Here is a 56,739-nt window from a genome sequence, read left to right on the forward strand (position 1 = left end):
CTGCGGGATGAAATCCCGTGGAGGTCTTGACGAAATCGGCACCCGCGTCCGCCGCGGCCCGGCAGGCGGCCAGCAGGGTCTGCTCATCGGCGAGCAGGAGCAGCGCGGCGGACTCGACGATCACTTTCAGCGTCGCGCGGGCACCGACTTCGGTACGCACGGCCTCGACGTCGGCGCGCACCGCCGCGAAGTCGCCGTGCAGCGCGGCTCCCACGTCGATCACCATGTCGATCTCGCCAGCGCCGTCTTCCACCGCGAGCCGTGCCTCACTGGCTTTGACCGCCGAAAGATGTTTGCCCGAAGGGAATCCGACGACCGCACACACCAGCTGCGACGGCGAACCGGACCGTCTGGCGACCGAAACCATCGACGGCGACACGCATACGGCGTAAGCGCCGAGCGCCGCAGCCTCCTCGGCGGCCGCGGCGACGTCGCCCTCGGTGGCTTCGGGTTTGAGCAGTGTGTGATCGACCAGTCCGGCGACCTCGTCGCGTAGGTAGGTGCGTGCCATCAGAACGGCTCTTCGGTACCGCCGGGGTTGCAGCCGGTTTCCACCATCTGCTCGTAGGGGACCTCGGGTCGCCACGGCTCGAGATTCCAACTGGTCTTGCCGGGTTGGTAGTACTCGGCGAATTCCCAGTGACAGACGAATTGGGGCCTCATGCCCGGGATGTCCGCATCGGGTGCGAGCGCCAGCACCTCGGCCCAGGCCACCTCGCCCTGGGCCGAAGTGGCCAGCCCGGACGATTGCCTGCCTGCCGCGGTCGGGTACACGCGCAGACTCGACAAATCGCCCCACTTGGCCCATTCGACGTGATCGACGAACGGCGGGGCAGGCACCGTCGGGTTGGCAGGTGGATTCGCCGATGCCACGGGGGCCGCCAGCGCAGGCACGGTGAGGCCGGCCGCCAAGACGACGACCGCCATGGTTCTGCGCACTACCGGGACTTCCCCTGGACCTCAAGCAGCTTGGGTCGGACGTCGACCAGGTAGACACCGGCCGCGACGGCTGCGATGGCGGGGCCCAGCACAGAACCCAAAACCAGCGCGAGCAGCCCTGCGACCCCGAGGATGACCAACCAGACCGGCTTGGTCAGTTTGTCGGCGGCCGGGTAGGCGTCCGGCCGTTGCATCGCCGCATGGACGAACGCGTACACCGTCGTCGCCAGCACGGCGATCTGCAAAAAGAAGAGGACGTAACCCACCAAGCCTTGGAGCTGCACGCATCAAGACTAAGCGGGTGACGTCCCCTCGGTCGACTTTGGGCCTTGCGACCCGCTGTCGAGTCCTTACTTCTGGGTGACCTTCTTGGCCGTCGCCTTCTTGGCCGGGGCCTTCTTGGCCGGCGTCTTCTTCGCCGGGGTCTTGGCCGGCGTCTTGGCAGGGGCCTTCTTAGCGGTGTTCTTCACCGGCGCGGCACCCTGGTCGGCCTTCTTCGGCAGCTCGACGCCGACCAGCTTGGCGGCGCGCTCACCGACGGCGCGCGTCTGCGCGGCCACGTTGCCCAGCGCCTCCTGAGTCAGCTCGACGGCCTGGTCGGTGTACCCCTCGACCCGGCCGGCGGCCTCGCTGAAGCCGGGCTGGCTGCGCAGGCGCTCGAGTGCGGCCTCACCGCGCTCGACGAGCTTGTTGTAGGTGGTCTGCGCGGCCTCGGCGTAGGTCTCGGCGAACTTGCGCAGCTCATCGGAGCTCAGACGGTCGCGCAGCTCACCGAACTGCGTCGGCAGGTCGTCCTGCAGTCGGTCGATCCGCGCACGGGTCTCCTCGACGCGGCTACGCGAGTCGGTGCGGGCGTCGTCGGCGCGCTCACGAAGGGCGGCGACGATCTCGTTGACCCGCTCGAGGGCGAGGTCGGCGGCACCGACGGCGGCGAGCAACGGCGCCTTCAGGTCGTCGGGGGTGGGCTGGTTCTTGGCGGGAGTGTTCTTGGCCATGGTGTTCCTTTCTGAGGATGTGGTTCGGTTGCGTTCGTGTTCAGAAGCCGGAGTCTCTATTCAGTCGACGACTCCTGTTCTGTGTCGCTACCTGCCTCGTCAACCTCGGCCTCGTTCTGCTGACAGAACGACGTGTAGATGTCGAGCAGCACATGCTTTTGCCGCTCGGTGATCGCCGTGTCGTTGACGATGGCGTCGCGCACCTCGCTCTTCTCGCTGGGCTCGAGAATCCCGGCCCGCACGTAGAGCACCTCAGCCGACAACCGCAGCGCCTTGGCGATCTGGTTGAGCACGTCGGCAGAGGGTTTGCGCAATCCCCGCTCGATCTGGCTGAGGTAGGGATTGCTGACGCCGGCCTTCTCGGCCAACTGTCGTACGGATACCTGAGCGGCTTCGCGTTGCGTCCGGATGAACGTGCCGATGTCCTGGGCGGCGGTCTGCGCAGCGTTGGACACGACGACGGCAAGATTGTCATCCTGCGACATGCGAAGCCCTCCGTGCCTCGGGTATCCAAAAAGCGACACCCCTACCGTACGACGCAGTGCTAACTTTTGCAAGCACTCGTTAGCGCAGGTCAGAATATAAGTTGGGCTACGGAATAGATGACCAGGCCCGCCAGCGCGCCCACCACGGTGCCGTTGATCCGGATGAATTGCAGGTCGCGTCCGACGTGGAGTTCGATACGGCGGCTGGCCTCGTCGGCGTCCCACCGCTCGACGGTTTCGGTGATGATCGCGGTGATTTCCACGCCGTACTGGGCGACGAGGTGCTGGGCCGCCCGGATGATCCAGTTGTCGACCTTGTCGCGCAGGTCGGCGTCGTCGCGCAGCGACTCCCCGATCAGCATCACCGAGTCCGCGACCCGCGTGCGCAGCGTCGATGAGGGGTCGTCCACCGACTCGAACAGAATGCGCTTGGCCGCTCTCCACGCCGTCTCGGCCGCGCGCGTGACCTCGTCGCGGGCCATGACCTGTTCCTTGACGTTCTCGGCGCGCTCAATGGTGGCCCGATCGTGCTGGAGGTCGTCGGCGAACTCGAACAGGAACCGGGTCGCCGACCGCCGCAGCTCGTGGTCCGGGTTGCGGCGCACCTTGTCGGTGAAGTCCATCAACTCGCGGTGGATGCGGTCGCCGACGAGGTGGTCCACCCAGCGTGGGGACCAGGTGGGCGAGTCGCGTTCGATCACCCGGTCGATGACGGGCCCGGCGTTGAGCGACCACTGGAAGGCGCGGTCGGCGAGCAGTTGCAGCAGTGCTTCCTGCCGGTGTTCGGCCAGCAGCGTGGCCAGCACCCGACCGATCGGCGGACCCCACTGCGGTTCGGCGATGCGTTTGACGATCATCCGGTCGAGCACCTGCTGCACATCCTCGTCGCGCAGCATCTCCACCAGAACCCGCAGCACGGTGGCGGTTTCGGCGGCAACGCGTTCGGCGTGTGAGCGTTCGGAGAGCCACTTGCCCAGCCGGCCTGCCACTTCGGCGTTGCGCAGCTTCGCCGACACGACTTCAGGAGACAGGAAGTTCTCGCGAACGAAGGCGCCGAGCCCCTCGCCGAGCTGGTCCTTTTTGCGCTTGATGATCGCGGTGTGCGGGATCGGGATGCCGAGTGGGTGCTTGAACAGGGCGGTGACCGCGAACCAGTCCGCCAGGGCGCCGACCATGCCGGCCTCGGCTGCGGCGCGCACATAGCCGACCCAGACCGGGGCAGCACCGGCGGACTGGGCCCAGGTGCAGATGAGGAAGATGACCGAGGCGCCGACGAGAAAACTCAGCGCGACGACCTTCATGCGCCGCAGCGAACGGCGGCGCTCCGCATCGGCTACGGAGTCGGCCCCGGCCAAGGACTCGGCGAAGCTTCTCCGCGGGGCGGGCGGAACCGTCGGGGCGTGCCGTCCGGCGCTCGGTCTATGTGCCACTTCTCCATCATCCGCTACGACGCGCGGCAGCTCGGACCGACAACACGCGGTGTCAAGATCGGCCGTACTATCGAGGGGAACTACGGAACGGATCACGGGGATAGTGGCACAACAGTCCGAGGCGATCGCGGTCAAGACAGACGGCCGCAAGCGGCGTTGGCACAAGCACAAGGTAGAGCGCCGCAACGAGCTGGTGGATGGCACCCTTGAGGCGATCCGCCGACTCGGTAGTGGCGTCAGCATGGACGAGATCGCGGCCGAGATCGGCGTCTCGAAGACGGTGCTGTACCGCTACTTCGTCGATAAGAACGACCTCACGACCGCGGTGATGATGCGGTTCGCGCAGACGACGCTGATCCCGAACATGGCCGCGGCGCTGTCGTCGAACCTGGACGGCTTTGAACTCACTCGCGAGGTGATCCGGGTCTATGTCGAAACGGTGGCGGCCGAACCCGAGCCCTATCAGTTCGTGATGGCGAACAACTCGGCGAGCAAGAGCCGCGCGGTCGCCACGTCCGAGCAGATCATCGCCCGCATGTTGGCGGTGATGCTGCGACGCCGGATGCAGGAGGCCGGTATGGACACCGGCGGCGTCGAACCGTGGGCGTACCACACAGTCGGCGGTGTTCAGCTTGCCACGCACTCGTGGATGTCCAACCGGCGCATGAGCTCCGACGAGCTGATCGACTACCTGACCATGCTCTCGTGGAATGCGCTGTGCGGCATCGTCGAAGTGGGCGGGTCACTCGAGGCGTTCCGCGGCCGACCACACCCGTCGCCGGCGCTTCCACCCCCGACGCAAGACGACCAGTGAGCCCGGACCCGGTCACCTCGCCCATCGCCGACGCGGTGCGGTTTCGGACCGGCGACAAGGTGGCCGATCTGAACCCCTCGGCGACACCGGGTTTCGACGGCGCCAAAGCCGATGCGGCTCCGGTGCAAGCGGCCCGCAGCAATCGCCTCGCCGAGCTGCAGGAGATGCTCTACGCCAGTTCCAAAGGCCGTGACGACGCCCGCTCGGTCTTACTTGTGCTGCAGGGCATGGATGCCGCGGGCAAGGGCGGTATCGTCAAACATGTTGTCGGAGCTGTCAACCCGATGGGCGTACGCTACACCGCATTTGGCAAACCGACACCGGAGGAGCTGGCGCACGACTTCCTGTGGCGGATCCGGCGCGCGTTGCCGCCGCCGGGACATATCGGCGTCTTCGACCGGTCGCATTACGAGGACGTGCTCATCGTTCGGGTGCACAACCTGGTGCCGCCGGAGGTGTGGGGTGCGCGCTACGACGAGATCAACGCGTTCGAGCGTGAACTCGTCGACGGTGGAACGACTCTGGTGAAGGTGGCGATGTTCATCTCGTTGGACGAGCAGAAGAAGCAGCTCCTCGAACGGCTCGACGACCCGACGAAATACTGGAAGTACAACCCCGGCGACATCGACGAGCGCCTCAAATGGCCCCAGTATCAGGAGGCCTACCAGGCGGTGCTGGACCGCACGTCGACGGACTATGCGCCGTGGCACGTGGTGCCCTGCGATCGCCGGTGGTACAGCCGGCTCGCCGTCACCGAACTGCTGATCGAAGCGCTCGAGGCCCTCGACTTGTCATACCCGCCTGCGGATTTCGACGTCGACGCGGAACGCAAGCGGTTATTGGAGTCGTAGGCGCCGAGACTGCGGTTTCTGACGAATTTCGGCCGATTCCTCTCATAAACCGCAGTCTCGTGGAACCGGTATAGCGCTTTTCGCATCTAACTGGATATGGACCGTCTCATCGTGGGCAGCGACGCACTCGCAGCCGGCACCGTGACACGTCACGACCTACGCACCAACTACGTCAAGGTGCACCGCAACATATACGCGCCGACAGGAATGGAACTCGACGCGCGTGTTCGAGCACATGCCGCATGGCTTTGGTCTCGCGGACAAGCGACTCTATTCGGCCATTCGGCCGCGGCGATGTTCGGAACTCGCTGGCTACCGCCCGACGGACCGGCGGAACTGGCACGAATACGGCATCGATCTCCGCGCGGAATCGTCATCTACAGTGGGACGCTCGCCGATGACGAGGTCTGCCTGCGAGGAAGTTTCGACTGTACGACACCCGCTCGCACGGCTTATGACCTAGGTCGGCGCGTGCCGGGGGATCTGGGGATCATGCGAATCGACGCCCTGCTCAACGCGACCGGGTGCACCGTCGCCGAAGTGCAGGGCATCGCGAACCGCTATCCCGGCGCACGGGGCATCCGTGCACTGCGCGCGACAATGGATCTCGTCGATGGCGGCGCGGAATCGCCGAAAGAGACCGAGCTTCGCCTGCTGCTCGTCCGTAATGGGTTGCCTCACCCGGCCACGCAGATTCGCGTTGGCAATCGCCGAATCGATATGGGCTGGTGCCAGTGGAAAGTGGGCGTCGAGTACGACGGAGTGCAGCATTGGACCAGTCCGGACATTCACGCCGGAGACATCGAACGGCTGGAGTTCTTGGCCGCGCAAGGCTGGCTGATCGTGCGGGTCAGCGCGCGTCACCTACGGTTTCAACGAGCCGAGATAGTGCGCCGGGTATGCGAGGCGCTCAGGAGCCGCGGCTGCCCCGTTTGATGGGCGTGCGCTCGGCGCTAATAACTGTAGAAGCCCTGGCCTGACTTCTTGCCGAGCTGCCCCGCCTCGACCATCCGCAGCAGCAGCGGTGGCGGCGCGTAGTGCGGGTCCTTGAGTTCATCGAACATCGAGTCTGCGATCAGCTTCATGGTGTCCAGACCGATCAGGTCCGAAAGGCGCAGCGGGCCCATCGGATGTGAGAGCCCGGCCACGATTGCCTTGTCGACGTCCTCCACCGTGGCGACGCCGGCCTCCACCATCCGGATCGCCGAGAGCAGGTAAGGCACCAGCAGCGCATTGACGACGAACCCGGAGCGGTCGCTGCACCGCACCACCTGCTTGCCGAGCACCTCGCTCGCGAACTGCTCGGTCCGCTGCAGCGCCTCCTCGGAGGTCACCAGCGTGTTGACCAGCTCCACCAGCGGCAGCACCGGCACCGGGTTGAAGAAGTGCAGCCCCAGCACGCGACTCGGATTCTTCGTTGCCGCAGCGATTTTCATGATTGGGATGCTCGACGTGTTCGACGCGAGGACCGCGTCGGGATCGGTGACGACGGCGTCGAGCTCGGCGAAGACCTTGGCCTTGACGGCCTCGTCCTCGATGATCGCCTCGATCACGAGTTGACGGTCGGCCAGGTCGGACAGATCGGTGGTGTACGACAGCCGCGCCAACGTCGCATCGCGGTCGGCCTCCGACAGCTTGCCCTTGCTCGCGGCCCGCTCCAACGAGCCGGTGATCCGCTTGCGCCCGGCCTCGACGAGTTCCTCGGACGGCTCGTAGACGACGACGCTGGCGCCGGCTTTCGCGGCCACCTCCGCGATGCCGCTGCCCATCTGTCCGGCGCCGACCACACCGACTCGTTCAATGCTCACTTGCGTCCTCTCCATAACATCAGGCCCCGCCCAATATAAGGACGGGGCCTGATGACAAGCCGTTGGGCCTCGTGAGCCTACTGGGCCTGGTCTAGGGGGCCTGACTTAGTGGAACTGACCCTCTTCGGTCGAACCCTTCAGCGCGGTCGTCGAGCTGTTCGGGTCCACCGTCGTGGCGATCCGGTCGAAGTAGCCGGCGCCGACCTCGCGCTGATGCTTGGTTGCGGTGTAACCCCGCTCCTCGGCGGCGAATTCGCGCTCCTGCAGCTCGACGTATGCCGACATCTGGTTGCGGGCGTAGCCGTAAGCCAGGTCGAACATCGAGTAGTTCAGCGCGTGGAAGCCGGCCAGCGTGATGAACTGGAACTTGAAGCCCATCGCGCCCAGCTCCTTCTGGAACTTCGCGATCGTCGCGTCGTCGAGGTGCTTCTTCCAGTTGAACGACGGCGAGCAGTTGTAGGCCAGCATCTGGTCCGGGAACTCGGCCTGCACGCCCTCGGCGAACTTCTTGGCCAGCTCGAGGTCGGGGGTGCCGGTCTCCATCCAGATCAGATCGGCGTACGGCGCGTAGGCCTTGGCGCGCGCGATGCACGGCTCGATGCCGTTCTTGACGGTGTAAAAGCCTTCCTTGGTCCGCTCACCGGTGATGAACGGCTGATCGCGCTCGTCGACGTCGGAGGTGATCAAGGTGGCCGCCTCGGCGTCGGTGCGCGCGATGACCACGGTCGGGACGTCGGCGACGTCGGCCGCCAGGCGTGCCGAGGTCAGGGTGCGGATGTGCTGCTGGGTCGGGATCAGCACCTTGCCACCGAGGTGACCGCACTTCTTCTCCGATGCCAGCTGATCCTCCCAGTGCGAACCCGCGACACCGGCGGCGATCATCGCCTTCTGCAGCTCGTAGACGTTCAACGCACCGCCGAAACCGGCCTCGCCGTCGGCGACGATCGGCACCAGCCAGTTCTCGACCGAGGTGTCGCCCTCGACCTTGGCGATCTCGTCGGCGCGAAGCAGCGCGTTGTTGATCCGGCGCACGACCTGCGGCACCGAGTTGGCCGGGTACAGGCTCTGGTCGGGGTAGGTGTGACCGGACAGGTTCGCGTCACCGGCGACCTGCCACCCGGACAGGTAGATGGCCTTCAGCCCGGCACGCACCTGCTGGACGGCCATGTTGCCGGTCAGCGCGCCGAGCGCGTTGACGAACTCCATGTCATGCAGCTGGTTCCACAGGATCTCCGCCCCACGCTTGGCCAGCGTGGACTCCTCGACGACGGTGCCCTGCAGCGCAACGACGTCCTCGGCCGAATAGTCGCGGGTGACGTTCTTCCAGCGGGGATTGGTGTCCCAGTCGCGCTGAATTTCTTCGGCACTCTTCGGCTTGCCAACGGTTGACATGGCGCTCCTTCGATCTGTTCACTATCGCCGCGGCGCCGCCGGAGTAGCCCGGCTTGTTAACGCCCAAACGGTTTAGCAGTTTCGCTACTACGAGGATGCCTCAGTCCATTAGCGCAGGTCCAGCCGTTTCGAATGCCAACTTTCGCCAACCACTTCCTCAGATTTGCGAATTTTGCGAAGAACCAGGTGCGCTTGACCGGTTCAGAAGTTACCGATGAGTAGGCGATTTCCGCAGGTCAGTACGCCCGTACTGTTAAACCGATCATGATCAGAGGTTGAAGATCGCTGCGACGGCCTTGGCCTCGTCGCCGACCGCATATGTGAGCGTTGTAACAGTGCGGTCCGTCAGCTCCGGACCGAATTTGTCCGTCGAACCCGGCGGATAGGTGTGGCTGAGAATCTCCATCTTGTCGCCAAGGGCGACCGCGGCGTCGTGTTCGATCGTCACCCGCAGCGGGTACCGCGCCAGCTCCGGGTGGTGGTGCAGGTGGTCCTCGATCACCGACCAGTACACCGCGTTGTTCATGTGGTCGAAGATGTCGATGTCGCTGACCCGCGTCGGGAACTCGCGGATGTCGTCGGCGTCCTCGCGGCTGCCCGCCGACAGGTACTCCTTCCACCGCAGCCGGTTGACGTCGGTCGTACGCCGCAATCCCTCGAGGAAGTCGTCGGATATGCGCGCGGGTCCCTGCGTCTCGCGATTGATGTTGATCCAGAACGCCTCGGATTCGATCAGGCCGCCCTTCCGGCCGTCGATGCGCACCCGCATCTCGCACCATCGGTTCGACGTGCCCGAACACCAACGACGCAGCCGCAGAATGTCCTGGAACTCGATCGGGCGGATCATGTCGATCATCGTGCGGCGCACGATCCACAGCGGATGGGTCTCCTGGAACCCCAGTTCGCGCAACTGGTCGGAGCCGATGTCTTGAATGTGGCGCGTCGCGGCGTCGAATTTGAGTCGGCCTTCGCGGTCCACGTCGGCCACCCGGAGCGGCCACTCGATGTCGAAGACGTCGGGGTGCGGATCAGGGACCGGCATCATGGCCTTGGCCAGGCCCTGGGCCGGGCCCGTTCCCGATCCCTGCTTCTCGTTCACGACCGCCGATATTGCCACAGCGGCGGATCTGCCAACAATGCGAAGAGCACCTTCGCACCGTTGCTACGCTGGCTGACGTGGCGAAAACGTTTGTCGGCTCGCGGGTTCGGCAACTTCGCAGCGAGCGTGGCTTCAGCCAGGCGGCGCTTGCCCAGATGCTCGACATCTCGCCGAGCTACCTCAACCAGATCGAGCACGACGTGCGGCCGCTGACCTTGGCCGTCCTGCTGCGCATCACCGAGGTGTTCGGCGTCGACGCCACCTTCTTCGCCTCCGAGGACGACACCCGTCTGGTCGCGGAGCTACGCGAGGTCACCCTCGACCGCGACCTCGATATCGACGTCGACCTGGCCGAGATCGCGGACATGGTCGCTGCGCACCCCAACCTCGCCCGCGCGATGGTCAACCTCCACCGCCGCTACCAGCTGACCACCACCCGACTGGCGGCGGCCACCGAGGACAGATTCGCCGCAGGCGGCGGCTTCAGTTCCGGCTCGGGTGCGATCACCATGCCCCACGAGGAGGTGCGCGACTACTTCTACCAACGACAGAATTATCTGCACGAACTCGACACCGCGGCCGAAGACCTCACCATCCGCATGCCGATGCACCGCTCGGAGCTCGCCCGCCAATTGTCGGACCGACTGACGATGGTGCACGGCGTGCGCATCGTCCACCGCATGGACCTCGGCGAATCGGTGCTGCACCGCTACAGCCCCGAGACGAAGACACTCGAGCTCAACAACCACCTCTCATCCGGGCAGACCGTGTTCAAGATGGCCGTCGAACTGGCGTATCTGGAATTCGGCGACCTCATCGACAAGCTCGTCGACGAGGGGAAGTTCACCAGCGACGAGTCGACGCGGCTGGCGCGACTGGGTCTGGCCAACTACTTCGCCGCCGCAATGGTGTTGCCGTACGCGCAGTTTCACGATGTCGCGGAGAACTTCCGCTACGACGTCGAGCGGCTTTCGGCGTTCTACTCGGTCAGCTACGAGACGATCGCTCACCGGCTGTCGACCCTGCAGCGGCCGTCGATGCGCGGTGTGCCGCTGTCCTTCGTCCGCGTCGACCGCGCGGGCAATATGTCAAAACGCCAGTCCGCCACCGGTTTCCACTTCTCCTCCAGCGGCGGTACCTGCCCGTTGTGGAACGTCTACGAGACATTCGCCAACCCCGGCAAGATCGGAGTGCAGGTCGCGCAGATGCCCGACGGAGGCAACTACCTGTGGGTGGCCCGCACCGTCGAACGGCGTGCGCAGCGCTACGGCCAGCCGGGTAAGACGTTCGCCATCGGCCTGGGCTGCGAGCTGCGCCACGCCCATCGGCTGGTGTATTCGGAGGGGCTCGACCTGTCCGGGGAGGTGTCGACGCCGATCGGCGCCGGTTGCCGGGTCTGCGAACGCGACAACTGCCCGCAGCGGGCCTTCCCCGCCCTCGGCCGTGCGCTCGACATCGACGAGCACCGCAGCACGGTCTCGCCCTATCTGGTACGTCGACCTTGATTCGGCGACCACACGTAGACTCGCTGCGATGAGCGCACCCGAGTCAGCACGTATCGCGCCCGGTGGATTCAAGGAACTCGGCCCGCTGAACTGGGCCATCGCCAAGCTCGGCGCCCGCGCTATCAGGGCGCCCCGCTTCAGCCTCTTCAATGTGCTTGGCCAACACCGGCTTCTGTTCCTGGCGTGGCTGCCGTACAGCGGTGTGCTGCTCGGCATGCTGAGCAAGCTGTCGGTGCAGGACGCCGAAACCGTCATCCTGCGCGTCGGACATCTCCGCGACTGCGAATACGAACTGCAGCAGCACCGCCGCTTGGCCCGCGCCCGGGGGCTCGGCCCGGACGTGCAGAAGAAGATCTTCGAGGGTCCCGACGCCGAAGGACTGACCGACCGCCAGCGCGCGTTGATCACCGCGACCGACGAGTTCGTCGTGACCCGCGGCGTCTCACCCGAGACCTGGGCCGTGTTGGCCAGGCACCTGACCAAACCGCAGTTGATCGAGTTCTGCATGCTGGCCGCCCAGTACGACGGTCTGGCGGCCACGATCACCACTTTGAAAGTGCCGCTGGACTTCCCGGACTAAGCGCTCGTTTTGTGAATCCGACGACGCTCATCGGCCCGTCAGCGTCGGCAGCTTCACAAACGGCGCGCTAGAGGTACGTGATACCGAGGACGATCAGCGACAGCAGCACCGGCGAGACCGGCAGCGCGCACAGGAACGCCGCCCACACCTCGCTTCTGCGCTGATACGCCCGCCAGCCCAGCCAGCCGACCGCACCGCCCACGACAAACGACACTGCGGCCACCACCAGCACCCAGGTGCTGACGTCGGAGGTCGAGGTGGCGAAGGAGATCCCGGCCAGCCAGAGGATATGGCCGATCACCAAGCCGCCGATGCCGGCGACCCACAGTGCCCTCGCCGTGCTGGTTGTCTGAACCACGCTGCTGTGTGGCCCCGGCTCAGAAGTTGATCATGTGGCCGAGCAGGCCATGGAAGCATTCCTGCAGGGCCTCGGACATGGTCGGGTGCGTGTGGACGTTGCGCGCCAGTTCGGTGGCGGTGAGGTCCCACTTCTGGGCCAGCGTCAGCTCGGGCAGAAGCTCGGAGACGTCGTGGCCGATCAGGTGGCCGCCGATCAACTCGCCATATTTACCGTCGGCGATCAGCTTGACGAAGCCGCTGGGGTCGCCCGCACCGTGCGCCTTGGCGTTGGCGGTGAACGGGAACTTGGCGACCTTGACGTCGTAACCCTCTTCGCGGGCCTGCTCCTCGGTGAGCCCGAAGCTGGCCACCTGCGGCTGGCAGAACGTCGCGCGCGGCAGCATCCGGTAGTCCCCGAGCGGCAGAGTCTCTGCGCCTGCGATGGTTTCGGCGGCGATGACGCCCTGCGCCTCGGCCACATGCGCCAACTGCAGCTTGCCCGTCACGTCGCCGATCGCGTAGATGTGCGGCACGCCGGTGCGCATGTAGTCGTCGATGTCGATCGCCTTGCGCTCGGTGATCCCGACGCCCGTGTTGTCGAGTCCGTAACCCTCGAGGTTGGGCGCGAAACCGATTGCTTGCAGCACCTTTTCGGCTTTGATGTCCTCGGACTTGCCGTCCTTGCTGACGGACACGGTGACGTCGTCGCCGCTGTCTTTGATCGATTCGACCTTGGTGCCGGTCAGCACCTTGACGCCGAGCTTCTTGAACTGCTTCTCGATCTCCTTGGAGACGTCAGCGTCCTCGTTGGGCAGCGCGCGGGGCAGGAACTCGACGATCGTGACGTCGACGCCGTAGTTCTTCATCACGTAGCCGAACTCCATGCCGATGGCGCCGGCGCCGGCGATCACGATCGAGGACGGCAGCTCGCGCGTCATGATGAGTTCTTCGTAGGTGACCACGTTTTCGGACAGCGACGTGTCGGGCACCAGGCGGGTGCTGCTGCCGGTGGCGATGATGATGTTGTCGAACTCGACGGTCTCGGTGCCGCCCTCGTTGAGGTCGACCTCGAGCGTGTGCTCGTCTTTGAACTTGCCGTAGCCGTGGATCTCGGTGATCTTGTTCTTCTTCATCAAGTAATGTACGCCGGCGACGCGGCCGTCGGCGATCTTGCGGCTGCGGTCGAAGGCGACGCCGTAGTCGAACGTCGCCTCGCCGTTGATGCCGAACTGCTTGGCTTCCTTGGTGAAGATGTGCGCGAGCTCCGCATTACGCAGCAACGCTTTGGACGGGATGCACCCGACGTTGAGGCACACGCCGCCCCAGTACTTGGGTTCGACGATGGCGGTGTTCAGTCCGAGCTGTGCGGCACGGATGGCCGCGACGTACCCGCCGGGGCCTGCTCCGAGAACGACGACGTCATAGTGGGTCACGCCCCCACACTAATGGGCATCGGCGAACGGTCCGCCATGTCCCGCGGGATCGCGTTGGATCGGCTGGGGCCACGGCGCCGGGCGCGGACGCTGGCGCACCTGCAGCGGCCACCAGAACCACCGTCCGAGCAGAGTGGCCACCGACGGCGTCATCAATCCCCTGATCACGAACGTGTCGAACATCAGGCCCAGCGCGATCGTCGTGCCGACCTGGCCGATGACGATCAGGTCGCTGACCGCCATCGTCGCCATCGTGAACGCGAACACCAACCCGGCGGCGGTGACGACGGGGCCGCTGCCTGCCATGGCGCGAATGGTGCCGGTGCGCAGTCCGGCGTGGACTTCCTCCTTCATCCGCGACACCAGCAGCAGGTTGTAGTCCGCGCCGACGGCCACCAGCACGATGATCGCCATCGGCAGGACCATCCAGTGCAGGGGGATGCCGATGATGTGCTGCCAAAGCACCACCGACATCCCGAACGCCGTGCCCAGGCTCAGCGCCACGGTTCCGACGATGACCAGAGCGGCGACCAGGGCCCTGGTGATCACCATCATGATGACGAGGATCAACAGGAGCGCGGCTGTGACCGCGATCAGCAGGTCGTAATCGGCACCCTGCTGCATGTCGTCGAACATCGCAGCGGCACCGCCGACGTAGACCCAGGAGCCTTCCAGCGGTGTGCCCTTGATCGCGGCGGCCGCGGCCTTCTTCAGCGGTTCGATCCGCGAAATGCCTTCCTCGGTCAGCGGATCGCCCTGGTGGATGATGGTGAACCGGACCGCGTGCCCGTCCGGCGACATCATCAGGTCCATGCCGCGGATGAAGTCGGCGTTCGTGAACGCTTCGGGCGGAACGTAGAAGGAGTCGTCGTTGAGGGCTTCGTCGAACGCCTCCCCCATCGCCGCGCTGTCTTCCTGCTGCTCCATGGTCTGGTCCTGCTGCGCCTTCTGAACCTGATATTGGTTCAACATCATCTGGCGCTGGTTTTTCATCGACTGGATCATCCCCGGCATCACCGCGGTCATCTCCAGCGTGAGGTCGGCCATCCGGTTGATGTCGGGAACCATCGCCTGGAAGTCGTCGGACATGGTCGAGATGCCGTCGAGGCTGTTGAAGATGGAACGCAGCGACCAGCAGACCGGGATGTTGAAACAGTGTGGCTCCCAGTAGAAGTAGTTGCGCACGGGGCGGAAGAAGTCATCGAAGTTGGCGATGTTGTCGCGCACTTCCTGCACAGTCAGCGACGTGTCGGTCATCTTGTCGGCCATACTTCGCGACACCACGGACAGTTCGCGGGTGATCGAGTTCATCTTCTCCATCGACTCGATGGTGTGGGCCATCTCGTCGGCCTGGGCCATGATGTTGTCGATGACGCCCTGCTGGTAGTCGTTGGACATGAGCTGGCCGACGCCTTGCTGGCCGATCATGTAGGGGATCGTCGTGTGTTCGATCGGCTTGCCGTCGGGCCGGGTGATCGCCTGCACCTGGGCGATTCCCTCGACATCCGCAAGGGCTTTCGCGATCTTGTCGATCATCAGGAACCCTGCCGGGTTGCGCAGGTCGCGGTCGGTCTCGACCATCAGCACGTCCGGGTTCATCCGGGCCTCGGAGAAGTGGCGGGTCGCCGCCGCGTACCCGACGTTGGCTGAGATGTCGTCGGGCAGATACAGCCGGTCGTTGTAGCTCGTGTGGTAACTGGGCAGCGCGAGCAAGCCGACCAGGCACGCCGCGACGGCCACCACCACGAACGCACCGGGCCAGCGGACGGTCGAGGTGCCGATCCGACGCCACGCCCGGGTCGATGACTTGGCTTTGGGTTCGAGCACGCGGCCGAAGCGGCTGACCACCGAGATCAACGCGGGGCCGAATGTCAAGGCCACCACGATGCCGAACACCATCGCCGCGGCCATCGGATAGCCCATGCTCTGGAAGTAGGGCAGCCGGGTGAAGTTCAGGCAGAAGGTGGCGCCCGCGATGGTCAACCCGGACGCCGCGACGACGTGGGCGGTCCCCTGAAACATCGTGTAGTACGCCGATTCTCGGTCCTCGCCGGATCGGCGGGCCTCCTGGTACCGGCCGACCAGAAAGATCCCGTAGTCGACGGCGGTGGCGATGGTCAGGGTGACCACCAGGTTGGTGGCGAAGGTGGTCAGACCAAACACGTTGTGGTAACCCAGAAATGAGATCAACCCGCGGTTGCCGAGCAATCCCATCGCGAGCATGCCGAGCAGCACCAGCGTCGTGGCGATGGACCGGTAGATCACCAACAGCATGACGATGATGACGCCGAACGTGAGCATCTCGATCGTCCGCATGCTCTTGTCGCCGACGGCGTTCTGGTCTGTCGTCGTCGCTGCTGCGCCGGTGACGTAGACCTCGACACCAGGAGGCGTCGGGTGTTTGGCGACGATGTCCCGCACGGCGTGCACCGACTCGTTGGCCAACCTCTCGCCCTGGTCGCCGGCGATGTACACCTGGGTGTAAGCGGCCTTGCCGTCGACGCTCTGCGCGCCCGCGGCGGTGAACGAGTCAGACCACAGGTCCTGCACATACTGCACGTGTGCGGTGTCGGCGCGCAGGTCGCGCACCATCTGTTCGTAGAACTCCAGCGCCTCGACACCCAGCTTCTTCTCGCCCTCGAGCACGACCATGACCGAGCTGCTGGTGTCGTATTCCTCGAACGTGGTGCCGACGCGTTTCATCGCGATCATCGACGGCGCGTCCTGCGGGCTCATCGACACCGCGCGCTGCTTGCCCACCACTTCGAGCTGCGGCACCGCGGTGTTGAGGAAGCCGATGATGACGACCCAGCCCACGATGATCGGCAGGGCGAACAGGCGGATCAACCGCGGAAGCCACGGACGTTTCGGCGCGGCGATCGGGTTGGGGTTCGTCGGCGCGTCCTCGACCGGTGCGCTCATGCGGATTTCACCAGACAGAACGTCTGGGCGTTCACACCCTGAGCCGTCTTCTCATCCTTGAGTTCGTCGTCCACGGTGATGCGGCAGCCGATGGACTGGCCGTCGGTCTGGGCGATGATGTTCGGCGCTACCGACGGCGCTGTGGTCTCCAACGTCAGCGACCACGGCAGGCTCACGGTTCCGGCGCGCACCGGCTTTCCGTCGAGATCCAGATAGTTGACCACGGCGGTGCCCGTACCGAAGACCTCATAGGTGACGACCTTCGGGATGAACTTCTCCGCGGTGTCGGCACCGATCGGGGTCTTCAGGGCGGGTTCGGCACCGAAGATGCCCCGGAAATGCGACACCGCGAGAACGCCCGCCGTCGCGGCAATGAGGATCATTACGGGAAGCCAGACGCGTGTCACCAGCTTCATGACCGGCGCTTCCCCGGGTCGGCATCAGCGCGCCCGAGCAGTGCGGGAAATGGATCGACGGGAGTCAATGTGCGGGCCTTCCGGCGTTGTGACCACCCCGAGCTCAGGGGGCGCAGTGCTAGTCAGCCAAGCTAACGAACGAAGCGGACAAGGTCAATCCGCTTTCCTGTGGACCGCATTACACTCGGCCGGATGGATGTGGGTGAGACGGAGTCGCCGCGGCTGAGTTGTCGCCCCCTGCGCAAAGACGCCGAACGCAACCGCACACGCGTTCTGCAAGCGGCCCGTGAATTGTTCGCATCAAAAGGTTTGGAGCCCAACCTCAATGACGTCGCCCGGTACGCAGGGGTGGGAGTGGGAACGGTGTACCGGCGGTTCGCGACCAAAGACGAACTGCTCGAGGCGATCTTCGTCGACGGCCTGGATCAGATGACCGCGTTGGCTGAAACCGCGCTGGAGCACGACGATCCGTGGGAGGGCTTCGTGTGGTTCGTCGAGCATCTGTGCGCGATGACCGCTACCGACCGGGGCTTGCGGGAAATCGCGTTCAGCAAAGCCTACGGCGGTGACCGCGTGGTGGCGGCACAGGAACGTCTTCACCCGGTCGCCGTGCAAGTCGTCAAGCGAGCGCAGAACGACGGCCGTCTGCGCTCGGACATCTCACACACCGACCTGCCTCTGCTCAGCCTGCTCGCCGGAATGGTCAGCGAGTTCGCCGGACACGTCGACACCGATCTGTGGCGTCGCTACGTCGGGATCCTGTTGGACGGTATGCGTTCTGGCGACGGCAACGAACCGTTGCCGGTGCACGCGTTGGACGATCAGGGCCTCGACGCGGCCATGCGGACATGGGAGCCGACCGGCCGCTGAAACAACTCAGTAGGGGATCACGCCTGCGAAACACCGGGTGGCCCACTCGCAGAAGTAAAGACCGTGCAGTACCGCCGCCCCCGCGACCGCTCCGAACGGCGCCGACATCAGCGCGAGCGCGAGCGCGGACACCACGGGCCTGTCGGGCACCATCGCGAGAAGCAGACCGGCCACCGTCGCCGTGACCACGAAGACCAGCGCGACGAAGACCGGGGCCGTCTTGTCCATCGAGTGGTACCACCAGTGGTACAGACCCCATCCCGCCAACGCGGCGAGCGCCCAGACGCCCGCGACGACGAGCACGAAAATCCAGCGCTTGAGGTAGGGGTGGTTGCCGGGAACCACGACGGGCTGTGCCGGGATCGGTACCGGCTGCGACGGGTGCTCGGCGACGGCCGTTGTTCCCATCACCGCCTGGAACTCACCGGTGGTAAATGTCGGGGTGTACGGCTCCGTCGGGTCGCCGGGCAGCGTTTCGGTTGTCTCAGGCACCGTGCACCGCCTGGATCGCGACCAGCACCCCGAACCACCCGGGCGCGACGCCGAGCAGGAAGGCGCCTGCGGTCGTCACCCACCGCCGACCCGACACCAGGATCGCCAGCATGCCGAGCGCGGCGGGTACGCCGACGACGAGGGCCACGACGACGTCGGGCCGGATGGGCGCGTCGATCACCAGCGTGGCGGCGACCCCCAGGATCAGCCCCACTGCCGTACCGACCAGCAACGCGCTGGTCAGCACCCATGCACGGGGAAGCGGTATCACGGTTGAAAGGCTACGCGGACAACGGCTTAGCCCCGCTCACCCGCCCGGCGCGTCAGGTATCGGACAGGCATCGATTGGGTCACCGACGATATGCGTTTCCGGCGGTGGCGGTCGGACGCCCCGTTCGAAATCCGCCCCGGTCACAGGCGGTGTGGCGGCCAGTGCCTGCATCTCTGCCCCGGTGAACGCCCGGCCTCGGCTCAAGAACCGCACCCCTTCGGGGGCTTCGACGCTGAACCCTCCGCCGCGGCCCGGGACGACGTCGATCACGAGTTGGGTGTGCTTCCACGCCTCGAACTGCGAGCCCGCGATCCAGACCGGTACCCCGTCGCCGACGTCGAGCACCGCGAGCAGCACGTCGCGATCGCCCACGATGAACTCCCCGTCGGGGTAGCACATCGGCGACGACCCGTCACAGCAGCCGCCGGACTGGTGGAACATCAGCGCGCCATGCTTGTCCTGCAGTCGGGTCAGCAGATCGGCGGCCGCGGCGGTGATCAACGCCCGCGGCGGCGCCGGCTCTTCTTCTTGTTGCGCCGAACGTGGGTTACCCGCACGCGAAAGTCCGGTTTGGTGTGCGGGTAACCCACGTTCGCGCCGGTCGGGCATCGTCAGAATCCTCGCCTCCTCGCGCAAGCGCTCGTCAGAAGAACCCCTGCGCTTTGTTGCTGTAGGACACCAGCAGATTCTTGGTCTGCTGGTAGTGGTCGAGCATCATCCGGTGGTTCTCCCGCCCGATGCCGGATTGCTTGTAGCCGCCGAACGCCGCGTGCGCGGGATAGGCGTGGTAGCAGTTCGTCCACACCCGGCCCGCCTTGATATCGCGACCGGCACGGTAGGCGGTGTTGCCGTCGCGACTCCACACTCCGGCGCCCAACCCGTACAGCGTGTCGTTGGCGATGGCGATCGCGTCGTCGTAATCGGTGAACGAGGTGACCGCGACGACGGGCCCGAAGATCTCCTCCTGGAAGATCCGCATCTTGTTGTTGCCCTCGAAAATCGTCGGCTGCACGTAGTAGCCGCCGGACAGGTCGCCGCCGAGTTCGGCGCGCTCACCGCCGGTGACGACGCGGGCGCCTTCGTCTTTACCAATCGCGATGTAGGACAACACCTTTTCGAGCTGGTCGTTGGAGGCCTGCGATCCGATCATCGTCTCGGTGTCCAGCGGATCGCCCTGTCGCACGGCCTTGGTGCGGATCGCGGCCAACTCCAGGAACTCGTCGTAGATGTCGGCCTGGATCAGGCTGCGCGACGGGCACGTGCACACCTCGCCCTGGTTGAGCGCGAACATCGTGAAGCCTTCGAGCGCCTTGTCCTGGTAGTCCTGACCTTCTGGGCCCTCGGCCATCACATCGGAGAAGAAGATGTTCGGGCTCTTGCCCCCGAGCTCGAGCGTGACGGGGATCAGGTTCTGCGACGCGTACTGCATGATCAGCCGGCCGGTGGTGGTCTCGCCCGTGAACGCGATCTTGGCGATGCGGTTCGACGACGCCAGCGGTTTGCCCGCCTCGAACCCGAACCCGTTGACCACGTTGACCACGCCCGGTGGCAGCAGGTCCCCGATCAGGCTCATCAGGTAGAGGATCGACGCCGGCGTCTGCTCGGCGGGTTTGAGTACGACCGCGTTACCGGCGGCCAGGGCGGGAGCCAGCTTCCACGTCGCCATCAGGATCGGGAAGTTCCACGGGATGATCTGCCCGACGACGCCGAGCGGTTCGTGGAAGTGGTAGGCGACGGTGTCGTCGTCGATCTGGGACAGCGAGCCTTCCTGGGCGCGGATCGCCCCGGCGAAGTAGCGGAAGTGATCGACGGCCAGGGGCAGGTCGGCGTTCAGCGTCTCGCGGATGGGCTTGCCGTTGTCCCACGACTCGGCCAGCGCGAGGGACTCGAGGTTCGCTTCGATGCGGTCGGCGATCTTGTTGAGGATGACGGCGCGCTCCCCCGCGGCGGTCTTGCCCCATGCGGTGGCCGCGCCGTGTGCGGCGTCCAGCGCTGCCTCGATATCGGTTTCGTCGGATCGCGGCACCTCGCAGAACGACTGGCCCGTCACCGGCGTCGGGTTCTCGAAGTACTCCCCGGAGGCCGGCGGCACCCATTCTCCGCCGATGAAGTTGCCGTAGCGCGACTCGAACGACATCAGGGCGTCGGCGGCACCCGGGCGGGCGTAAACGGTCATCGTGTCCTCCTCGTTGAGACATCTGACGAGACCTGTGACGGCCGGTCGCCATCGGCGAAGGCGACGGGTCGATGGCGGTCGGTCTTTCGCATCATGGCCGATTGTGCTCGCGATCACATCGGTGCGCCAGCGTGCCCCTACCGTGCCTCGCGACCTCCACAATGGTCGCGTGCATCCGTCACCGACGGCCGGACACCGCGCGCCCGGTTCGCGGCCCTCGACAAGTTACGGGTTCGTGTTGCTGGCGGTGACGTTGGCGATCAGCGACTTCACGATCGCCGACGCCGTCATCCCGTCACTGGTACGGGATCTCGGTTTGTCCGTGGCCGATCTGGGCCTGGCGTTCACGGCATACTTCGCCTCAGCGGCGGCATTCATGGTCCTGTTCGGCAGGCTCGGTGACGTCCTCGGACGCCGCTTCGTGCTGCTCGTCTCCACCGCCCTGTTCATCGCGGGAAGCGTGCTCAGCGGCATCGCCTGGGATCTGCCCTCCTTTTTCGCCGGCCGCGTGCTGTCCGGGTTGGCGTTGGCGGCGACTCTGCCGAACGGTCTCGGCGTGCTCAACACGCTGTTCGCGCAACGTGGGCCGCAGCGTGAGCGCGCCTTCGGCTTGTGGGCGGCGGCGATCGGGCTGGCGGCGGTGATAGGACCTCTTGTCGGGGGCGCGGCGGCGGCCACCGCGATCAGTTGGCGCTGGGCCTTTTTCGGGTCGGCGCTACTTGGCGCGCTGGCCGCGGTGGGCATCGCCACGACGTTGGCCGAGAACCCCCGCAAGCGTCTTGCCGACATCGACGTCTGGGGTGCGCTCCTGTTGGCGGCAAGTGCGGGCAGCCTTGCCCTGGCCGTGGACCTCGGAGGCGGCGGCTACGACGACCAAGTGCGCACGGCCGTCGGCCTTTTCGGTGTCACCATCGCGGCCGTCGCCGCTTTCGCCGCGGTGCAGCGCAGGCGAATCCGTCGGCGACGAGAAACCATCGCCCCGCCACACCTGTTCCGGTACCGGTCTTTTCGGTTGGCCACATTCAGCTCCGCGTTCATGTCCATCGGCGACACCGGATTCCAACTGGCCCTACCACTGGTCCTGGGGTTCGTCCTCGGCGTGGGCCAATTGGGGGTCGGCGTCGTGCTGGCCTGCTACGGCGCGGGCGCGGTGCTCAGCGGCCCGGCGGCGGCTGCCCTTGCTCGCCGACTCGACGACCGCACGGTGGCCCGATACGCCCTTGCGGCACTGCCGCTGCTGCTGCTCGGCCTGATCGCCCTGCTCTCCTGGAAGACACCGCTGGCCGCTGTGGGAGCGGTGCTGGTCGCCTACGGCGTGGCCTGGGGTGTCGCCTACGCGCGACTGGTGAACATATCCTATTACGAAGTGCCGGAACAGGACTCAGCGGTTGCCGGTGGCGTTCAGAGCGCGCTGCGGCTTCTGGCCGGTGCCCTCGGTGCCGGGATTCTCACGGCAGTCTTCAGCGGTGTAGCCGGCCGGTCGGCGCTGGACGCGGCGGTGCCGTCGCATTCGCGACTGACGCCCTCGGCCGATATATCCGCGCTCGCGACGGCACTCTCGACAGGGGCGCAGGCGACCATCGCGGTCGCCGCCGCCATCACGGCCGTCGCGCTGATCATCGTATTGCGGCTGCCCGAACAGCCGACCGTCAGATCGTGAGCGGCCGCTCCAAGCGGTCGCGGACCGAGTCGAGGAACGGATGCTCTTCGGAACCCAGGTAGTCGGCGGGCGGGCGCCAATCGATCCGGCCCATCTTTCCCGCGAACAAGCCGTAGCCGATCAGTTCGCGGAGTCGTGGGTCCAGCCGTCGCACCAACTCGCGGGGAATGCTGAGCTGCTGGTTGATCTGTTGGCGCAGGAACCCCGCGCAGTAGTTGACGGTGAGGGCGGGACGCGGCTTGTTCGTCCGGTTGGCGCCGGCCGTATGCCACAGGCTGCCGTTCCACACCAGCGCGTCACCTGCGGCCATCTCCACCGGGGTGCTCGGTGGGTAGGGTTCCGACGGCATCGCTGCCAGCCGGTGGGTGCCCGGCACAACGCGGGTTGCGCCGTTCTCGTCGGTGAAGTCGCAGAGCGCGATCAACGCGTTGCAGAGCAGTGGTTGGTGTGGCCGCGGAATCGGATACATCTCGTCGTCGCAATGCAAGCGTTGCTCGACCGCCCCCGGCAGCTGGTTGCTCGTCATGAACCAGGACAGCAGACAGTCCCGACCGAGCACCCCCTCGATGATCGGCAACAACCGCGGGTTGGTCGGGAGCGCCTCGTATCGGGCACCGTGTAGCAGCAGGTTGTCGATCCGCACCCAGTCGTGATCGGCGCCGTTGAGCGCCTTCTGTCCCGGGCGGGGAAAACCTTTGACGACGGTGTTCGAGTTGGCGATCACCGTCGGCAGTTCACGCTCGAGCCGACGCGTATCGCTCAGGTAGCCGTCGATCGCCTCGTGGTCGAGGACTCCCTTGACGACGGTGTAGCCGAGTTCTTCGATCTCACCGACGTGTCGAGCCGTCGATGAGTCGTCAGTCATCAGGACGGCAGCAGGTCGATTTCCTGCTGAACCTCTTCTTCTCGAACCTCGTCGGTGTCGACGATCTGGGGGTCGGCCATGACGATCTCCTTCACTAGGACAAAAAGATGACCAGGTCATGATCACTCACCATGGGCGCTCGCGCGGGGCATTCCGGCAGAAATTGACTCTCCGCAAAGGCGTCGCTCCCGGTACGGCACACCGGCTGAGCCGGTCGGGCACCGGACCGCGACAATGGGTCGCGTGGATGAGGACCCGTATCTGTGGCTCGAGGACATCACCGGTGATGTTGCGTTGGACTGGGTGCGCATGCACAACGAGCCGACGATCACGCGCTTCGGCGGTGAGAGGTTCGAGCAGATGCGGCGAGAGGCGCTGGAGGTACTCGACACCGACGCCCGCATTCCCTACGTCCGTAGGCGGGGCGATCACCTGTACAACTTCTGGCGCGACGCTGACCACCCTCGGGGGCTGTGGCGGCGCACGACGCTGGACAGTTACCGCAGCGAGCAGCCGGAGTGGGACGTCCTGATCGATGTCGACGCGCTCGCCGACCAAGACGACGAGAACTGGGTGTGGGCCGGCGCCGACGTGCTCGAACCGGACTTCTCCCTCGCGCTCGTCGAACTGTCCCGCGGCGGCGCCGACGCCACCGTCGTTCGCGAATTCGACATGGCCACACGGCAGTTCGTCACGGACGGTTTCGCACTTCCCGAGGCCAAGTCGAGCGTCACATGGCAGGACCGCGACACCGTGCTGGTCGGCACCGACTTCGGACCGGGTTCGTTGACCGACTCCGGCTATCCCCGGATCGTGAAGCGCTGGCGGCGCGGGCAACCGCTCGCCGAGGCGCAGACCCTGTTCGAGGGTGAGATCGCCGACGTCAGCGTGGGGTGCGGCTACGACGCGACACCGGGATTCGAACGGTTGCTGATCACGCGGGCCTTCGACTTCTTCAATCGCGAGCGTTACGAGTTGCGCGGCGAAACGCTGATACCCATCGACGTGCCGACCGACGCCGGGATATCCGTGCACCGCGAGTGGCTGTTGATCCGGCCGCGCACAGATTGGACGGTCGGGTCGACGACCTATCGCGCCGGTTCCCTGCTTGCCGCGAACTACCTCGAATACCTCGATGGCGCACGGGATCTGCACGTGGTGTGCGAACCCGACGAGCACTCGAGCCTCGACGACTACGCGTGGACGCGTGACCGCCTGATCCTCGTCACGCTCGTCGATGTGGTCAGCCACGTCGAGGTTGTGACACCGGGAGCGTGGCAGCGAGCCGGCATTGAGGGGATCCCGCCGAACACCAACACGGTGCTGGTCGACGCCGACGAATACGGTGACGAGATCTTCGTCGACTCCAGCGGTTTCGACACGCCGTCGCGGCTGTTATGGGGCGTGGCCGGTGACGCCGTCGCAGAGGTCAAACGCGCGCCGTCGTTCTTCGACGCCGCCGACCTACAGGTCGAGCAGTTCTTCGTGGCCTCCGACGACGGCACCATGATCCCGTATTTCGTTGTGGGGCACCATCACAATCAGGCGCTGGGCCCCACGCTGTTGGGCGGATACGGCGGCTTCGAGGTGGCCAACACGCCAAGCTACGCCGGTGTGTTGGGCCGGTTGTGGTTGAGCCGTGGTGGCACGTATGTGCTGGCGAACATCCGCGGCGGGGGCGAGTACGGGCCGACGTGGCATACGCAGGCGATGCGCGAGAACCGGCATCTCGTCTACGAGGATTTCGCCGCTGTGGCACGCGATCTGGTGGCGCGCGGCATCACCACCGTCGAGCAGCTCGGTGCGCAGGGCGGAAGCAACGGCGGCCTGTTGATGGGCGTGATGCTGACGCGGTACCCGGAACTGTTCGGCGCGTTGGTGTGCAGTGTGCCGCTACTGGACATGCGACGGTTCCACCTGCTGCTCGCAGGCGCCTCCTGGATGGCCGAGTACGGGGACCCCGACGATACCGACGATTGGGAGTTCATCTCGAAATACTCCCCGTATCAGAATATTTCGGCAGACCGTCGGTACCCGCCCGTGCTGATCACCACGTCGACGCGCGACGACCGCGTGCATCCGGGCCATGCCCGAAAGATGACCGCGGCCCTGGAGGATGCGGGTCATCCGGTCCACTACTACGAGAACATCGAGGGCGGTCACGCGGGCGCGACCGACAACGCCCAGACCGCATTCCGTTCGGCGCTCATCTACGAGTTCCTGTGGTCGATGCTCAGCTGAACAGCTGATCGCCGAGGTACCGGTCGGGACCCGTGACGCCCGGCAGGATGAAGAAGAAGCCGCCGCCGACCGGAAGGATGTACTCCTCGAGCGGTTCCCCGGCGAGGCGGCGCTGCACCGTCAGAAAACCCTTCTCAAGGCTGCGCTGATAGGCGATGAAGGCCAGACCCTGGTCCAGTCGGCCCGCGCCGTCGAAGCCCCGGGAGTAGTTGAAGCCCCTCCGCAGGATCAGGTTCTCGTCCGTCTCCGGCGTTCGCGGGTTGGCCAACCGGATGTGAGCGGTGAGCGGAATTCGCTTGCCGTCGGGGTCTTCTGGGTAATCGGGGTCGGTGAACTCACCGCTGAGCCCGAGTGGTGCGCCGCTGACCTTGCTGCGCCCGATCAGCGCTTCCTGCTCGACGAGTTGGGTGCGGTCCCAGAACTCGACGAACATGCGGATGATGCGGATCGCCTGATAGGAGCCGCCGACCGCCCACTGCGGTTCGCCGTCCTGCGGGCCGACCCAGACGTGGCGGTCCATGACGGCGCCGTCGTCGACATCGAGATTGGCCGTCCCATCCTTGAAGCCCAACAGGTTTCGCGGAGTCGCCGCCTCTGAGGCCCGCCCGCCGCCGATGCCCCTGGCGTATCCGTCGACCATCCACCGCATCACCAGATCGCTGCGCGTGCGGCGCATCAGCTGGCGCAGCGCGAAGATGACCGTGTCGTTGTGCCCGGCCTCGATCACGATCGACAGATCACCGTGCGACAGTTTGGGATCCAGCCGGTCGTTGGCCAGAAACGGCATCGTGACCAGTTCCCTGGGCTTGCGATCGGCCAGCCCGAACCGGTCGTCGAACAGCGACGCGCCCACACCGACCACCACCGACAGGTTGTCGGCGGGAGGCTGTTCGCCGAGGATTCCCGAGTCGACGGGCGGATACTCCGGGTCGCGCACCTCGGGCGGCCTGCCCGCCATCAGCCCGCGGATCTCTTCGGTGAGCTCCTGGAGGGCACGCTTGAGGCCGTCCCGATCCTTCGACAGCACGTTGAACGAGGCGATCAATCCCTGTTCGGGGATGGGCAGCGCGGTGATGCCGGTCTGGTGGGCGCCTTCGAACGGGACGAGCGCCCCCGCGGCAGCGGGCGGAGCGGCATCCTTTGAGCATCCGGCGAGGGCGGCACCGGCGCCCACCGCGGCACCCGTGCCCAGCGCGCCGGTGATGAAGCCCCGGCGCGACAGACCCGAGCGGCCTTCGCTCACTTCAGTTTCAGCACTCCCGACACCTGCGACAGGTTCTCCGACAGCCCGGCGAGTTCGGCCTTGAGCTTGTCGATGACGTCCGGTGTCACGGTGACCTCGGGGCAGCGCGGCGACGGATAGGGGTCGTTCTCGGTGCAGAACAACACCCAGCCGTCACCGCGGCGCAACGGCCGCATCGTGTCGAACACCGAGTTGAGTCCCGCTTCGATCTTGCCCAGCAAAGCCGGATCGGCTTGTACCAGAGCGGCACTCAGCGTGTTCACGGCATCGCGGGAGCCCTGGAGGTTGGCGTCGAAGTCCCAGAGGTCGGTCTTGGAGTAACGGTCCTCCTCGCCAGTGATCTTGCCTTCGGACACCTCTTCGATGAGTTCGGCAGCGCCGTTGGACACATCGATCGGCTTCACCTCGACCGCCGGGAACTGCGCCTTCAGGTCGGCGACGTCCTTGTCGAGCTGATCGGCAAACGGTGCCCCGCCCTCGGTGGTGTTCTTTTCGAACAGCAGGTATTCCAGGCGGTGCCAACCGGTGAACTTCGGGTCGTCAACGCCCGCGAAATCGTCAACGCGAGCGTCGATCTTGCCGTCGATCTCCTCGACCAGGGCGGCGATGGGCTCGATGCGTTCCCACGGGGCACGAGAAGGCGCGTACGCGTCCTGGGCGGCCTGGAGGTCTCCGGCGCGCACCGCATCGGTGAAGACCTTGACCACGCGCTGAAGTTCGTCGATGTTGCTCTGCGCGTAGGCCTTGTAGTCGGCGGCCGCTTTGTCGAGTACCGCGGGATCGACTGCGGGAGCGGCGCTCGTCGTCTCGGTCGCGGTTCCAGTGGCCGACGTCGTCTCGCTACCGGAAGAGCTCTCATTCGAGCATCCGGACAGGATCAGGCCGACGACGGCGATGGGAGTTGCCCAGGCAAGAAACCGGTTCATTAGCACCTCGAAGTTAGGAGAGGCTGAACATAGCACTTCTGGCTGGTCAGAGGCGAGGCAAGCCTAAATCGGCATTGCGAGCCGAGTGCACCATCAAGCGCGAACCGCCTCGGCGCGAGAATCGGCGCCAGCGCCCTCTCTGTCAAACTTGGGCCATGACGCCGCCAGAATCCGGGCCGCAATTCGAGACCTTGCTCTATGCCGCCGAGCCACCCATCGCCACCATCACCCTGAACCGCCCCGACCACCTCAACACCATCGTCCCGCCGATGCCCGACGAGATCGAGAAGGCCATCGGTGCGGCCGAGCGTGATCCCGCCGTCAAGGTGATCGTGCTGCGTGGCGCCGGCCGCGCGTTCTCCGGCGGCTACGACTTCGGCGGTGGCTTCGCGCACTGGGGCGATGCGATGAACACCGACGGTCGTTGGGATCCGGGCAAGGACTTCGCCATGGTCAGCGCGCGCGAAACCGGCCCCACGCAGAAGTTCATGGCGATCTGGCGGGCGTCCAAGCCGGTGATCGCCCAGGTGCACGGCTGGTGTGTGGGCGGCGCGAGCGACTACGCGCTGTGTGCCGACATCGTGATCGCCAGCGACGACGCGGTGATCGGCACTCCTTACGCCCGCATGTGGGGCGCCTACCTCACCGGCATGTGGCTGTACCGGCTGAGCCTGGCGAAGGTGAAGTGGCACTCGTTGACCGGTGAGCCGCTGACCGGAAAGGAAGCCGCCGCAGTCGAACTCATCAACGAGTCGGTACCGTTCGAGAACCTCGAGGCCCGCGTCAAAGAGATCGCACGCAAGCTGGCCGCGATTCCGCTGTCGCAGCTTCAGGCGCAGAAGCTGATCGTCAACCAGGCTTACGAGAACATGGGACTGGCCTCCACCCAAACTCTCGGCGGCATCCTCGACGGGCTGATGCGCAATACCCCCGATGCGCTGTCCTTCATCGAAACCGCTGCCGCACAGGGGGTTCGGGCCGCTGTCGAGCAGCGCGACGGCCCATGGGGCGACTACAGCCAGGCGCCGTCGGATAAGCGCCCCGATCCGTCACACGTCATCGAGCCCTGAACGCAGCTCGAAGAGCGCGTCGAGATCGGCGATCGCACGCAGCGTGTCGTTGAGGTGCGTGCACGTGCTGGTGCCGACGAACTCTCGCCGGACGCGGTCGCGAACCTCGACGAGTCTCATCCCCTGCACGCGTTGCGCGCTTCCGACGGCGCCCGGGCATTCCTGCCACGGCAGCACACGCACGTCCGCGCTGATCGCGGTGATCGTCCGCGTCGCGACGTCGACCGCGCCGGCGAGCGTGTACTCGTGCACGATCGTCTCGACCCCGTCGCCGTCGACGTAGGAGTCGCGGAAGTGCGCGTCGAAGCGTGACACACCCTGCTCCGCCGGGTGCAGGTCGAGGCGCCGCAATCGCCGCATGCCGTGTGCACCAAGAGGTTCGACGGCGTGCATACCGTCGAGTTCGATCGGCGGAGCCTGCGGGCCGTGCACCGAGGGGATGGTGCCGAGGCGTCGCGCGTATGCCACGAGCGACGCCTCAGGTGCGAAACCTGCGCAGATACCGGCCATGCGATCGGCGGTGCCGGGCGGCAACTTCTCCTCGGTACCCGCGATGATCGTCGCGTGCTGCAGCGCGTAACCGGAGACCAGCGCCGCACCGACCCAATCGTCGAGCAGCAGGTGCAGCAGGGTCGAGCCATGGACCTCGGCGGGCAGCAGTTCACCGACCGTGGAGCGGAAGCCGGGACCTACCCGCTTACCGACGAGGCGACCGAGCCGGTCGTCGCCCGGGACCGCCTCGATCGTCTCGATGGCCCGGTCGACCAAGCGGGCGCGCACGGCGATCTCGTCGAGCACCTCCACCGCACCGCGCCGGACGACGACGTCACGCGCCCTCAGGTCCACATCGGAATCCGCAGCGCCATCCGGATGGGTGTCGATGGTGCTGGTCCGCCGCAGTGCGCCCGCCACCAGGGTTGGCCACGTCTCGACGGGCCGCTGCGGGCCCACGATGTCGGTGACGAACGGCATGGCTTGACGGTAGCAATACCGAGGTCGGCTAAACGTCGCGTCGTCGTAACCCGCCGAGCATCGCCACGAGCACGCCGAACAGCACCAGCACTCCGCCTGCGGCCAGGGTGAGGTTCAGCCAGTGGTGCAGGCTGTCTTCGGCGTGGGCCACCATCACGTCGGCGACCACTCGGATGTCCCCCGACAGCCGGTTCAACGTGTCGTTGACGGAGTGGCGCGCCACCTCGAGGCCCGCCCACCCGGCCGCACCGACGATGAGCGCCGAAACGCCAAGGGCGGCAAGTGCTCTGCCGCGACTGCGGGCCGCCGCGAGCGTCAACAGGGCGAACACTCCGGTGAGGATGCTCGCGCCGATGCTGACCCACGGCCCCCACGTCGACACCCGTTTGAATTGACCGGGCCGCCAGCTGTCGGTGATCGACACGGAGACCGGTAGCGACTCGGGGGTGGCGACGCCGACGTTGCCCAGCGTCCTGCGGAACGATTCGTCGGCGAGCATCGGGCCGAGGTCGAGGATCCACTCGTCGGTGCCCTCGACCTGCTGGGCCCCGTCGGTGAACATCCAGCGGTGGCCGACGATGTTGGCCAGGGCGAACTGTTCGGGGAACGTCGGGTTCGCGGTGTAGGCCGCGGCCACCCCGCTGATGATGGTGCTGTCGGCGTCGTAGCCGTTGTCGCCCATGTACGACGCGACTTCGGTGGCCAGCACCCCCGCCATCGCCTTCTGCAGTTGCGGGTCCTCGGCGGCCGACTGGGCCAGCGCGGCATATCCGCCCTCGTCGACCACGTTGCGCTGCGCCCACATGGTGGGGACGGCGACGGCCAGCAGCGCCGTCGTGACGACCCATAAGAAGACCGTCACCACCATGCGCACGCGCATCCTCCTACCCGAAACCGCGGTTTCTGACACGAACCGCGCGTAACCGCCTCAGAAGCCAGTCTCGACGCGGTGGCGAGGAGCTCGCTATTTGGCGGCCCGCTTCGGGGTGATCAGCGCCAGCTTCGTCATCAACGTGTTCATCCGCTTCAGCGCCTTGGGCGAGTTGTTGTAGTAGTTGCCGCCGGCGCCGACGTTGGTGCGCGGCGCGACCACCACTTCCTGGCGGCAGTACTTGCGCAAGCCGTCCGCTCCGCCGAACCGTGCACCCAGACCCGAGGTCTTCCAGCCGCCCATGGGCGCCGTCGTGCACATCAAGTTCGAGATCACGTCGTTGATGTTGACCGCACCGCAATCCAGTTCGACCGCAACGTCGTTGGCCCGCTCGATGTCCTTGGAGAACACCGCGGCACTCAACCCGTACGGGCTGTCGTTGGCCAGCCGGATCGCCTCGTCCACACTGGCGACCTTCATGATCGGCAGCGTCGGCCCGAACGTCTCCTCCGTCATGCAGAGCATCGAGTGGTCGACGTCGACGAGGACCGTGGGCGGGTAGAAGTTGCCCTCGCTTTCGGGGCGCTTGCCGCCGGTCAGCGCCCGCGCACCCTTGGCGAGCGCGTCGTCGACGTGGCGGGTGGTGACGGCCACCTGTGTCTCGTCGATCAGCGAGCCGAAGTCGAAGCCGTCACCCGCGCCCATCTTCAGCTTCTCGACGTCGCGCACCACCGCGTCGACGAACTTGTCGTAGACGGATTCGAGCACGTAGACCCGCTCCACCGACACGCACGTCTGCCCGGCGTTGAAGAACGCACCCCACACCGCGGCGTGGGCGGCGAGGTCGATGTCGGCGTCCTCGAGCACGATCATCGGGTCCTTGCCGCCGAGCTCGAGGCTGACCGGGGTGAGCCGGCGCGCGGCGCGCTCCATGACCTTCGCCCCCGTCGCACTGGAACCGGTGAACTGGATGAAGTCGGCGTTGTCGATGAGGGCCTCGGACACCTCGCGGGCGCCCTGTGCCAGCGCCAGCACCTCCGGTGCACCCGAGTCCAGCCAGCCGCGCAGCAGCAGCTCGGCCGTCAGCGGTGTGCGCTCCGACGGTTTGAGCAACACCGCGCAGCCCGCCGCCAGCGCACCGATGGCGTCCATCAGCGCGTTGGCCACCGGGTAGTTCCACGGCGCGATGATGCCGACGACCGGACGGGGCCGGTAATGCACCTCGATCTTTTTGATCGACAGGAACGGCAGCGGCGCAGGACGCTTCTCGGGCGCCAGCGCCTTCTCCATGGTCTTGATGTAGTACGACGCGATCATGATCAGCAGCGGCACTTCCTGCGCCGCGTCGACGGCCGACTTGCCCGTCTCCTTGATCAGCAGCGACTCGATCTCGTCGCGGTGGTCGCCGAGCCAGACGGCGTAGCGGGCCAGCACCTTGGCCCTGCCCTTGGCGCCGCGGGCCTCCCATTGGCGCTGGGCCTGGCGCAGGCCGGCCGCGATGCGCGGCACGTCGGCGGGGTCGGTCCATCGCACGGTGCCCGCGACGGCTCCGGTCGCGGGATTGCGGATGGTGCTGGTATCGGGCAGCTCAACGTCGGACGTCGCAGTCATGTCCCCATGCTAGCGGTCGCATGTGATCTAGATCGCAGCAGGGTTGACACGTGTCAAGTTCGCGCGCGCCTACTTCATGAGCCGGTCTAGCACCTGCAGGCTGTCCGAGATCGGGTCGCCGGGCAGTGGGGTGCCGTGCGAGGCGCCGATCAGCACCCCGACGATCGCCCCTGCCAGCACGCGGCGCTCGCGGGGGTCGGTCGGCGCCCCGGGACGTTGCGTCAGCGCGTCTTCGATCAGGCCGATCAACCGGACATATTCGGCGTAGAGCAGGCCGGCCACCTCGGGCACGGTGTACATCAGCCGCTGCCCGATCATGGCCTCTTCGCGCTGCTCGGGGGTCAGCGAATTGAACGTGGTCTCGACGGCGTGCCGGTAGGCGTCGATGACCGACAGGTCGGCGGGCGCCGCGACGAACGCGTCGATGATCGGCGGGATGTGATCGTCGGAGATCAGCACCGCCTCTTTGGTCGGGAAGTAGCGGGAGAGGTGCGCGGCGAGATGTCGGCGGCAGCGGAGATCTGCTCGACGGTGGTGGCCTGGTAACCCCGCTCCTGGATCAGGCGAAACGCTTCCCGCCGAATCGTCGCACGAGTTCGCAGCTTCTTTCGCTCGCGCAAGCCCAGAGGCTTATCGGACAACGCCATCAGCCAATTGTGGCACCGCGTCGAGTTAGCCAGCCGAGGCCGCAGGGGAATCGAGGCCCCGCTGCGGTCGCGCCGGGCGATGAGCGCGGCGGCCCACACGACCGCCGAACCGAACAGCACACCGCCCACCACGTCGGTGAAGTAGTGGAAGGTCGTGGCGACTCCGAGCGTCGCCAACGCCACGGCGAGAACCGCGGTCACCACGACCCACCACGCCGCACCGGCCACGAGGACGACCAGCCCCCACACGATGGTGGTCGCGGTGAGATGTCCGCTCGGATAGGCGAGCCCGCCTCCCTTCTGGCGGTCGAAGATCGGTTTGAGCGCCCGCACGGCCGCGATTCCGGCCACCGGCGCGACGACCGTCATCAGCGCCAGCCACCACCGCCGTTGCAGGCACGCGGCGGCCAACACCACGACAGTCAGGGCGAGCAGCACGCGGGCATCGGCGATCACGGCCAGGCGCCGCACCGGGGTGTCGCCGAAACCCTGGAACCAGTCGTCGACCGGCGTCGAGGATTTGCCGACCGCCCAGCCGAGCAGCAGCATCACCGCCAGCGCGAGCGCCGGCCACAGTCGGGTCACGTGATTCCGCGGATGTAGGCCGCCTGGCCGAGGTGTTGGGCGCCGTCGTCGATGATGCTGACCAGCCGCACGCTCGCCGTCACCGGTGGATCCCAGTTCTCGTCGACGACGCGGCTCAATTCATCTGCGGTGACCGACGCGATGTACTCCAGCGTCACCTTGTGCACGGCGTGCGCGTAGCCGGCGAGCAGATCCGCAGGGGCGCGGACGCGGCCCACCTCCTCGGGGCTGTGCCCGTAACCCATGTCTTCGCGGGGGAGGTCGAGTCCGAACCGGTCGACCCACCCATCGCGCAACCAGACCTGCTCGGCGCCCGCGAGGTCGGCGAGCTGGACGTCCTGCTGACGGGCGCTGTGCCACACCAGCCACGCGATGCTGTTGGCGGTCGGGGTGGGACGAAAGAACGCGGTCTCGTCGGTCAGCCCGTCAGTGAGGTTCTCCACGTGCTCGCTGAGCCGGGTGAACGCGTCGCGCAGGATTTCGCGGGCCACTGCCACGCCTGAGTCAGCCATGACCTCGACGGTATACGTCAGTCCGGTGGTCGCGCCCCGTGAAAGACGGCCTCGATGTTGTTGCCGTCCGGATCGCGGACGAAGGCGCCGTAGTAACCGGGGTGGTACTCCGGCCACAGCCGTGGGGCGTGCAGCGACTCCGCGCCGGCCTGGATCGCAGCGTCGTAGAACGCCTGCACGGCATCGGTGTCGGCGGCCGCGAACGCGAAGTGCACCTCGCGGTTGGGGCCCGCCGCGTCGCCGGCGTTCATGTCCGCGATCCAGAAGTCGGGCTTGCCGTCCCTGCCGTAACCGATGGCGACCTGATAGTCGAGTTGGCGGGTGTAGCCGAGCACGCCCAGGACCGTGTCGTAGAACGCCTTCGACCTTTGGAAGTCCGCGCAGTTGATTCCGAAGTGGTCGATCACGGGCTCATCGTAGATTCGACGTATGACATATGAACTCGTGATCAGAGGCGGCACCATCGTCGATGGCCTGGGCGGGCAACCCTACGTCGGTGACGTCGCGGTTTCGGCAGGAGTCATCTCGGCCGTCGGACGGGTCGATGAGCCCGGCGCGCGGGAGATCGACGCGACGGGCCTCCTGGTGACCCCCGGGTTCGTGGACCTGCACACCCACTACGACGGCCAGGCGATCTGGTCGGACCGCCTGACGCCGTCATCGGCGCACGGTGTGACCACCGTGGTGATGGGCAACTGCGGGGTGGGGTTCGCACCGTGCCGGCCGGAGGACCACGACGTCCTCGTCGACGTGATGGCCGGGGTCGAGGACATCCCCGGTGTGGTGATGGTCGACGGGTTGCCGTGGCACTGGGAGACGTTCCCGGAGTTCCTCGACGCGCTCGAGGAGCGACGCCGGGACATTGATGTGGCCGCGCTGCTGCCCCACTCCCCGCTGCGGGTGTACGTGATGGGGCAGCGCGGTGTCGACCGCGAACCGGCCACCGCCGAGGACCTGGCGATGATGCGCAAACTCGCCGCCGAAGCCGTACAGGCCGGCGCGCTGGGCTTCGCGTCGTCGCGGTTCACGCTGCACAAGACTGAGAGCGGGCGGCCGATCCCCAGTTACGACGCCGATCGCGCCGAGATCGAGGCGATCGCCCGCGGAATCGACGACGCCGGTGGCGGGTTGATCCAGTTCGTGCCCGACCTGGTGGCCGGCGACTACGAGCCCGTGCTGCGAACGGTGTTCGAGGTCGCCGCCGAGGTCGGCCTGCCGGTGACGTTCACCCTGGCGATCGGCAACGCCGGCGACCCGTTCTTCCTCGACGCGCTGACGATGGTCGAGAAGGCCAACATCGACGGCGGCGAGATCACCGCGCAGATCTTCCCGCGGCCGATCGGGTTGGTGCTCGGCCTCGAGTTGTCGGGCAACCCGTTCGTGATGTACCCCAGCTACCAGGAACTGGCTCCCCTGCCGCTGGCCGAACGCGTCGCTGAGATGCGCAAACCTGAAGTGCGGCAACGGATCCTGTCGGACCAGCCGGTCGGCGAGGGCCATCCGCTGATGTTCGCGGCGCAGGCGTTCGAGTGGATGTTCCCGCTCGGCGATCCCCCGAACTACGAACCCCCGCGGTCCGAGAGCATCGCGAGTCGCGCCCATGCCCGCGGCGTCAGCCCGCTCGAGGAGGCCTACGACCGGCTGCTCGACGACGACGGCCACGCCATCCTTCTGGTGACCCTGGCCAACTTCCGCGACGGCACCCTGGACACGGTCGCGGAGCTGATCCGTCGCGACGATGTGGTGCTCGGACTCGGCGACGGTGGGGCCCACTACGGAATGATCTGCGACGCAAGCTTTCCCACGTACATGCTGACGCACTGGTCACGTGATCGCGGGGCCGGTCGACTGTCGGTGGCAGAGGCGGTGCGCGAACTGACCTCGGTGCCCGCCCGGGTTGCCGGCCTGGCCGACCGCGGCCGGATCGCCGTCGGTTACAAGGCCGACCTTAACGTCATCGACCACGACGGAATGCGTCTGCACCGGCCGGTCATCGCCTATGACCTTCCCGCCGGCGGCCGGCGCCTGGACCAGGGCGCCAAGGGGTACGTCGCGACCGTCGTGTCCGGCGAGATCATCGCCGAGAACGGCACTCCCACCGCCGCGCGTCCGGGCGAGTTGATCCGCGGCCGCCGACCCGCGCCCACTGCGTGAGCAGAGTCGCGCCGCTGGCTCCCCCGTGGAGCGAGGACGACGCCGCAGCCATCGACGGCTGGGGACATCCCGCCCGCACCTACGAGCCGCTGCTGCTGGTGCGCTGCCTGCAAAGGCACCCGAATCTGGCTGCGCGGCTTCGCAAACTGGGCGAGTCGCTCTACGTCGACGCGCGTCTGCCGCCGCGGTTGCGCACGATCGCGATCCTGCGGGTCTGCGCATTGCTGCGGTGCGAGTACGAATGGGGCGGCCAGGCCGCGTTCTGGGGTCCCATCGCCGGGGTCAGCGAACGCGAATGTGACGCACTGGTTCTCGACGACGACCCCGGCTTCAGCGACTTCGAGCGGATACTGATCGCCGCCGTGGACGAGGTCGAGAGAACCGGCACCTGGTCGGATCAGACGTGGCACGCCCTTGGCGACGAGCTCGATGACGAGCAGCGGATGGAGTTGCTGGTCGCGGTCGGTTGGTATCGCACCATCTGCACGCTGTGCAACGGCATGGCCTTGCCGGTCGAGGGTTGGATGCGGCGCTGGCCGCTGTCAGACCGCTGAGCGGTCGCGGCGCAGCCCGGGATGCTGACTGCGCAGCGTCCTGAGCAGAACAGCGCGCGGAAGCGCTTGCAGCAGGCGGGTACTCAGCACGTTCTGGCGTCCTGCGATCACGGTGCCGCGGTCGTGTTCGAGCGCGTCGACACCGATCCTGGCCACCTCGCGCGACGGCACCCACATGAACTTGGGGAATGCCGCGGCGAACGCGCGCTCGTCCATGCCCGCCGCCCGGAGGAACTCGGTGCGCACCGGCCCCGGAGCGAGCATCGCGACGGTGACGCCGGTGCCCGCCAGCTCGGCCCGCACGCCCTCGGTGTAGGTCTTCACGAACGCCTTGGTTCCCGCGTAGCCGGACTGGCCGGGGAACGGGTGATAGCCGGCGGTTGACCCCACGTTGAGGATCGCACCGCGACCACGCGGCACCATCTGCTGGACCGCGCGGGTGGTGAGGTCGATGACGGCCTCGACATTCACGCGCACCTGCGCGATCTCGTCGGCCACAGGCGATTTCGTCACCGACCCGATCGTGCCGATCCCGGCGTTGTTGACGAGGATATCGACGGTGAGGCCGCGCTCGGCGACCTGGTCGAACAGGGCCGCGCGGGCCTCAGGGTCGGCGACGTCGCACGCGATGGTCTCGGTGCGGACGCCGTCGCCGAGCTCGGCGGCCAAATCGCGCAGCCGCTTTTCGCGACGAGCGACGAGCGTGACGCCGTGACCGCGCGCGGCGAGCTCGCGGGCGATGTCGGCGCCGATGCCCGCCGACGCTCCGGTGACGACGGCGGTGGTGGTAGACGATGGCTGCGGTAAGGGCATACAAAAAATCTAACGCGCCGCTGCGCAGACGTATCCTCGCCCTATGAGCGTGAAGGTGGATCTCGACCGGTTGACCGACGTGCTGGCCGACTTCGGCTTCGCCTATCTGATCTCCGTGGGCGACGACTACCGCGCCCACACCGTCGCCGTCGACCCGGTGTTGCGCGACGGCAGGCTCGACGTCGGGACCGTCGGTCGGCACACGCGGGAGAACACCGCCCGCCACGGCGACGTCACCATCGTGTGGCCGCCGAGTGAGGCCGGTGGATATTCGTTGATCGTCGACGGTCAGGCGCATCAGGCGGGCGAGTCGTTGTCGGTCCAACCGTCGCGCGCGGTTCTGCACCGCAAGGCCACCGCGGAGTCGCCGTCGACGAGCCCGGACTGCCTGCACGACTGCGTCCCGCTGAAAAATTAGTTCCGCCGAGAGTGGGGTTGTGTCACGGTCTGCGCGAATACGCGTGCGGGTAACCCACGTTCGGCGATACGAGCGGACATGAAAAAGCCCGGCCCCTCGAGAGGAGCCGGGCTTTCCCAGTAGAACGGGTTTCCAGACTTAGAAGTCCATGCCGCCCATGCCGCCGGTCGGGTCGGCCGGACCAGCGGCCGCCTTCTCCGGCTTGTCGGCGACGACAGCCTCCGTGGTCAGGAACAGCGCCGCGATGGACGCCGCGTTCTGCAGCGCCGAACGCGTCACCTTGACCGGGTCGGCGACGCCGGCCTTGAGCAGGTCCTCGTACTCGCCGGTCGCGGCGTTGAGGCCGACGCCCTTGTCCGAGTTGCGGACCTTCTCGGCCACCACGCCGGGCTCCAGGCCGCCGTTGAGGGCGATCTGCTTCAGCGGAGCCTCGAGCGCCACGCGCACGATGTTCGCGCCGGTGGACTCGTCGCCCTCCAGCTTGAGCTCGTCCAGCGCCGGGGAGGCCTGCAGCAGGGCCACGCCACCGCCGGCGACGATGCCCTCCTCGACGGCCGCCTTGGCGTTGCGCACGGCGTCCTCGATGCGGTGCTTGCGCTCCTTGAGCTCGACCTCGGTGGCAGCGCCGGCCTTGATCACCGCAACACCGCCGGCCAGCTTGGCCAGGCGCTCCTGCAGCTTCTCGCGGTCGTAGTCGCTGTCGCTGTTCTCGATCTCGGCGCGGATCTGGGCCACCCGACCGGCGATGGCGTCGGAGTCACCGGCGCCCTCGACGATCGTGGTCTCGTCCTTGGTCACGACGACCTTGCGGGCCTGGCCCAGCAGCGAGATGTCGGCGGTCTCGAGCGAGAGGCCGACCTCTTCGCTGACGACCTGACCACCGGTGAGGATGGCCATGTCCTGCAGCATCGCCTTGCGGCGGTCACCGAAGCCCGGGGCCTTGACGGCGACGGACTTGAAGGTGCCGCGGATCTTGTTGACCACCAGGGTCGACAGGGCCTCGCCCTCGACGTCCTCGGCGATGATCAGCAGCGGCTTGCCGGCCTGGATGACCTTCTCCAGCAGCGGGAGCAGATCCTTGACGGTCGACACCTTGGACGACACGAGCAGGATGTACGGATCCTCAAGGACCGCTTCCTGACGCTCGGCGTCGGTCACGAAATAACCCGAGATGTAGCCCTTGTCGAAGCGCATACCCTCGGTGAGCTCGAGCTGCAGGCCGAAGGTGTTGCTCTCCTCGACGGTGATGACACCCTCGTTGCCGACCTTGTCCATGGCCTCGGCGATCAGCTCACCGATCTGGGTGTCGCCGGCCGAGATCGCAGCGGTGGCGGCGATCTGGTCCTTGGTCTCGACCTCCTTGGCCGACTTCAGCAGCGTCTCGGTGATCTTCCGGACGGCCTTCTCGATGCCGCGCTTGAGGCCGAGCGGGTTGGCGCCGGCCGCGACGTTGCGCAGACCCTCGCGCACGAGCGCCTGGGCCAGCACGGTGGCGGTGGTGGTGCCGTCGCCGGCGACGTCGTCGGTCTTCTTGGCGACTTCCTTGACCAGCTCAGCGCCGATCTTCTCGTACGGGTCCTCCAGCTCGATCTCCTTGGCAATGGACACACCATCGTTGGTGATCGTGGGGGCGCCCCACTTCTTCTCCAGGACGACGTTGCGACCCTTGGGCCCCAACGTCACCTTTACCGCGTCGGCGAGGCTGTTGAGGCCCCGCTCGAGGCCGCGGCGGGCCTCTTCGTCATACGCAATTGTCTTGGCCATTGCGAAGTGTTCCTCCGGATTGGGGATGGCACGTCTGCGGTCGGGTGCAGTGCCCGCGACGGACGGCTCGGGTGTGCTCCGCAGATGCGGCCCGTTGCCTCACCGTCCCGACCTAGCACTCACCGGTCGCGAGTGCCAATTGCCTTTCTAGCACTCGGGCATGGCGAGTGCAAGATCGCATGCGACCCGTTCAGGCCGCTCGCAGGCCGTCCAGTACCACCTCGGTGAGCCGCTCGGCTTGTTCGGGATTGGCGTCCTGGATCGCGAAGCAGCCGGCAAGGATCGCCTTCACGTCGAGCACGTCGACATCGCGCCGGGCGGCCCCGGCATCCTGAGCCGCCTCGAGCAGGCCGCCGAGGAGGTCGAGGAAGGCCCGCTCGGTCTCCGGGATGGCCACTGCGACGTCGATGCCCTCTCCCGCCAGGGCGTCCTTCAGGCCGCGATCGGCCGCTCCCCAATGCAGGACCAGGGAGCGCAGCAGGACGAACAGCGCCTCCCCCGGCGGTACATCCTCGGTCAGGGCGCGGCCCTCGGCGACGAGGCTGTCGATGCGGTTCTCGACGACCGCGCGGTACAGGTCCACCTTGGCCGGGAAGTGGCGGTGCACCGTGCCCGCGCCGACACCCGCGCGCCTCGCGATCTCGTCGATAGGCACCGCGAGGCCGTCGGTCGCGAACGCGTCGTAAGCGACCTCCAACACGCGGGCGCGATTGCGCAGGGCGTCGGCACGCGGCGCTCGACCGGTCACACTCACGTCGTCACCTCGGGAATCAAACTCAACGGGGCGTGCGTCCCGCATATCGCAGGGAATCGGGGTGCCCACTCCGCTTAACACTCTACCGAGGAGAACCGTCGACCAAGTCGGCTCGCTCTTCGAAGTAGGCATCGCAGAATCCGGGTGCCGCATACGGGTCATGTCGTGAAGACCGCGCCGGGTCCGGTGTCGGGCGGACGCAGTAGACGTTTTCGGCCAATTCGAGGGATTCGACACGAAGTCGAACACCTCAGCTGTCGCGCGGTTGATCGTCACCGTCTTCGTGATCCTGGCGGCTGCCTGCCGAGGCATCGTTGTTTCCCCTGCCGTGTGCAAGTCGCACCAGCGGATAGCTTTCGCAGTGCTGTTCGCCGCCGGCACCGAAGTAGGTCACTGTGCGGGCGTCGAAGTCGACGAGGTACCGGACAACCCCACCTCGCCAGATCTCTTCGAGAAACTGACGAAAGGTGCAGTTCCCGGCCTGGTCGGTCTCGATGGCACGGACCAGGGCCGAGCGGTCGAACCGGGGGATCATGGCTCCACCCCTGACCAGTGGCTCGTCCATCTGCACCACCGCGCCCGCATCCGTGAGATAGAGGCTCTGGGTCGAGGGAAGGAACCACTCGTTGTGGCGTACGCCGGCTTGCCGAAGCACCTCGGCGAACACCGGGAAGCCGCCCACGGTCGGACGCATGGCGATTGCGTGTCGCTGGGCCGTCTCTAACCGGTCAAGTGCGCCTGACATGACGCCGCCCGCAGTGGCATTCGGCCTCGACGGCCGAAGTGGAGGTACCATGGGAACATGGTGTCAACCCGACAACATGTTGTCAATAATCGGGCGCGCGAGGTGGCTTTGCTCATTGCCGACATCTACGAGGCCGCGGGGGCGTTCCGTCGCTCGGGAGAGACCATTGCAGGCGCCGAAGGACAAACGCAGGCGCGGTGGCAACTCATGAGTGTCGTATCGGGTGGTCCCATGACGGTCCCGCAGGTCGCTCGGCGGCTGGGGATCACCCGCCAAGGCGTTCAACGGGTGGCCAACGATCTTGTCGACGAAGGTCTTGTCCGCCTCACACCCAACCCCGACCATCGAAGCTCCTCGCTGTTGGAGCTGACCTCGCAAGGGCAGGCCGTCCTCGGCCGGATCAACAATCGGGCGCACCGTTTGAACTCCATTCTGGCCTCGACACTCGACGCCCCGAAGCTGTCGCAGACACGCGCGGTACTCCGGACACTCATCGATGCGAACTCGACCGGATGAACAGCCACTGGGAGTCGAGGAGCCTTTCCAAACCCGCCTCCGAGCCACGAGGCGCGTCCGATCGCGTACACCTGGCAAGGTGAGTTGTCATGTCACTGATCGTGCCGCCCTATCCGCCGGCCCGTTTCACCAAAGATCAGCCCGAGGTCAGTGCGTCGCTGCGGCGGGCGCCGGAAAACGGTGGCCCGCCCGCCGACTATGAATCGTTCGGCCTGGTGAAGTATCACTACCTCGCCAACCAGCAGGACACCGACGGCGACTACGGGCTCTACCGCGTCGACATCGCGCCGAACGGCGGCGGGCCGGGGCCGCATTTCCACCGCGCTATGAGCGAGGCGTTCTTCGTGCTGTCCGGAACGGTGAAGCTCTACGACGGCACTCACTGGACCGACGGACAACCCAACGACTTCCTCTACGTACCGCCCGGCGGCATACACGGCTTTCGCAACGAGTCCGATTCACCGACGACGCTGCTGATGCTGTTCGCACCCGGCGCCCCGCGCGAGCACTACTTCGAGGGCATGGCCAAGCTCGGTGAGCTGACCGACGAGGAGCGCCGGGACTGGTTCATCGCCAACGACAACTTCTTCATCGAGTGACCAGCCGCGCGGCCAGATACGGCGCCGTGCGACTGCCTTTCGCCCGGCTCACCTTCTGCGGTGTGCCCGCCGCGACGACGCGGCCGCCGTCGTGGCCCGCGCCCGGTCCGAGGTCGATCACCCAATCCACCCCCGCGACCATCCGCATGTCGTGTTCGGCCACCACCACCGTGTTGCCCGCGTCGACGAGGCGATGCAGTTGGGCGTCGAGGAGATCCACATCCGCCGGATGCAGTCCCGTCGTCGGTTCGTCGAGGACGTAGAGCGTGTGGCCGCGACGGGGCCGCTGCAGTTCCGACGCCAGCTTGATACGTTGGGCCTCGCCTCCGGACAGTTCGGTGGCGGGCTGACCGAGACGCAGATATCCCAGCCCGACTTCACGCAGCGTCGTCAGGCTGCGCGAGGCACCTGGGATGTCTTCGAGGAACTGTGCGGCCTCGTCGACGGTCATGGCCAGGACGTCGGCGATGGTGTGGTCGCGGTAGCGCACCCGCAGCGTGGCTTCGTTGTAGCGGGCGCCCCCGCACGTCGGGCAGGTGGCGTAGGTGCCCGGCAGGAACAGCAGTTCGACCGATACGAAGCCCTCCCCCTGGCAGGTCTCGCATCGGCCTTCTGCGACATTGAACGAGAACCGGCCCGCCGTCCAGCCCCGGCGGCGCGCGGCCGGCGTCGCGGCGAACACCCGTCGGACCGCGTCGAACAGGCCGGTGTAGGTGGCCAGCGTCGAACGCGGGGTGCGCCCGATCGGCCGCTGGTCGACGGCGACCAGTCGGTCTATCCCCTCGACGCCCTCGGCCCTGACCCCGATGCTGGCGTCGTGATCGAGGTCGACGATCTCGGCGTCGGAATCGTCGGTGTCGCTGTCGCTTTCGGCCATACCCACGGCACGGCCCAGATGGCGGTTCACCACATCACCGAGAACCTTGACGACGAGCGTCGACTTGCCCGAACCGGACACACCGGTGACCGCGGTGTAGACGCCGAGTGGCAGGTCGACATCCACGTCGCGCAGATTGTGAAAACAGATGCCGCGCAATCGCAGCCGCGACGACGGCTCGCGCGGGGTCCGCGGTTCGGCCGCCTGGTCACCGAACAGGTACCGACGGGTGATCGACTCGTCAGCGTCCTTCAGCCCGGAGACGGGTCCGCTGTAGAGCACCCGCCCTCCGTGCTCCCCCGCGCCGGGCCCGACGTCGACGATCCAGTCGGCCCGGCGCACGACATCCATGTCGTGCTCGACGATGAACAGCGAATTGCCCGCTCGCCGAAGGTGATCCAGCACGTCGAGCAACGGCTCGGCATCGGCGGGATGCAGGCCGGCCGACGGCTCGTCCAGCACGTACAGCACCCCGAACAAACCGGCTCGCAGCTGCGTGGCCAGCCGCAGCCGCTGCAGTTCACCCGGTGACACGGTGGGCGTGCGGCGGTTCAGCGTCAGATAGCCGAGTCCGAGGTCGATGAGCACCTGGATGCGGGCGACCAGATCGGCGGCGATCATCGTGGCGACCTCGGTGAACTCACCGGATGCGGTCGACTCGAACGCCGGGGCGGCGTCCTTGCGGGCCGCGGTCGGCCGCAGCGCATCGGCGAGTTCGGCCAACGGCATCGCCACGTAGTCGGCGATGGTGCGATCCGCGAAGGTGACCTTCAGCGCCTCGGGTCGCAGCCCCGATCCGTGACACACCCCGCATTCGACGCTGTCGACGAACTGCAGGACGCGTCGGCGCATCATCGCGCTCTGCGAGTTCGCCAGCGTGTGCCGGACGTGGCGTTCGGCGCTGGAGAAGGTTCCGTTGTAGTAGTAGTCAGCCGTGACCGGATGCTGGCTCGGATCGATCTCGACGGTGGGCTGCTCGTCGGTGAACAATATCCAATCACGTTGCCGCTTGGGCAATTTCCGCCAAGGCTTGTCGATGTCGAACCCCAGCGTGATGAGGATGTCGCGCAGGTTCTGGCCCTGCCAGGCGCCCGGCCACGCCGCGACGGCGCCCTCGCGGATGGTCAGCGAGGGGTCCGGGACGAGCGTCTGCTCGGTCACCTCATGGATCCGGCCGAGACCGTGACACTTCGGGCAGGCGCCGACGGCCGTGTTCGGGGAGAACGCGTCGGAGTCGAGACGTTCGGTGGTGCCGCGCGGGTACGTCCCGGCACGGGAGAACAGCATTCTCAGCAGGTTGGACAGCGTCGTGACGGTGCCGACCGTGGACCGTGAGGTGGCCGCCCCCCTGCGCTGCTGCAACGCCACGGCTGGGGGCAGCCCGGTGATGTCGTCCACCTTGGGCGCGCCGGTCGGCAGCAGCAGGCGCCGCGCGTACGGAGACACCGACTCGAAGTACCTGCGCTGCGCCTCGGCGTAGACCGTGCCAAATGCCAGCGACGATTTGCCGGAACCGGAGATGCCGGTGAACGCCACCAGCGCGTCGCGCGGGGCGGCGACGTCGACGCCCCGTAAGTTGTGTACGCGGGTACCGAAGACGCGGACGCACGGGTCGATGTCGTCGCTGCGGGTAGTGGGGGTTGGCGACATGGTTGGCGCAGAGTACCCACCTCGCGCCAGGACAAGCACCGTGTTTGCTGCGCGCAGTTCCACGAGGGTCGCCTCGCAGTGTCGGCCGCTCGGCGCTCAGCGGTGGTTCGCAGCCGCCGGTCATGTTCGACACACCGGCGGTCCGGCGACACGCCAAGCAGAGATGCGCGGCCGTAATCCGTTGCGCTAGGCTGCTGTCCGATCAGTGAGGAGTCTTTGGGTGCGGGCAGACACGGCGCCCGACACCCAGGCTTTGCGAGGCTGGCAGCGTCGGGCATTGGTGCGGTATCTTGGCGCCAAACCGCGCGATTTCCTCGCCGTCGCCACCCCCGGCGCGGGTAAGACGACGTTTGCCCTGCGCGTGGCCGGCGAGCTGTTGGCCGACGGCACCGTCGAGCGCGTCACCGTCGTCGTGCCGACCGAGCATCTCAAGATCCAGTGGGCGCTGGCGGCCGCCAGGCTCGGCCTGTCGCTGGACCCGAAGTTCTCCAACAGCGCCGCGCACCACTCGTCGGAGTACCACGGCGTCGTCGTGACCTATGCCCAGGTGGCCAGCCACCCCACCCGGCACCGGGTGCGCACCGAGAACTACCGCACGCTGGTCATCTTCGACGAGATCCACCATGGCGGCGATGCGAAGAGCTGGGGCGAGGCCATGCGCGAGGCGTTCAACGACGCCACCCGCCGGCTGGCGCTGACTGGTACACCGTTCCGCAGCGACGACAGCCCGATCCCCTTCGTCACCTATGAGCCCGACGGCACCGGCGTAATGCGGTCGCGGGCCGATCACATCTACGGGTACTCCGACGCGCTGGCCGACGGGGTGGTGCGGCCCGTGGTGTTCATGGCGTACTCCGGTGAGGCACGCTGGCGCACCAGTGCGGGCGAGGAGTTTTCGGCGCGCCTCGGCGAACCGCTTAACGCCGAGCAGACCGCGCGGGCCTGGCGCACGGTGCTCGACCCGAACGGCGAGTGGATTCCGGCGGTGCTGCAGGCCGCCGACACCCGGCTGTCCCAGCTGCGCAACGGCGGAGTGCCCGACGCGGGCGCGATGGTGATCGCCTCGGACCAGAAAGCCGCCCGCGCCTACGCCAACGTGCTGACGACGCTGACCGGGGAGGCGCCGACGCTCGTTCTGTCCGACGACCCCGGCTCCTCCGACCGCATCGCCGAATACGCGACAGGTACGAGTCGTTGGCTGGTCGCGGTGCGCATGGTCTCCGAGGGTGTCGACGTGCCGCGACTCGCCGTCGGCGTGTATGCGACGTCCGCGTCGACCCCGCTGTTCTTCGCCCAGGCGATCGGACGCTACGTCCGCTCCCGGCGCCCCGGCGAGACCGCGAGCATCTTCCTGCCGTCGGTGCCCGCGCTGCTCGACCTGGCCAGCGAGATGGAAGCACAGCGCGACCACGTGCTCGGCAAGCCGCACCGCGAGTCGCAGGGCGAGTGGGACGACGCGGCCCTCGAGGACGCCAACAAGACGAAGGACGAGCCGGGCGAGACCGACAACGGCTTCGAGATGTTGGGCGCCGACGCCGAGCTCGACCAGGTGATCTTCGACGGCTCGTCGTTCGGTACGGCAGCGGCCGTCGGCAGCGAGGACGAGGCCGACTACCTCGGCATCCCCGGCCTGCTCGCCCCCGACCAGATGCGGGACCTGTTGCGACGCAGGCAAGAAGAACAACTCACCCGCCAGACCGCCTCCGGCGAGGTGCCGCGGGTCTCCACACACGGCCAACTGCGCGAGCTGCGCAAGGAACTCAACACGCTGGTGTCCATCGCCCACCACCGCACCGGTAAACCACACGGCTGGATCCACAAGGAGCTGCGCCGGATCTGCGGCGGCCCGGCGGTCGCGGCGGCGACGACCGATCAGCTCCGCGCCCGCATCGAGGCGGTACGCACCCTGCAGTCCTAGCGGTCCTGCCCGCGCGACTCGGCGAGCAAGGCCAGGTTCTTCAGCGAGTTGTCGAGGTGCTGCGGTTCGAACGGCGGGAACTCGATGTCGCGCATGTCCGGCGCCACGTTCGACCAGTCGTAGGTCAACGTGACCGCCGTCCGGTTTTCGGCCACCGCGTCGAGGTCGTATCGCCAGAGCCATCCGCCCCATTGGAGTTCGGTGCCGTTCATCAGATAGCCGCGCTGCTCGGGACCCTGGCCTGGCAGCCACCCGATGGCGCGCGGCCGGTCGAGAACCTCGACCCGGTTGGCCATCTCGTAGTACTTCTCGGGATGGTTGTCGTGGTACATGCCCATCCGGAAGACTTGGCCGACCTCGGTCAGGAATTCACCGTCCAGCGGCTCGCGGACCCATCCGGTGCCGTCGATCGCCTGGTGCGTCGACGGGTCGGCGAGCACCTCGAACACGGTCTCGATCGGGGCGTTGACGGTGGTGGTCGCGTGGATGCGTTGTTCTGTCATGTCGATACAGACCGCGGCGGGCACGGAAAGTCATCGTCAGAAAACCCCGCACCCGGCCACCCCGCACGCCCACGAGCTGATCAACAGCAGCGGCCAGAGAGCGACGGCCACGACCAGAGCCGCGATGTTGGCGAAGATGGTGAAGTCGCCGGACAGCGCCGCCTCGAGCTGGCCGATCAGCTCGATGTGGAACATCGCGTAACCGACTCCGATCACGATGTAGACCAGCGTGATCCACAGCGCCAGCTCCAGGTAGGTGTTGATACCCCGCTGCAGCAACAGCTGCTGCACCCGCTCCCACATCGATGTCCCCTACAGTCCGAGAAGCTGCGGCAGGTCGGCCACGGAGTCGATCACATGATTCGGCTGCATCGCGAATTCATCTGCCGCCCAACGATCCAACGTATCCTGGCGAAACTTGCCCGTGCGCACCAACACGCCGGTCATACCGACCACCTGCGCCGCCAACACGTCGTTGTTGAGATCGTCGCCGACCATGTACATCTCGTCGGCTTCTACCCCGAGCCGACTCGCCGCGGCGAGGAAGCCCTCGGGGGCGGGCTTGCCGACCGCGGTGGCTTTGCGTCCGGAGGTCTCCTCCATGCCGAGCAGGTACATGCCGGTGTCCACGCGCAACCCGTCGGTCGTCGTCCATGCGGTGCTGCGGTGCATCGCGACCACCGGCACGCCCTGGGCCATCCAGTCGTAGACCCACGACAACGTCAGGTGGCTGTACTCCGGACCCGCACCGCCGAGCAGGATGACGTCCGGGGTCTCCGGTGCGCGGGGACCGCTGTACTCGTGCGAGTAGACGATGTCGATGCCGGGCATGTCCTCGGCGATCTGTCCGCTGTTGACCAGGAAGCAACGCGCATCCGGATACCGGTCGCGCACGTATTGCGCGGTCAGCACCGCCGCGGTGATGACCTCGTCGGGCCGGACCGCCATCCCCGCTTCGGAGAGCAGTTCGGCGATCTGCACGCGGGTCTTGGTCGTCGTGTTGGTCAGGTACGCACAGGCGACCTGGTTGTCGGTCAACGAACGGACCGTCTGTGCCGCGCCTTCGATCGGACGCCACGAGGTCACCAACACGCCATCGATGTCGAACAGCACCCCACCGATAGCCATGGCCCGACAGTAAACGGCCTAAGCGTGCGCGCAAATCGTGGAGGTCTGACGGATTCGAGTAGTGGCCTACGCTAGTGCGCCTTCGCTGGACGCCGAAAACTGTTCCTTACCAGGGCCGATACCGGACCACGGATCTCGAGGTGAGGGGTGGGCGATGCCAATCGTAGGCGAACGAGCGGTCGTTCTCGGCGCGAGTATGGCGGGATTGCTCACCGCCAGGGTTCTCGCGGACAGCTATCGGACGGTCACCGTGGTGGAGCGCGACGCGCTGCCCACCGGGCCGACGCCCAGGCGCGGAGTCCCGCAGGGCAAGCTGATCCACGCCCTGCTCGCGCGTGGGGCCCAGGTGCTCGAGGAGTTGTTGCCGGGCATCCTCGACGAACTCGTCGCGGACGGCGCCGTCAAATGGGACGGCGACTACTCCAAGCTCTGCTTCTCGCCCGGCGGCCACCGGCTCGTGCAATCGGGCCGATGCCCCTCCCCCGACTCGATGCCCTTCTACTTCCAGAGCCGACCGTTTCTCGATTGGCATGTGTTGCGGCGCATGCGCGAGGTTCCCAACGTGACGATCCTGGAGCGGCACGACGTGGTCTCGCTGCGGGCGACAACCGACCGCAGCCGGGTGACGGGCGTCGACGTGATCGACCGTGACACCCGCGAGGTGAGAATGCTGGACGGCGACCTCGTCGTCGATGCGACCGGGCGCGGTTCCCGGACACCGCTGTTCCTCGAACAACTGGGCTATGACCGCCCGCCGGTAGACGAGGTGGTCGTGCAGTTGGCGTACGCCTGCCAGCCGGTGCGCATCAGACCCGGCAGGATCGCCGAGCACTTCATCGCGATCATGCCGGAGCACGGCAGGCCCAGAATGTTCGCGACCGCGTGCTACGAGAACGACGCGACGATGTTCGCGATCGGAGCCATGGCCGGCCACCAGGTACCGGATACGGCCGCTGAAATGCTGGATTTCGTCGATGATTTCGTGCCGCCAGATGTGTTGGCCGCCCTCGCGGACGCCGAACCGCTCGGGCCCGTGGTGAATTACCGTGTGCCGTCCAACCGGTGGCGCCGCTACGACAAGATGCGCCGGCTGCCGGACGGGCTGCTGGTGCTCGGGGACGCGGTGTGCAGCTTCAACCCCATCTACGGACAGGGCATGACCGTCGCGGCCGTCGAGGCGACCGTGCTGCGCGACTGCCTGCGCCGCGGCGACAGGAATCTGGCCCGCCGCTTCTTCCGGTCCAGCGCCAAGACGATCCGCATCGCGTGGCAGACCGCCGTCGGATCGGATCTGGCGTTGCCCGAAGTCGAAGGAACTGTGCCACTGTCGATCCGGCTGAGCAACGCCTACCTGGAACGCGTGTTGACGGCCTGCGAAACAGATGCGGCGGTCACGCTGCGGTTCCTGCGCGTTCTAGGGATGGTGGATCCGCCGGCGAAACTCTTCTCACCCGCGTTCATGTGGAGCGTGCTGCGAACCCAGGGGTCCGGCTATCGGCGCGCCCATGCAGTGTCGGCCACCCACGGTGACGCCTGCGCCGCAATCGACCACGCCAGCGCCGCGGGTACGTCAATCACCTGATAGTGCTTGACCCCGGCGGCCGTCGCGGCCACCAGTGTCGCCACCCCGACGCGCCGCTGCATCCACGTCTGGCGCACGGTCCAGCCGATGATGCCCGAGGCGTCGATGCAGTCGCGGCGGCGCTGCAGGCTTCCCGTACGCGCGACCAACCAACCGTCTCCCACGCGATGCCCCAACGACCGTGCGCGGTCGAACGCCAGCAGCGCGCAGCACCCGGAGAACAGAACCCAGAGCACCCACGCCCATATCGGGGTCGGCGCCACCAACAGCGCCACCGCCGCCGCGGCGGGCAGCACCATCGCCCGGCTCCAGCGCCTGCGCGTGGCGACGGGGCCGTGTGCACGAAGCGGCCCGGTCACCGCGTCGGGGCATTCGATCAGATTCGTCAACACCTCGTCGGCGGTGCGCTTGGGGCACGGCGGCAACAACAGCGACGACTCACCCTCTCCGCCGACACCGGTCATCACCGCGTCGAGGCGTGCGCCGCCGAACAGCCTCACCAGCAACGGTTCCCGAAGCGTGCCGCCGCGCAGACGGCGCATGTCGAAGGTGTTTTCGCGGACGCGGATCAGCCCGTATTTCAGATGCAGCACCTCGAAGTCCCTTCGCAGTTCGAGGTTGCCGTAGGTCAACAACGATTGCAGCACCGAGAGGACGACGGAGGCCAGCACAAGCACCGCCACGCCGAGCGCGATGCCGGCCGCCACGCCGAGGCTCCTGGCCGTGTCGAGCCACGATCGGGCAAGGCCCGATTCGTGCACGCCGCTGTCGACGCCCACCTGATACGCCACGCCGACCGCGGCGGCGATCATCGCCAGGCCAGTGAAGCTCAGCGGGCTGTAGCGCAACCACGACGGCGTCCACCGCGCGAGCACGCGACCGGGTTCCGACGGCTTGTCCTCCTCCACCGCAAGGGATTCGGCCAGCAACACCGCGCGCAGCCTGCCGACCTGCTCGGTGGGCACGGCGTCGAGCGCGAACTCTGCGTCACCCCTGGCCTCCTGGCCGGTGCTGACCCTCAGCACCGTAAGCCCCAGTAACCGGTGCAGCAGGCGGGCGTCGGTGGACACCGACCGTATCCTGTTGCGCGGCACCGAGAGTTCCTTGCGCTGCAACACACCGGTTCGCAGCTGCACATCGCTCGGCCCGACGCGGAATGTGGTGGTGAACCAGCGCGCCAAGCCGATCGCGACGGTGATGCCCAGCACCGCGACAGCCAGAAGCGGGTTACCGGTCGCCGAGCCGAGCACCAGCGTGCCGACGAGCACCGGGATCTGACGGATCACCTCGTGCACGGGGTGCACCAACAGCATCCGGGGGCTCAGGCGCTGCCACTCCTCGCCAGCTGGCTGCTGCCACCCGGTGACTGTCACGTCGCGTCCTCGGTTCCCAGCGCGGCGATGTCGGTGAGACGGGCGACGACCGTGTCGGCCACGTCGGTGTCCAGCGCAACGATGCGGACTGCGCCCGCCGACGACGCCGTCGTCACCGTCACATTCGCGAGCCCGAACAACCGGTCCAGCGGACCGCGTTCGGTGTCGACGGTCTGCACGCGCGAGATCGGCGCGATGCGGCGCTCCTGGGTCCACCAACCGGTGCGGGTGTACACCGCCCGCGGATCGATGTCCCACCGGTGCACCCGGTACCGCCACCACGGAACGACGACGACGAACGTCACGATGCCGAGCAGCGTGCCCAGCGCCGCGAGCGCATGCACCCACCAGGGCCGCGGGTCCACCGCGAACCACACCAGTTGTCCGAGCACCGCGAACGACCACGGGAACGCCGCCCCGATCGCCCACACCAGTGGCGCCTTGCGGCTCGGCTTGTTCGCGGGGTCCAAGAATTCCACGACTTCGGTCATCAGGCGTCCAGCCTAGGTAACCGCGAGTCCATCGGCCGCTGAGTATGTTGATCGTCATGGGCAGCAAATGGACCGTGGCCGACATGCCGGACCAGTCCGGGCGGACGGCGATCGTGACAGGCGCCAACAGCGGGCTCGGTTATGACACCGCGGCCGCCCTGGCAGGCGCGGGCGCTGCGGTGGTGCTTGCGGTGCGCAACCTCGACAAAGGCAAGGAAGCGGTCGACCGCATCAACAAGTCGAGTCCCGACGCCGTGGTCAGCCTGCAGGAACTCGACCTCTCCTCGCTGGACAGCGTCCGCAGGGCCGCCGACGAGCTGCGCGCCGCACACCCGCGCATCGATCTGCTGATCAACAACGCAGGCGTGATGTACCTGCCGAGCCGCGAGACCACCAAAGACGGTTTCGAGATGCAGTTCGGCACCAACCACCTCGGCCACTTCGCGTTGACGGGCCTGCTGCTCGACAACCTGCGCAGCGTCGACGGGTCGCGCATTGTGACGGTCAGCAGCGTCGGCCACCGGATCATGGCTCGAATCCGCTTCGAGGACCCGCACTTCGAGACCGGATACAACCGGGTTCAAGCCTATGGACAGTCCAAGCTGGCCAACCTGCTGTTCACCTACGAACTGCAGCGGCGTCTGGCAGCCGACGGCGCGCCGACCATCGCGGCCGCTGCCCATCCCGGCTTCTCGGACACCGAATTGATGCGCTACCTACCGGTTTTCGTTCCGGACATCGTGTGGAAGATCTTCACCCAACCCGCGGACAAGGGTGCGCTGCCCACGCTTCGCGCCGCCACCGACCCGGGCGTGCAGGGCGGGCAGTACTACGGCCCCGACGGTATCGGCGAGGTGAAGGGTCATCCGAAACTCGTTGCCTCGAGCGCACAATCGCACGACGAAGACATACAGCGCCGGTTGTGGACCATGTCCGAGGAACTGACCGGCGTCACGTACCCCGTCTGATGCGGACCGTCGAAGAGCATCAGCGCGTCGTCGCCGCGTTGATCACCGCCCGTCCAGCGGTCAGCGTTCCCATCGCCGACGCGCTGGGCTTGGTGCTGGCCGAGGACGTCGTCGCGCCGATGTCGCTGCCCGGCTTCGACAACTCTGCGATGGACGGCTACGCCGTCGTGGTCGACGACGTCGCTTCGGCCACGCCCGAGAACCCGGTCCGGTTGCCCGTCGCCGAGGATATCCCCGCCGGCCGTACTGAACTTCTGACGCTGAACCCCGGTGCGGCGCACCGGATCATGACCGGAGCGATGCTTCCCACCGGCGCGACGGCGGTGGTGCCGGTGGAGGCGACGAACGCGGCGACCGACACCGTGGAGATCCGCGCAGCCGCCAGAGACGGCCAGCACATCCGGCGCGCCGGTGAGGACGTCACGGCCGGTACTGCCGTGCTGCGCGCGGGCCAGCTCGTCACACCGGCCGCGCTCGGGTTGGCCGCCGCACTGGGTCTTGCCGAGTTGACGGTGATACCGCGCCAGCGTGTGCTGGTGATGTCGACCGGCACCGAGCTCGTCGCACCCGGCACACCCCTGGCACCCGGTCAGATCTACGAATCGAACGCGGTGATGCTCGCCGCGGCGCTGCGCGACGCCGGCGCCGACGTGGTGGCCTCCCCCATGACCGGCGACGACGTCGAATCGTTCCGCGCCGCCCTTGCGGAGCACACCGGTGACGCCGACCTGATCATCACGACGGGTGGGGTGAGCGCGGGCGCGTACGAGGTCGTCAAGGATGCGCTCGGAGCTCCGACGCCTGCGACATCGGGCCACGGCGGGTCGGTGGACTTCGTCAAGGTCGCGATGCAACCGGGCATGCCGCAGGGCTGCGGCGTCATCACCACCGCGGCTTCGCCCGCATCACCGCGGCGGAACATCCCGATCGTCACGCTGCCCGGCAACCCGGTCAGCGCGCTGGTCTCTTTCGAGGTGTTCCTGCGCGCGCCGCTACGCGCCGCGATGGGGCTGCCGAACCCCGCCCGGCCGCGCCGGGACGCCGTGCTGACCGAGAACCTCACCTCGCCGCGCGGAAAACGCCAGTTCCGTCGCGGCGTGCTCGACGCGGCCGCCGGGACGGTGACCAGCTACGGACCGCCGGCCTCACACCACCTGCGGTGGCTGGCCTCGGCGAACTGTCTGCTCGAGATCGCCGAGGATGTCGACGCCCTCTCGGCCGGGTCGACGGTCCAGGTGTGGGACCTGAGCTGACCTGAGCTGACCTGAGTTTCCTTTTCCGGCTTCCGTCTTTCCGCGCCGAAACTGAGGCTCTGCACGAAATTGCGGCGTTTCGTCGCACACATCTTCAGTTTCGCCAGCGGTTCGGGGAGCAGGGAGGTCAGGCGGCCAATGCCGCGTCGCGCACCCGGCCCGTAGAATCGCGGGACGATGGCCAGACGCCCCGACCTGAAATCCGGCCCCGCGCGGCTCTTGGCGCTGGCCCGTACCACGATCCCCCCGATGCATCCGGCGGGGCTGCCGTTCGTCGGCGCGAGCCTGACGCTGGCCGCGCTCGGGCGCCGGAACCCGTGGCTGCGCGGTGCCGGGCTGGTATCGGCCGCCGCCAACGCCGCGTTCTTCCGCCACCCGCCGCGCGTACCGCCCACCCGGCCCGGTCTGGTCGTCGCCCCCGCCGACGGCTTGATCTGCCTGATCGAGGAGGCTGCGCCACCGGCCGAACTCGGTTTGCCCCCAACACCATTGCCCCGCATCAGCATCTTCCTGTCGGTGTTCGACGCGCATGTGCAGCGCGCCCCGGTCAGCGGTGCGGTCGTCGCGGTCGAGCACCGGCCGGGCTTGTTCGGCTCGGCCGAACTGGAAGCGGCCAGCGAGGACAACGAGCGCAACAGCGTGCTGATCCGCACCGCGGGCGGCGTCGAGGTGATCGCCGTACAGATCGCCGGCCTGGTGGCGCGGCGCATCGTGTGCGAGGCCAAGGTGGGCGACGAACTGGCGATCGGCGAGACCTACGGGCTGATCCGCTACGGCTCGCGGTTGGACACGTACCTGCCCGCCGGATCGCGCATCCTGGTGACGGTGGGACAGCGCGCGCTGGCGGGTGAGACGGTGTTGGCCGAACTAGAGTCCGATGTCGCCGGCCGGATGGCTCCGGCATGATCCGGCCCCGCATCAAGCGCTCCGTCGTCAGCCTGCGCATCCTGCCCAGCGCGATGACGGTTGCCGCGATCTGCCTGGGGCTGAGTGCGGTCAAGATGGCGCTGGACGACCGGCCGACCGAGGCGATGGCGTTTCTGGCGGTCGCCGCGATACTCGACGCGCTCGACGGCCGCATCGCGCGCGCCCTGAAGGCGACGTCGAAGATGGGCGAGGAGATCGATTCACTCGCCGACGCCGTGAACTTCGGCGTCGCACCGGCTTTCATCGTGTACGGCACGCTGCTGTCGAAATCGGAGGTCGGTTGGATCGTGGTGCTGGTGTACGCGGTGTGCATCGTGCTGCGCCTGGCCAGGTTCAACGCGATGCTCGACGTCGACAAACCGGACTACGAGAAGAAGTACTTCGTGGGTATGCCCGCGCCGGCAGGTGCGATCGGCGCGATCGGTCCGCTGGCCGCCAAGATGCAGTTCGGCGACGGCTGGTGGACCTCCGAACCCGCCGTCGTCATCTGGATGCTCGGCGTCTCGGCGCTGGTGGTCAGCACGATCCCAATGCGCAAGATCCACACGTTCTCGGTGCCGCCCAACATGGTCGCGCCGCTGCTGGCGTTCGTGGCGATCGGCGTGGCCGCCGCGATCCTCTACGGCTACCTGGTGATCCTGATCATCATCGCCGCCTACGTCCTACACATCCCGTTCGCCATCCGCACCCGCCGGTTCCTGGCAGCGCACCCCGAAGTCTGGGACGACAAACCACGCCAGCAGCGTGCCGCCCGGCGGGCCATCCGCCGGGCCCAGCCGCACCGCCGGTCGGTGATGCGACTGGGACTGCGCAGACCCGGCTCCCGACATGACTGAACTGCAGTCCGACCGCCCGGCCCCCCGGGCGCACCTCACGCTGACCGCGCGGCTGAACACCTCGGCGCTCGACTCGCGCAGGGGTGTAGTGCGCCTGCATCCGGAAGCCATTGCCGCGCTGGGCATACGCGAATGGGATGCGGTGTCGCTGACCGGTTCGCGCACCACCGCCGCGGTGGCCGCCGAGGCACCCACCGGTGTTCCCACCGGCAACGCGCTGCTCGACGACGTCACGCTGTCCAATGCCGGGCTGCGCGAGGACACCACCGTGCTCGTCGCGCCCGTGACCGTCTACGGCGCACGATCGGTGACGCTGTCGGGCTCGCGGCTGGCCAGTCAGTCGATCTCGCAGGCCACGCTACGACAAGCGTTGCTGGGCAAGGTGATGACGGTCGGTGACACGGTGTCGCTGCTGCCGCGGGAGCTGGGACCCGACATCCCGTCCTCGCGCGCGACCGCGGCGCTTGCCTCGTCGGTCGGCATCACCTGGACCTCCGAACTGTTGACGGTGACCGGCACCGATCCCGCGGGACCTGTGAGCGTGCAACCTAATTCGGCGGTCTGCTGGGCCGACGGCTCTTCGGGCGGATCCGTCGCACCCGCTTCGGACGCTGCGATCGGCCAGGCGGTGGTGACCGCACCGGAGACATCGCAGCCGGCGCTGAGCGTCGACGACCTCAAGGGGTCTCAGGCCGAGGCGCAGCGCCTGACCGAATGGCTCAAGCTCGCGCTCGACCGGCCCGAGCTGCTTGAAACCCTGGGTGCCACGGCCAATCTGGGCGTTCTGGTGTCGGGTCCGGCCGGTGTCGGCAAGGCAGCGCTGGTGCGCGCGGTCTGCGCCGACCGGCGACTGGTCGAACTCGACGGCCCGGAGGTCGGCTCGCTACGCGCCGAGG

At 67.0% G+C, this 56,739-nt stretch carries 55 protein-coding genes and 2 pseudogenes (2 of these 57 running past the window's edge); 21 read left to right on the forward strand and 36 right to left on the reverse strand.

Features of this window, described 5'->3' with window-relative positions:
* The 6 genes from deoC to CEX88_RS13965 all read right to left on the reverse strand — a co-directional run.
* On the reverse strand, positions 1-511 hold the 5' portion of the coding sequence (deoC, locus tag CEX88_RS13940) for a deoxyribose-phosphate aldolase (protein ID WP_094293920.1). The gene continues 170 nt to the left of window position 1, outside the view; the window shows 511 of its 681 coding nt (coding positions 1-511); it begins with the start codon at positions 509-511; the stop codon falls past the left edge of the window.
* Entirely contained in the window at positions 511-927 is a 417-nt protein-coding gene (locus CEX88_RS13945) for a DUF2599 domain-containing protein (protein ID WP_066842290.1), read from the reverse strand. The genes deoC and CEX88_RS13945 overlap by 1 nt, the downstream gene beginning before the upstream one ends.
* 11 nt (positions 928-938) lie before the next feature.
* Positions 939-1,223, reverse strand: coding sequence for a DUF2516 family protein (locus tag CEX88_RS13950; RefSeq protein ID WP_064351279.1), 285 nt, complete (start codon positions 1,221-1,223; stop codon positions 939-941).
* A 66-nt stretch (positions 1,224-1,289) separates the two neighbouring features.
* A complete protein-coding gene (locus CEX88_RS13955; protein ID WP_064399712.1) occupies positions 1,290-1,934 on the reverse strand; it encodes a hypothetical protein in 645 nt (214 codons plus the stop codon).
* 56 nt (positions 1,935-1,990) lie between these two features.
* Complete coding sequence (locus tag CEX88_RS13960) at positions 1,991-2,419, reverse strand: helix-turn-helix domain-containing protein (RefSeq protein ID WP_064419938.1); 429 nt, start codon at positions 2,417-2,419, stop codon at positions 1,991-1,993.
* Positions 2,420-2,508: 89 nt separating this feature from the next.
* Positions 2,509-3,879, reverse strand: a complete 1,371-nt coding sequence (locus tag CEX88_RS13965; protein WP_202931499.1) for a DUF445 domain-containing protein — start codon at positions 3,877-3,879, stop codon at positions 2,509-2,511.
* A gap of 73 nt (positions 3,880-3,952) precedes the next feature.
* Between CEX88_RS13965 and CEX88_RS13970 the strand changes: the two genes are divergently transcribed.
* The 3 genes from CEX88_RS13970 to CEX88_RS13980 all read left to right on the forward strand — a co-directional run bounded on the left by CEX88_RS13970 (position 3,953) and on the right by CEX88_RS13980 (position 6,450).
* Complete coding sequence (locus tag CEX88_RS13970; protein WP_066842249.1) at positions 3,953-4,663, forward strand: TetR/AcrR family transcriptional regulator; 711 nt, start codon at positions 3,953-3,955, stop codon at positions 4,661-4,663.
* On the forward strand, positions 4,660-5,514 hold the full coding sequence (locus CEX88_RS13975) for a polyphosphate kinase 2 family protein (RefSeq protein ID WP_066842251.1): 855 nt from the start codon (positions 4,660-4,662) through the stop codon (positions 5,512-5,514). Before CEX88_RS13970 ends, CEX88_RS13975 begins: the two co-directional genes overlap by 4 nt.
* Positions 5,515-5,610: 96 nt before the next feature.
* On the forward strand, positions 5,611-6,450 hold the full coding sequence (locus CEX88_RS13980; protein WP_094293922.1) for an endonuclease domain-containing protein: 840 nt from the start codon (positions 5,611-5,613) through the stop codon (positions 6,448-6,450).
* Between the two features lie 17 nt (positions 6,451-6,467).
* On the opposite strand, the pseudogene CEX88_RS13985 reads toward CEX88_RS13980, so the two are convergent.
* From CEX88_RS13985 to CEX88_RS13995, 3 genes and pseudogenes are all read right to left on the reverse strand, one after another.
* Positions 6,468-7,343: pseudogene (locus CEX88_RS13985) on the reverse strand (3-hydroxybutyryl-CoA dehydrogenase); the annotation flags it as partial.
* Positions 7,344-7,427: 84 nt separating this feature from the next.
* Positions 7,428-8,714 (reverse strand): isocitrate lyase, encoded by a 1,287-nt coding sequence (aceA, locus tag CEX88_RS13990; protein ID WP_064399719.1) that lies wholly within the window; start codon positions 8,712-8,714, stop codon positions 7,428-7,430.
* A gap of 268 nt (positions 8,715-8,982) precedes the next feature.
* On the reverse strand, positions 8,983-9,759 hold the full coding sequence (locus CEX88_RS13995) for an acyl-[acyl-carrier-protein] thioesterase (protein WP_066845717.1): 777 nt from the start codon (positions 9,757-9,759) through the stop codon (positions 8,983-8,985).
* 131 nt (positions 9,760-9,890) lie between these two features.
* On the opposite strand from CEX88_RS13995, the gene ramB reads away from it, so the two are divergent.
* Positions 9,891-11,318, forward strand: coding sequence for an acetate metabolism transcriptional regulator RamB (ramB, locus tag CEX88_RS14000; RefSeq protein WP_094293924.1), 1,428 nt, complete (start codon positions 9,891-9,893; stop codon positions 11,316-11,318).
* Positions 11,319-11,346: 28 nt separating this feature from the next.
* Positions 11,347-11,898, forward strand: a complete 552-nt coding sequence (locus CEX88_RS14005; RefSeq protein ID WP_094293925.1) for a carboxymuconolactone decarboxylase family protein — start codon at positions 11,347-11,349, stop codon at positions 11,896-11,898.
* 67 nt (positions 11,899-11,965) lie between these two features.
* Here the strand turns inward: CEX88_RS14005 and CEX88_RS14010 are convergent, their stop codons facing one another.
* The 4 genes from CEX88_RS14010 to CEX88_RS14025 are packed head-to-tail and all read right to left on the reverse strand — an operon-like array spanning position 11,966 to position 17,008.
* Complete coding sequence (locus tag CEX88_RS14010; protein ID WP_094293926.1) at positions 11,966-12,256, reverse strand: hypothetical protein; 291 nt, start codon at positions 12,254-12,256, stop codon at positions 11,966-11,968.
* A 19-nt stretch (positions 12,257-12,275) separates the two neighbouring features.
* A complete protein-coding gene (lpdA, locus tag CEX88_RS14015) occupies positions 12,276-13,670 on the reverse strand; it encodes a dihydrolipoyl dehydrogenase (RefSeq protein ID WP_094293927.1) in 1,395 nt (464 codons plus the stop codon).
* Between the two features lie 9 nt (positions 13,671-13,679).
* Complete coding sequence (locus CEX88_RS14020) at positions 13,680-16,592, reverse strand: MMPL/RND family transporter (protein WP_094293928.1); 2,913 nt, start codon at positions 16,590-16,592, stop codon at positions 13,680-13,682.
* Positions 16,589-17,008, reverse strand: coding sequence for an MmpS family transport accessory protein (locus tag CEX88_RS14025; RefSeq protein ID WP_066845667.1), 420 nt, complete (start codon positions 17,006-17,008; stop codon positions 16,589-16,591). The genes CEX88_RS14020 and CEX88_RS14025 overlap by 4 nt, the downstream gene beginning before the upstream one ends.
* Positions 17,009-17,200: 192 nt before the next feature.
* Between CEX88_RS14025 and CEX88_RS14030 the strand changes: the two genes are divergently transcribed.
* Positions 17,201-17,878, forward strand: coding sequence for a TetR/AcrR family transcriptional regulator (locus CEX88_RS14030; RefSeq protein WP_094293929.1), 678 nt, complete (start codon positions 17,201-17,203; stop codon positions 17,876-17,878).
* Positions 17,879-17,884: 6 nt separating this feature from the next.
* Here CEX88_RS14030 and CEX88_RS14035 read toward each other — a convergent pair whose 3' ends face one another.
* Genes CEX88_RS14035 through adh form a run of 4 tightly spaced genes read right to left on the reverse strand, consistent with a single transcriptional unit; the run spans position 17,885 to position 20,817 of the window.
* Positions 17,885-18,370 carry a hypothetical protein gene (locus tag CEX88_RS14035; RefSeq protein ID WP_094293930.1) on the reverse strand — a complete coding sequence of 162 codons (486 nt, stop codon included), beginning with the start codon at positions 18,368-18,370 and terminating at the stop codon, positions 17,885-17,887.
* Positions 18,363-18,641, reverse strand: coding sequence for a putative holin (locus CEX88_RS14040; protein WP_064399728.1), 279 nt, complete (start codon positions 18,639-18,641; stop codon positions 18,363-18,365). The genes CEX88_RS14035 and CEX88_RS14040 overlap by 8 nt, the downstream gene beginning before the upstream one ends.
* Before the next feature lie 36 nt (positions 18,642-18,677).
* The gene (locus tag CEX88_RS14045) at positions 18,678-19,250 is read right to left on the reverse strand and encodes a DUF779 domain-containing protein (protein WP_094293931.1); all 573 of its coding nucleotides are present in this window, start codon (positions 19,248-19,250) and stop codon (positions 18,678-18,680) included.
* Positions 19,251-19,284: 34 nt separating this feature from the next.
* Positions 19,285-20,817 (reverse strand): aldehyde dehydrogenase, encoded by a 1,533-nt coding sequence (adh, locus tag CEX88_RS14050; RefSeq protein WP_094293932.1) that lies wholly within the window; start codon positions 20,815-20,817, stop codon positions 19,285-19,287.
* 169 nt (positions 20,818-20,986) lie between these two features.
* Here adh and CEX88_RS14055 point away from each other — a divergent pair, with 169 nt between their 5' ends.
* Entirely contained in the window at positions 20,987-22,477 is a 1,491-nt protein-coding gene (locus CEX88_RS14055) for an MFS transporter (RefSeq protein ID WP_202931495.1), read from the forward strand.
* Here CEX88_RS14055 and CEX88_RS14060 read toward each other — a convergent pair.
* Entirely contained in the window at positions 22,467-23,342 is an 876-nt protein-coding gene (locus CEX88_RS14060; protein WP_094293934.1) for a phytanoyl-CoA dioxygenase family protein, read from the reverse strand. The two genes, CEX88_RS14055 and CEX88_RS14060, sit on opposite strands and share 11 nt — an antisense overlap.
* A gap of 234 nt (positions 23,343-23,576) precedes the next feature.
* On the opposite strand from CEX88_RS14060, the gene CEX88_RS14065 reads away from it, so the two are divergent.
* On the forward strand, positions 23,577-25,583 hold the full coding sequence (locus tag CEX88_RS14065) for a prolyl oligopeptidase family serine peptidase (RefSeq protein ID WP_094293935.1): 2,007 nt from the start codon (positions 23,577-23,579) through the stop codon (positions 25,581-25,583).
* On the opposite strand, the gene CEX88_RS14070 is transcribed toward CEX88_RS14065, so the two are convergent.
* Complete coding sequence (locus tag CEX88_RS14070; RefSeq protein ID WP_094293936.1) at positions 25,576-26,826, reverse strand: Dyp-type peroxidase; 1,251 nt, start codon at positions 26,824-26,826, stop codon at positions 25,576-25,578. The genes CEX88_RS14065 and CEX88_RS14070 overlap by 8 nt on opposite strands.
* Entirely contained in the window at positions 26,823-27,752 is a 930-nt protein-coding gene (locus CEX88_RS14075) for an EfeM/EfeO family lipoprotein (protein ID WP_094293937.1), read from the reverse strand. The genes CEX88_RS14070 and CEX88_RS14075 overlap by 4 nt, the downstream gene beginning before the upstream one ends.
* A gap of 155 nt (positions 27,753-27,907) precedes the next feature.
* Here CEX88_RS14075 and CEX88_RS14080 point away from each other — a divergent pair, with 155 nt between their 5' ends.
* Complete coding sequence (locus tag CEX88_RS14080) at positions 27,908-28,822, forward strand: crotonase/enoyl-CoA hydratase family protein (protein WP_094293938.1); 915 nt, start codon at positions 27,908-27,910, stop codon at positions 28,820-28,822.
* On the opposite strand, the gene CEX88_RS14085 is transcribed toward CEX88_RS14080, so the two are convergent.
* The 6 genes and pseudogenes from CEX88_RS14085 to CEX88_RS14115 form a co-directional block, all read right to left on the reverse strand.
* Positions 28,802-29,794, reverse strand: a complete 993-nt coding sequence (locus CEX88_RS14085) for a DUF2889 domain-containing protein (RefSeq protein WP_094293939.1) — start codon at positions 29,792-29,794, stop codon at positions 28,802-28,804. The two genes, CEX88_RS14080 and CEX88_RS14085, sit on opposite strands and share 21 nt — an antisense overlap.
* Before the next feature lie 28 nt (positions 29,795-29,822).
* Complete coding sequence (locus CEX88_RS14090) at positions 29,823-30,668, reverse strand: hypothetical protein (protein WP_094293981.1); 846 nt, start codon at positions 30,666-30,668, stop codon at positions 29,823-29,825.
* A 90-nt stretch (positions 30,669-30,758) separates the two neighbouring features.
* Positions 30,759-32,276 (reverse strand): aldehyde dehydrogenase family protein, encoded by a 1,518-nt coding sequence (locus CEX88_RS14095; RefSeq protein WP_094293940.1) that lies wholly within the window; start codon positions 32,274-32,276, stop codon positions 30,759-30,761.
* A 69-nt stretch (positions 32,277-32,345) separates the two neighbouring features.
* A pseudogene (locus CEX88_RS14100) lies at positions 32,346-32,923 on the reverse strand (TetR/AcrR family transcriptional regulator).
* A gap of 581 nt (positions 32,924-33,504) precedes the next feature.
* Positions 33,505-34,020, reverse strand: a complete 516-nt coding sequence (locus tag CEX88_RS14110; RefSeq protein ID WP_068200432.1) for a mycothiol transferase — start codon at positions 34,018-34,020, stop codon at positions 33,505-33,507.
* A gap of 17 nt (positions 34,021-34,037) precedes the next feature.
* The gene (locus CEX88_RS14115) at positions 34,038-34,427 is read right to left on the reverse strand and encodes a VOC family protein (RefSeq protein ID WP_068200429.1); all 390 of its coding nucleotides are present in this window, start codon (positions 34,425-34,427) and stop codon (positions 34,038-34,040) included.
* A gap of 22 nt (positions 34,428-34,449) precedes the next feature.
* On the opposite strand from CEX88_RS14115, the gene CEX88_RS14120 reads away from it, so the two are divergent.
* Both CEX88_RS14120 and CEX88_RS14125 read left to right on the forward strand, forming a co-directional pair.
* On the forward strand, positions 34,450-36,174 hold the full coding sequence (locus CEX88_RS14120) for an N-acyl-D-amino-acid deacylase family protein (protein WP_094293941.1): 1,725 nt from the start codon (positions 34,450-34,452) through the stop codon (positions 36,172-36,174).
* Positions 36,171-36,728 carry a carboxymuconolactone decarboxylase family protein gene (locus tag CEX88_RS14125; protein WP_066845620.1) on the forward strand — a complete coding sequence of 186 codons (558 nt, stop codon included), beginning with the start codon at positions 36,171-36,173 and terminating at the stop codon, positions 36,726-36,728. Before CEX88_RS14120 ends, CEX88_RS14125 begins: the two co-directional genes overlap by 4 nt.
* Here CEX88_RS14125 and CEX88_RS14130 read toward each other — a convergent pair.
* Entirely contained in the window at positions 36,717-37,541 is an 825-nt protein-coding gene (locus CEX88_RS14130; RefSeq protein ID WP_094293942.1) for an SDR family NAD(P)-dependent oxidoreductase, read from the reverse strand. The two genes, CEX88_RS14125 and CEX88_RS14130, sit on opposite strands and share 12 nt — an antisense overlap.
* Positions 37,542-37,584: 43 nt before the next feature.
* On the opposite strand from CEX88_RS14130, the gene CEX88_RS14135 reads away from it, so the two are divergent.
* Positions 37,585-37,959 carry a hypothetical protein gene (locus tag CEX88_RS14135; protein WP_094293943.1) on the forward strand — a complete coding sequence of 125 codons (375 nt, stop codon included), beginning with the start codon at positions 37,585-37,587 and terminating at the stop codon, positions 37,957-37,959.
* Between the two features lie 138 nt (positions 37,960-38,097).
* Here the strand turns inward: CEX88_RS14135 and groL are convergent, their stop codons facing one another.
* From groL to CEX88_RS14150, 3 genes are all read right to left on the reverse strand, one after another.
* Positions 38,098-39,723 carry a chaperonin GroEL gene (gene groL / locus CEX88_RS14140; RefSeq protein ID WP_094293944.1) on the reverse strand — a complete coding sequence of 542 codons (1,626 nt, stop codon included), beginning with the start codon at positions 39,721-39,723 and terminating at the stop codon, positions 38,098-38,100.
* A 190-nt stretch (positions 39,724-39,913) separates the two neighbouring features.
* The gene (locus tag CEX88_RS14145; RefSeq protein WP_238382068.1) at positions 39,914-40,477 is read right to left on the reverse strand and encodes a TetR/AcrR family transcriptional regulator; all 564 of its coding nucleotides are present in this window, start codon (positions 40,475-40,477) and stop codon (positions 39,914-39,916) included.
* A 250-nt stretch (positions 40,478-40,727) separates the two neighbouring features.
* Complete coding sequence (locus CEX88_RS14150) at positions 40,728-41,171, reverse strand: DUF1398 family protein (protein ID WP_202931496.1); 444 nt, start codon at positions 41,169-41,171, stop codon at positions 40,728-40,730.
* Between the two features lie 108 nt (positions 41,172-41,279).
* Between CEX88_RS14150 and CEX88_RS26530 the strand changes: the two genes are divergently transcribed.
* Together CEX88_RS26530 and CEX88_RS14160 are read left to right on the forward strand one after the other, a co-directional pair.
* Positions 41,280-41,738, forward strand: coding sequence for a MarR family winged helix-turn-helix transcriptional regulator (locus CEX88_RS26530; RefSeq protein WP_094293946.1), 459 nt, complete (start codon positions 41,280-41,282; stop codon positions 41,736-41,738).
* A gap of 89 nt (positions 41,739-41,827) precedes the next feature.
* Positions 41,828-42,337: a cupin domain-containing protein gene (locus CEX88_RS14160; protein WP_094293947.1), complete on the forward strand. Its 510-nt coding sequence runs from the start codon at positions 41,828-41,830 to the stop codon at positions 42,335-42,337.
* Here the strand turns inward: CEX88_RS14160 and CEX88_RS14165 are convergent.
* Positions 42,327-44,864 carry an excinuclease ABC subunit UvrA gene (locus tag CEX88_RS14165; protein ID WP_094293948.1) on the reverse strand — a complete coding sequence of 846 codons (2,538 nt, stop codon included), beginning with the start codon at positions 44,862-44,864 and terminating at the stop codon, positions 42,327-42,329. The genes CEX88_RS14160 and CEX88_RS14165 overlap by 11 nt on opposite strands.
* Before the next feature lie 220 nt (positions 44,865-45,084).
* Between CEX88_RS14165 and CEX88_RS14170 the strand changes: the two genes are divergently transcribed.
* Positions 45,085-46,782, forward strand: coding sequence for a DEAD/DEAH box helicase (locus CEX88_RS14170; protein ID WP_094293949.1), 1,698 nt, complete (start codon positions 45,085-45,087; stop codon positions 46,780-46,782).
* Here the strand turns inward: CEX88_RS14170 and CEX88_RS14175 are convergent.
* From CEX88_RS14175 to CEX88_RS14185, 3 genes are read right to left on the reverse strand one after another with little or no spacing between them, the layout of a single operon-like run.
* Positions 46,779-47,285, reverse strand: a complete 507-nt coding sequence (locus tag CEX88_RS14175; RefSeq protein ID WP_066845601.1) for an SRPBCC family protein — start codon at positions 47,283-47,285, stop codon at positions 46,779-46,781. The genes CEX88_RS14170 and CEX88_RS14175 overlap by 4 nt on opposite strands.
* A 36-nt stretch (positions 47,286-47,321) precedes the next feature.
* A complete protein-coding gene (locus tag CEX88_RS14180) occupies positions 47,322-47,588 on the reverse strand; it encodes an addiction module protein (RefSeq protein WP_066845598.1) in 267 nt (88 codons plus the stop codon).
* 9 nt (positions 47,589-47,597) lie between these two features.
* Positions 47,598-48,413 carry an HAD-IIA family hydrolase gene (locus tag CEX88_RS14185; RefSeq protein WP_068200404.1) on the reverse strand — a complete coding sequence of 272 codons (816 nt, stop codon included), beginning with the start codon at positions 48,411-48,413 and terminating at the stop codon, positions 47,598-47,600.
* Positions 48,414-48,567: 154 nt separating this feature from the next.
* Between CEX88_RS14185 and CEX88_RS14190 the strand changes: the two genes are divergently transcribed.
* On the forward strand, positions 48,568-49,995 hold the full coding sequence (locus CEX88_RS14190) for an FAD-dependent oxidoreductase (RefSeq protein ID WP_126315901.1): 1,428 nt from the start codon (positions 48,568-48,570) through the stop codon (positions 49,993-49,995).
* On the opposite strand, the gene CEX88_RS14195 is transcribed toward CEX88_RS14190, so the two are convergent.
* The gene (locus CEX88_RS14195; protein WP_094293951.1) at positions 49,905-51,308 is read right to left on the reverse strand and encodes a PH domain-containing protein; all 1,404 of its coding nucleotides are present in this window, start codon (positions 51,306-51,308) and stop codon (positions 49,905-49,907) included. The genes CEX88_RS14190 and CEX88_RS14195 overlap by 91 nt on opposite strands.
* Before the next feature lie 56 nt (positions 51,309-51,364).
* Positions 51,365-51,859: a PH domain-containing protein gene (locus tag CEX88_RS14200; RefSeq protein ID WP_094293952.1), complete on the reverse strand. Its 495-nt coding sequence runs from the start codon at positions 51,857-51,859 to the stop codon at positions 51,365-51,367.
* Between the two features lie 56 nt (positions 51,860-51,915).
* Between CEX88_RS14200 and CEX88_RS14205 the strand changes: the two genes are divergently transcribed.
* From CEX88_RS14205 to CEX88_RS14225, 5 genes are all read left to right on the forward strand, one after another.
* Positions 51,916-52,827 carry an SDR family NAD(P)-dependent oxidoreductase gene (locus CEX88_RS14205; RefSeq protein WP_094293983.1) on the forward strand — a complete coding sequence of 304 codons (912 nt, stop codon included), beginning with the start codon at positions 51,916-51,918 and terminating at the stop codon, positions 52,825-52,827.
* Complete coding sequence (moeA, locus tag CEX88_RS14210) at positions 52,827-54,080, forward strand: molybdopterin molybdotransferase MoeA (RefSeq protein ID WP_094293953.1); 1,254 nt, start codon at positions 52,827-52,829, stop codon at positions 54,078-54,080. Before CEX88_RS14205 ends, moeA begins: the two co-directional genes overlap by 1 nt.
* Positions 54,081-54,257: 177 nt before the next feature.
* Positions 54,258-54,986 (forward strand): phosphatidylserine decarboxylase, encoded by a 729-nt coding sequence (locus tag CEX88_RS14215; protein WP_094293954.1) that lies wholly within the window; start codon positions 54,258-54,260, stop codon positions 54,984-54,986.
* Positions 54,983-55,843 carry a CDP-alcohol phosphatidyltransferase family protein gene (locus CEX88_RS14220; protein WP_066845574.1) on the forward strand — a complete coding sequence of 287 codons (861 nt, stop codon included), beginning with the start codon at positions 54,983-54,985 and terminating at the stop codon, positions 55,841-55,843. The genes CEX88_RS14215 and CEX88_RS14220 overlap by 4 nt, the downstream gene beginning before the upstream one ends.
* A protein-coding gene (locus tag CEX88_RS14225; RefSeq protein WP_094293955.1) for an AAA family ATPase crosses the window boundary here: on the forward strand, positions 55,836-56,739 show its 5' end (the start). The gene runs 1,313 nt beyond the window's last position; 904 of the gene's 2,217 nt are visible here — the first part of the coding sequence; its start codon is at positions 55,836-55,838; its stop codon lies off the right edge, out of view. Before CEX88_RS14220 ends, CEX88_RS14225 begins: the two co-directional genes overlap by 8 nt.

The sequence above is a fragment of the Mycobacterium neumannii genome (genome assembly GCF_002245615.1).
GTDB classification, from domain to species: domain Bacteria; phylum Actinomycetota; class Actinomycetes; order Mycobacteriales; family Mycobacteriaceae; genus Mycobacterium; species Mycobacterium neumannii_A.

Bases quoted from the DNA above. Each gene is read 5' to 3' on its own strand.
- CEX88_RS13945 (WP_066842290.1), bottom strand. From the start codon at position 927: ATGGCGGTCGTCGTCTTGGCGGCCGGCCTCACCGTGCCTGCGCTGGCG.
- CEX88_RS13955 (WP_064399712.1), bottom strand. From the start codon at position 1,934: ATGGCCAAGAACACTCCCGCCAAGAACCAGCCCACCCCCGACGACCTG.
- CEX88_RS13960 (WP_064419938.1), bottom strand. From the start codon at position 2,419: ATGTCGCAGGATGACAATCTTGCCGTCGTCGTGTCCAACGCTGCGCAG.
- CEX88_RS13980 (WP_094293922.1), top strand. From the start codon at position 5,611: ATGGACCGTCTCATCGTGGGCAGCGACGCACTCGCAGCCGGCACCGTG.
- aceA (WP_064399719.1), bottom strand. From the start codon at position 8,714: ATGTCAACCGTTGGCAAGCCGAAGAGTGCCGAAGAAATTCAGCGCGAC.
- CEX88_RS13995 (WP_066845717.1), bottom strand. From the start codon at position 9,759: ATGATGCCGGTCCCTGATCCGCACCCCGACGTCTTCGACATCGAGTGG.
- CEX88_RS14005 (WP_094293925.1), top strand. From the start codon at position 11,347: ATGAGCGCACCCGAGTCAGCACGTATCGCGCCCGGTGGATTCAAGGAA.
- CEX88_RS14020 (WP_094293928.1), bottom strand. From the start codon at position 16,592: ATGAGCGCACCGGTCGAGGACGCGCCGACGAACCCCAACCCGATCGCC.
- CEX88_RS14025 (WP_066845667.1), bottom strand. From the start codon at position 17,008: ATGAAGCTGGTGACACGCGTCTGGCTTCCCGTAATGATCCTCATTGCC.
- CEX88_RS14030 (WP_094293929.1), top strand. From the start codon at position 17,201: ATGGATGTGGGTGAGACGGAGTCGCCGCGGCTGAGTTGTCGCCCCCTG.
- CEX88_RS14045 (WP_094293931.1), bottom strand. From the start codon at position 19,250: ATGCCCGACCGGCGCGAACGTGGGTTACCCGCACACCAAACCGGACTT.
- adh (WP_094293932.1), bottom strand. From the start codon at position 20,817: ATGACCGTTTACGCCCGCCCGGGTGCCGCCGACGCCCTGATGTCGTTC.
- CEX88_RS14060 (WP_094293934.1), bottom strand. From the start codon at position 23,342: ATGACTGACGACTCATCGACGGCTCGACACGTCGGTGAGATCGAAGAA.
- CEX88_RS14065 (WP_094293935.1), top strand. From the start codon at position 23,577: ATGGGTCGCGTGGATGAGGACCCGTATCTGTGGCTCGAGGACATCACC.
- CEX88_RS14075 (WP_094293937.1), bottom strand. From the start codon at position 27,752: ATGAACCGGTTTCTTGCCTGGGCAACTCCCATCGCCGTCGTCGGCCTG.
- CEX88_RS14080 (WP_094293938.1), top strand. From the start codon at position 27,908: ATGACGCCGCCAGAATCCGGGCCGCAATTCGAGACCTTGCTCTATGCC.
- CEX88_RS14085 (WP_094293939.1), bottom strand. From the start codon at position 29,794: ATGCCGTTCGTCACCGACATCGTGGGCCCGCAGCGGCCCGTCGAGACG.
- CEX88_RS14095 (WP_094293940.1), bottom strand. From the start codon at position 32,276: ATGACTGCGACGTCCGACGTTGAGCTGCCCGATACCAGCACCATCCGC.
- CEX88_RS14110 (WP_068200432.1), bottom strand. From the start codon at position 34,020: ATGGCTGACTCAGGCGTGGCAGTGGCCCGCGAAATCCTGCGCGACGCG.
- CEX88_RS14120 (WP_094293941.1), top strand. From the start codon at position 34,450: ATGACATATGAACTCGTGATCAGAGGCGGCACCATCGTCGATGGCCTG.
- CEX88_RS14130 (WP_094293942.1), bottom strand. From the start codon at position 37,541: ATGCCCTTACCGCAGCCATCGTCTACCACCACCGCCGTCGTCACCGGA.
- CEX88_RS14135 (WP_094293943.1), top strand. From the start codon at position 37,585: ATGAGCGTGAAGGTGGATCTCGACCGGTTGACCGACGTGCTGGCCGAC.
- groL (WP_094293944.1), bottom strand. From the start codon at position 39,723: ATGGCCAAGACAATTGCGTATGACGAAGAGGCCCGCCGCGGCCTCGAG.
- CEX88_RS14150 (WP_202931496.1), bottom strand. From the start codon at position 41,171: ATGCGTCCGACCGTGGGCGGCTTCCCGGTGTTCGCCGAGGTGCTTCGG.
- CEX88_RS26530 (WP_094293946.1), top strand. From the start codon at position 41,280: ATGGTGTCAACCCGACAACATGTTGTCAATAATCGGGCGCGCGAGGTG.
- CEX88_RS14160 (WP_094293947.1), top strand. From the start codon at position 41,828: ATGTCACTGATCGTGCCGCCCTATCCGCCGGCCCGTTTCACCAAAGAT.
- CEX88_RS14165 (WP_094293948.1), bottom strand. From the start codon at position 44,864: ATGTCGCCAACCCCCACTACCCGCAGCGACGACATCGACCCGTGCGTC.
- CEX88_RS14175 (WP_066845601.1), bottom strand. From the start codon at position 47,285: ATGACAGAACAACGCATCCACGCGACCACCACCGTCAACGCCCCGATC.
- CEX88_RS14180 (WP_066845598.1), bottom strand. From the start codon at position 47,588: ATGTGGGAGCGGGTGCAGCAGCTGTTGCTGCAGCGGGGTATCAACACC.
- CEX88_RS14185 (WP_068200404.1), bottom strand. From the start codon at position 48,413: ATGGCTATCGGTGGGGTGCTGTTCGACATCGATGGCGTGTTGGTGACC.
- CEX88_RS14190 (WP_126315901.1), top strand. From the start codon at position 48,568: ATGCCAATCGTAGGCGAACGAGCGGTCGTTCTCGGCGCGAGTATGGCG.
- CEX88_RS14195 (WP_094293951.1), bottom strand. From the start codon at position 51,308: ATGCTGTTGGTGCACCCCGTGCACGAGGTGATCCGTCAGATCCCGGTG.
- CEX88_RS14200 (WP_094293952.1), bottom strand. From the start codon at position 51,859: ATGACCGAAGTCGTGGAATTCTTGGACCCCGCGAACAAGCCGAGCCGC.
- CEX88_RS14205 (WP_094293983.1), top strand. From the start codon at position 51,916: ATGGGCAGCAAATGGACCGTGGCCGACATGCCGGACCAGTCCGGGCGG.
- moeA (WP_094293953.1), top strand. From the start codon at position 52,827: ATGCGGACCGTCGAAGAGCATCAGCGCGTCGTCGCCGCGTTGATCACC.
- CEX88_RS14215 (WP_094293954.1), top strand. From the start codon at position 54,258: ATGGCCAGACGCCCCGACCTGAAATCCGGCCCCGCGCGGCTCTTGGCG.
- CEX88_RS14220 (WP_066845574.1), top strand. From the start codon at position 54,983: ATGATCCGGCCCCGCATCAAGCGCTCCGTCGTCAGCCTGCGCATCCTG.